Annotated in this window: 62 protein-coding genes, 1 other RNA gene and 1 riboswitch (2 of these 64 cut by a window edge); of the genes, 46 read left to right on the top strand and 17 right to left on the bottom strand. The window is 41.1% G+C overall.

Features of this window, described 5'->3' with window-relative positions:
• The 6 genes from eno to V7L95_RS03625 form a co-directional block, all read left to right on the top strand.
• A protein-coding gene (eno, locus tag V7L95_RS03650) for a phosphopyruvate hydratase (protein ID WP_003212752.1) crosses the window boundary here: on the top strand, positions 1-555 show its 3' end. 738 nt of this gene lie to the left of the window's left edge; only the last 555 of its 1,293 coding nucleotides appear in the window; the start codon falls outside the window, past its left edge; the stop codon is at positions 553-555.
• 280 nt (positions 556-835) lie between these two features.
• Complete coding sequence (locus tag V7L95_RS03645) at positions 836-1,105, top strand: hypothetical protein (RefSeq protein WP_008347702.1); 270 nt, start codon at positions 836-838, stop codon at positions 1,103-1,105.
• Positions 1,106-1,163: 58 nt separating this feature from the next.
• Positions 1,164-1,931, top strand: a complete 768-nt coding sequence (locus V7L95_RS03640) for an ABC transporter ATP-binding protein (RefSeq protein ID WP_008347699.1) — start codon at positions 1,164-1,166, stop codon at positions 1,929-1,931.
• On the top strand, positions 1,903-3,300 hold the full coding sequence (locus tag V7L95_RS03635; protein WP_340968028.1) for a hypothetical protein: 1,398 nt from the start codon (positions 1,903-1,905) through the stop codon (positions 3,298-3,300). The genes V7L95_RS03640 and V7L95_RS03635 overlap by 29 nt, the downstream gene beginning before the upstream one ends.
• Complete coding sequence (locus V7L95_RS03630; protein WP_129547820.1) at positions 3,297-3,662, top strand: hypothetical protein; 366 nt, start codon at positions 3,297-3,299, stop codon at positions 3,660-3,662. Before V7L95_RS03635 ends, V7L95_RS03630 begins: the two co-directional genes overlap by 4 nt.
• A complete protein-coding gene (locus tag V7L95_RS03625) occupies positions 3,663-3,944 on the top strand; it encodes a hypothetical protein (protein ID WP_008347692.1) in 282 nt (93 codons plus the stop codon).
• 20 nt (positions 3,945-3,964) lie between these two features.
• Here V7L95_RS03625 and V7L95_RS03620 read toward each other — a convergent pair whose 3' ends face one another.
• The gene (locus V7L95_RS03620) at positions 3,965-4,429 is read right to left on the bottom strand and encodes a GNAT family N-acetyltransferase (RefSeq protein WP_129547819.1); all 465 of its coding nucleotides are present in this window, start codon (positions 4,427-4,429) and stop codon (positions 3,965-3,967) included.
• A gap of 15 nt (positions 4,430-4,444) precedes the next feature.
• Positions 4,445-4,909: a hypothetical protein gene (locus V7L95_RS03615; protein ID WP_129547818.1), complete on the bottom strand. Its 465-nt coding sequence runs from the start codon at positions 4,907-4,909 to the stop codon at positions 4,445-4,447.
• 118 nt (positions 4,910-5,027) lie between these two features.
• Here V7L95_RS03615 and V7L95_RS03610 point away from each other — a divergent pair, with 118 nt between their 5' ends.
• Positions 5,028-5,663, top strand: coding sequence for an NAAT family transporter (locus V7L95_RS03610; RefSeq protein ID WP_024719834.1), 636 nt, complete (start codon positions 5,028-5,030; stop codon positions 5,661-5,663).
• A 54-nt stretch (positions 5,664-5,717) separates the two neighbouring features.
• Here V7L95_RS03610 and V7L95_RS03605 read toward each other — a convergent pair whose 3' ends face one another.
• A complete protein-coding gene (locus V7L95_RS03605; RefSeq protein WP_017359221.1) occupies positions 5,718-6,254 on the bottom strand; it encodes a GbsR/MarR family transcriptional regulator in 537 nt (178 codons plus the stop codon).
• 269 nt (positions 6,255-6,523) lie between these two features.
• Here V7L95_RS03605 and V7L95_RS03600 point away from each other — a divergent pair, with 269 nt between their 5' ends.
• From V7L95_RS03600 to V7L95_RS03585, 4 genes are read left to right on the top strand one after another with little or no spacing between them, the layout of a single operon-like run.
• Positions 6,524-7,672, top strand: coding sequence for a betaine/proline/choline family ABC transporter ATP-binding protein (locus V7L95_RS03600; RefSeq protein ID WP_100324777.1), 1,149 nt, complete (start codon positions 6,524-6,526; stop codon positions 7,670-7,672).
• A gap of 13 nt (positions 7,673-7,685) precedes the next feature.
• Entirely contained in the window at positions 7,686-8,339 is a 654-nt protein-coding gene (locus tag V7L95_RS03595; RefSeq protein WP_024719832.1) for an ABC transporter permease, read from the top strand.
• Between the two features lie 13 nt (positions 8,340-8,352).
• Complete coding sequence (locus tag V7L95_RS03590; protein ID WP_008347678.1) at positions 8,353-9,270, top strand: osmoprotectant ABC transporter substrate-binding protein; 918 nt, start codon at positions 8,353-8,355, stop codon at positions 9,268-9,270.
• Positions 9,271-9,291: 21 nt separating this feature from the next.
• Complete coding sequence (locus tag V7L95_RS03585) at positions 9,292-9,981, top strand: ABC transporter permease (protein WP_008347676.1); 690 nt, start codon at positions 9,292-9,294, stop codon at positions 9,979-9,981.
• Between the two features lie 81 nt (positions 9,982-10,062).
• On the opposite strand, the gene V7L95_RS03580 is transcribed toward V7L95_RS03585, so the two are convergent.
• From V7L95_RS03580 to V7L95_RS03570, 3 genes are all read right to left on the bottom strand, one after another.
• Positions 10,063-10,383 carry a helix-turn-helix domain-containing protein gene (locus tag V7L95_RS03580; protein WP_007500199.1) on the bottom strand — a complete coding sequence of 107 codons (321 nt, stop codon included), beginning with the start codon at positions 10,381-10,383 and terminating at the stop codon, positions 10,063-10,065.
• An 82-nt stretch (positions 10,384-10,465) separates the two neighbouring features.
• Positions 10,466-10,867, bottom strand: a complete 402-nt coding sequence (locus V7L95_RS03575) for a transcriptional regulator (protein ID WP_008347673.1) — start codon at positions 10,865-10,867, stop codon at positions 10,466-10,468.
• Between the two features lie 130 nt (positions 10,868-10,997).
• On the bottom strand, positions 10,998-11,402 hold the full coding sequence (locus V7L95_RS03570) for a helix-turn-helix transcriptional regulator (RefSeq protein ID WP_340968021.1): 405 nt from the start codon (positions 11,400-11,402) through the stop codon (positions 10,998-11,000).
• A gap of 154 nt (positions 11,403-11,556) precedes the next feature.
• On the opposite strand from V7L95_RS03570, the gene V7L95_RS03565 reads away from it, so the two are divergent.
• The 7 genes from V7L95_RS03565 to ssrA all read left to right on the top strand — a co-directional run bounded on the left by V7L95_RS03565 (position 11,557) and on the right by ssrA (position 16,923).
• The gene (locus tag V7L95_RS03565; RefSeq protein WP_008347669.1) at positions 11,557-11,790 is read left to right on the top strand and encodes a helix-turn-helix transcriptional regulator; all 234 of its coding nucleotides are present in this window, start codon (positions 11,557-11,559) and stop codon (positions 11,788-11,790) included.
• 37 nt (positions 11,791-11,827) lie between these two features.
• The gene (locus V7L95_RS03560; RefSeq protein ID WP_017359225.1) at positions 11,828-12,118 is read left to right on the top strand and encodes an AbrB/MazE/SpoVT family DNA-binding domain-containing protein; all 291 of its coding nucleotides are present in this window, start codon (positions 11,828-11,830) and stop codon (positions 12,116-12,118) included.
• Positions 12,119-12,305: 187 nt separating this feature from the next.
• Entirely contained in the window at positions 12,306-12,539 is a 234-nt protein-coding gene (secG, locus tag V7L95_RS03555) for a preprotein translocase subunit SecG (RefSeq protein WP_003212746.1), read from the top strand.
• Positions 12,540-12,662: 123 nt separating this feature from the next.
• Positions 12,663-13,409 (top strand): carboxylesterase, encoded by a 747-nt coding sequence (locus V7L95_RS03550; RefSeq protein ID WP_144625722.1) that lies wholly within the window; start codon positions 12,663-12,665, stop codon positions 13,407-13,409.
• Positions 13,410-13,428: 19 nt separating this feature from the next.
• Positions 13,429-15,768, top strand: coding sequence for a ribonuclease R (gene rnr / locus V7L95_RS03545; protein WP_008347660.1), 2,340 nt, complete (start codon positions 13,429-13,431; stop codon positions 15,766-15,768).
• Between the two features lie 139 nt (positions 15,769-15,907).
• The gene (gene smpB / locus V7L95_RS03540; RefSeq protein WP_008347658.1) at positions 15,908-16,378 is read left to right on the top strand and encodes an SsrA-binding protein SmpB; all 471 of its coding nucleotides are present in this window, start codon (positions 15,908-15,910) and stop codon (positions 16,376-16,378) included.
• A gap of 181 nt (positions 16,379-16,559) precedes the next feature.
• Positions 16,560-16,923: a transfer-messenger RNA gene (gene ssrA / locus V7L95_RS03535) on the top strand.
• 110 nt (positions 16,924-17,033) lie between these two features.
• Here the strand turns inward: ssrA and V7L95_RS03530 are convergent.
• Positions 17,034-17,870, bottom strand: coding sequence for a hypothetical protein (locus tag V7L95_RS03530; protein WP_017359228.1), 837 nt, complete (start codon positions 17,868-17,870; stop codon positions 17,034-17,036).
• Positions 17,871-18,297: 427 nt separating this feature from the next.
• On the opposite strand from V7L95_RS03530, the gene V7L95_RS03525 reads away from it, so the two are divergent.
• Positions 18,298-18,864: a hypothetical protein gene (locus V7L95_RS03525; RefSeq protein ID WP_017359229.1), complete on the top strand. Its 567-nt coding sequence runs from the start codon at positions 18,298-18,300 to the stop codon at positions 18,862-18,864.
• A gap of 102 nt (positions 18,865-18,966) precedes the next feature.
• Here V7L95_RS03525 and V7L95_RS03520 read toward each other — a convergent pair whose 3' ends face one another.
• Positions 18,967-19,212, bottom strand: a complete 246-nt coding sequence (locus V7L95_RS03520; RefSeq protein ID WP_017359230.1) for a hypothetical protein — start codon at positions 19,210-19,212, stop codon at positions 18,967-18,969.
• A 239-nt stretch (positions 19,213-19,451) separates the two neighbouring features.
• On the opposite strand from V7L95_RS03520, the gene V7L95_RS03515 reads away from it, so the two are divergent.
• The 10 genes from V7L95_RS03515 to V7L95_RS03470 all read left to right on the top strand — a co-directional run bounded on the left by V7L95_RS03515 (position 19,452) and on the right by V7L95_RS03470 (position 30,530).
• Positions 19,452-21,050 carry a histidine kinase N-terminal 7TM domain-containing protein gene (locus V7L95_RS03515; protein WP_035389410.1) on the top strand — a complete coding sequence of 533 codons (1,599 nt, stop codon included), beginning with the start codon at positions 19,452-19,454 and terminating at the stop codon, positions 21,048-21,050.
• Positions 21,051-21,305: 255 nt separating this feature from the next.
• A complete protein-coding gene (locus tag V7L95_RS03510; protein WP_076821121.1) occupies positions 21,306-21,761 on the top strand; it encodes a DUF6376 family protein in 456 nt (151 codons plus the stop codon).
• Between the two features lie 97 nt (positions 21,762-21,858).
• A complete protein-coding gene (locus tag V7L95_RS03505; protein WP_008347647.1) occupies positions 21,859-22,164 on the top strand; it encodes a metal-sensing transcriptional repressor in 306 nt (101 codons plus the stop codon).
• 83 nt (positions 22,165-22,247) lie between these two features.
• Entirely contained in the window at positions 22,248-22,454 is a 207-nt protein-coding gene (gene copZ / locus V7L95_RS03500; RefSeq protein ID WP_008347645.1) for a copper chaperone CopZ, read from the top strand.
• Positions 22,455-22,538: 84 nt separating this feature from the next.
• Entirely contained in the window at positions 22,539-24,974 is a 2,436-nt protein-coding gene (locus V7L95_RS03495; protein WP_050826613.1) for a heavy metal translocating P-type ATPase, read from the top strand.
• A complete protein-coding gene (locus tag V7L95_RS03490) occupies positions 24,971-25,096 on the top strand; it encodes a hypothetical protein (RefSeq protein WP_265784893.1) in 126 nt (41 codons plus the stop codon). The genes V7L95_RS03495 and V7L95_RS03490 overlap by 4 nt, the downstream gene beginning before the upstream one ends.
• Positions 25,097-25,424: 328 nt before the next feature.
• Positions 25,425-26,702 carry a cation:dicarboxylase symporter family transporter gene (locus V7L95_RS03485; protein ID WP_007500222.1) on the top strand — a complete coding sequence of 426 codons (1,278 nt, stop codon included), beginning with the start codon at positions 25,425-25,427 and terminating at the stop codon, positions 26,700-26,702.
• Positions 26,703-26,718: 16 nt separating this feature from the next.
• Positions 26,719-28,164, top strand: a complete 1,446-nt coding sequence (gene aspA, locus V7L95_RS03480) for an aspartate ammonia-lyase (RefSeq protein WP_035701391.1) — start codon at positions 26,719-26,721, stop codon at positions 28,162-28,164.
• Positions 28,165-28,281: 117 nt separating this feature from the next.
• A complete protein-coding gene (locus V7L95_RS03475; protein ID WP_017368058.1) occupies positions 28,282-29,598 on the top strand; it encodes a sensor histidine kinase in 1,317 nt (438 codons plus the stop codon).
• A complete protein-coding gene (locus tag V7L95_RS03470) occupies positions 29,595-30,530 on the top strand; it encodes a response regulator (RefSeq protein WP_050826612.1) in 936 nt (311 codons plus the stop codon). Before V7L95_RS03475 ends, V7L95_RS03470 begins: the two co-directional genes overlap by 4 nt.
• A 14-nt stretch (positions 30,531-30,544) precedes the next feature.
• On the opposite strand, the gene V7L95_RS03465 is transcribed toward V7L95_RS03470, so the two are convergent.
• On the bottom strand, positions 30,545-31,153 hold the full coding sequence (locus V7L95_RS03465) for a TetR/AcrR family transcriptional regulator (RefSeq protein ID WP_050826611.1): 609 nt from the start codon (positions 31,151-31,153) through the stop codon (positions 30,545-30,547).
• Positions 31,154-31,241: 88 nt separating this feature from the next.
• On the opposite strand from V7L95_RS03465, the gene V7L95_RS03460 reads away from it, so the two are divergent.
• On the top strand, positions 31,242-31,790 hold the full coding sequence (locus V7L95_RS03460; RefSeq protein WP_025207975.1) for a hypothetical protein: 549 nt from the start codon (positions 31,242-31,244) through the stop codon (positions 31,788-31,790).
• 38 nt (positions 31,791-31,828) lie between these two features.
• Here the strand turns inward: V7L95_RS03460 and V7L95_RS03455 are convergent, their stop codons facing one another.
• The 3 genes from V7L95_RS03455 to V7L95_RS03445 are packed head-to-tail and all read right to left on the bottom strand — an operon-like array spanning position 31,829 to position 34,396.
• Entirely contained in the window at positions 31,829-32,767 is a 939-nt protein-coding gene (locus V7L95_RS03455; RefSeq protein WP_025207974.1) for a metal ABC transporter substrate-binding protein, read from the bottom strand.
• A gap of 13 nt (positions 32,768-32,780) precedes the next feature.
• Positions 32,781-33,653 carry a metal ABC transporter permease gene (locus V7L95_RS03450; protein ID WP_007500236.1) on the bottom strand — a complete coding sequence of 291 codons (873 nt, stop codon included), beginning with the start codon at positions 33,651-33,653 and terminating at the stop codon, positions 32,781-32,783.
• Positions 33,653-34,396 carry a metal ABC transporter ATP-binding protein gene (locus tag V7L95_RS03445; protein WP_008347622.1) on the bottom strand — a complete coding sequence of 248 codons (744 nt, stop codon included), beginning with the start codon at positions 34,394-34,396 and terminating at the stop codon, positions 33,653-33,655. Before V7L95_RS03445 ends, V7L95_RS03450 begins: the two co-directional genes overlap by 1 nt.
• A 422-nt stretch (positions 34,397-34,818) precedes the next feature.
• On the opposite strand from V7L95_RS03445, the gene V7L95_RS03440 reads away from it, so the two are divergent.
• The 7 genes from V7L95_RS03440 to V7L95_RS03410 all read left to right on the top strand — a co-directional run bounded on the left by V7L95_RS03440 (position 34,819) and on the right by V7L95_RS03410 (position 43,301).
• Positions 34,819-36,918: a heavy metal translocating P-type ATPase gene (locus V7L95_RS03440; RefSeq protein ID WP_340967991.1), complete on the top strand. Its 2,100-nt coding sequence runs from the start codon at positions 34,819-34,821 to the stop codon at positions 36,916-36,918.
• A gap of 116 nt (positions 36,919-37,034) precedes the next feature.
• Positions 37,035-37,751: a DsbA family protein gene (locus tag V7L95_RS03435; protein WP_008347618.1), complete on the top strand. Its 717-nt coding sequence runs from the start codon at positions 37,035-37,037 to the stop codon at positions 37,749-37,751.
• Positions 37,748-38,161, top strand: coding sequence for a disulfide oxidoreductase (locus tag V7L95_RS03430; RefSeq protein ID WP_007500241.1), 414 nt, complete (start codon positions 37,748-37,750; stop codon positions 38,159-38,161). The genes V7L95_RS03435 and V7L95_RS03430 overlap by 4 nt, the downstream gene beginning before the upstream one ends.
• Positions 38,162-38,506: 345 nt before the next feature.
• Positions 38,507-39,118: a trimeric intracellular cation channel family protein gene (locus tag V7L95_RS03425; protein ID WP_007500242.1), complete on the top strand. Its 612-nt coding sequence runs from the start codon at positions 38,507-38,509 to the stop codon at positions 39,116-39,118.
• 320 nt (positions 39,119-39,438) lie between these two features.
• Positions 39,439-41,454 (top strand): Na+/H+ antiporter, encoded by a 2,016-nt coding sequence (locus tag V7L95_RS03420; RefSeq protein WP_017359242.1) that lies wholly within the window; start codon positions 39,439-39,441, stop codon positions 41,452-41,454.
• Positions 41,455-41,517: 63 nt separating this feature from the next.
• Positions 41,518-42,387 carry an ROK family protein gene (locus V7L95_RS03415; protein WP_035389396.1) on the top strand — a complete coding sequence of 290 codons (870 nt, stop codon included), beginning with the start codon at positions 41,518-41,520 and terminating at the stop codon, positions 42,385-42,387.
• A 68-nt stretch (positions 42,388-42,455) separates the two neighbouring features.
• Positions 42,456-43,301: an aldo/keto reductase gene (locus V7L95_RS03410; RefSeq protein ID WP_041507765.1), complete on the top strand. Its 846-nt coding sequence runs from the start codon at positions 42,456-42,458 to the stop codon at positions 43,299-43,301.
• Between the two features lie 224 nt (positions 43,302-43,525).
• Here the strand turns inward: V7L95_RS03410 and modB are convergent, their stop codons facing one another.
• From modB to V7L95_RS03390, 4 genes are all read right to left on the bottom strand, one after another.
• Positions 43,526-44,191 carry a molybdate ABC transporter permease subunit gene (modB, locus tag V7L95_RS03405; protein ID WP_058213607.1) on the bottom strand — a complete coding sequence of 222 codons (666 nt, stop codon included), beginning with the start codon at positions 44,189-44,191 and terminating at the stop codon, positions 43,526-43,528.
• Positions 44,191-44,967, bottom strand: a complete 777-nt coding sequence (gene modA / locus V7L95_RS03400) for a molybdate ABC transporter substrate-binding protein (protein ID WP_254000789.1) — start codon at positions 44,965-44,967, stop codon at positions 44,191-44,193. Before modA ends, modB begins: the two co-directional genes overlap by 1 nt.
• A gap of 115 nt (positions 44,968-45,082) precedes the next feature.
• Positions 45,083-46,933, bottom strand: a complete 1,851-nt coding sequence (locus V7L95_RS03395; RefSeq protein WP_236810075.1) for an LTA synthase family protein — start codon at positions 46,931-46,933, stop codon at positions 45,083-45,085.
• A 123-nt stretch (positions 46,934-47,056) separates the two neighbouring features.
• Positions 47,057-47,548: a metal-dependent hydrolase gene (locus V7L95_RS03390; RefSeq protein WP_008347118.1), complete on the bottom strand. Its 492-nt coding sequence runs from the start codon at positions 47,546-47,548 to the stop codon at positions 47,057-47,059.
• A 171-nt stretch (positions 47,549-47,719) separates the two neighbouring features.
• Between V7L95_RS03390 and V7L95_RS03385 the strand changes: the two genes are divergently transcribed.
• From V7L95_RS03385 to V7L95_RS03375, 3 genes are all read left to right on the top strand, one after another.
• Positions 47,720-48,148 (top strand): MarR family transcriptional regulator, encoded by a 429-nt coding sequence (locus V7L95_RS03385; RefSeq protein ID WP_007500254.1) that lies wholly within the window; start codon positions 47,720-47,722, stop codon positions 48,146-48,148.
• An 82-nt stretch (positions 48,149-48,230) separates the two neighbouring features.
• Positions 48,231-48,374, top strand: coding sequence for a small acid-soluble spore protein SspJ (gene sspJ, locus V7L95_RS03380; RefSeq protein ID WP_008347117.1), 144 nt, complete (start codon positions 48,231-48,233; stop codon positions 48,372-48,374).
• Positions 48,375-48,496: 122 nt separating this feature from the next.
• A riboswitch (Lysine riboswitch) is annotated at positions 48,497-48,675 on the top strand.
• 192 nt (positions 48,676-48,867) lie between these two features.
• Complete coding sequence (locus V7L95_RS03375; protein WP_057079086.1) at positions 48,868-50,277, top strand: amino acid permease; 1,410 nt, start codon at positions 48,868-48,870, stop codon at positions 50,275-50,277.
• Positions 50,278-50,314: 37 nt separating this feature from the next.
• Here the strand turns inward: V7L95_RS03375 and V7L95_RS03370 are convergent, their stop codons facing one another.
• On the bottom strand, positions 50,315-51,253 hold the full coding sequence (locus tag V7L95_RS03370) for an ABC transporter substrate-binding protein (protein ID WP_148779703.1): 939 nt from the start codon (positions 51,251-51,253) through the stop codon (positions 50,315-50,317).
• Between the two features lie 259 nt (positions 51,254-51,512).
• On the opposite strand from V7L95_RS03370, the gene V7L95_RS03365 reads away from it, so the two are divergent.
• The 6 genes from V7L95_RS03365 to uxaC form a co-directional block, all read left to right on the top strand.
• Positions 51,513-52,565, top strand: coding sequence for an iron ABC transporter permease (locus V7L95_RS03365; RefSeq protein WP_340967986.1), 1,053 nt, complete (start codon positions 51,513-51,515; stop codon positions 52,563-52,565).
• Positions 52,566-53,588, top strand: a complete 1,023-nt coding sequence (locus tag V7L95_RS03360) for an iron ABC transporter permease (RefSeq protein WP_007500263.1) — start codon at positions 52,566-52,568, stop codon at positions 53,586-53,588.
• Between the two features lie 21 nt (positions 53,589-53,609).
• On the top strand, positions 53,610-54,425 hold the full coding sequence (locus V7L95_RS03355; RefSeq protein WP_017368048.1) for an ABC transporter ATP-binding protein: 816 nt from the start codon (positions 53,610-53,612) through the stop codon (positions 54,423-54,425).
• A 178-nt stretch (positions 54,426-54,603) separates the two neighbouring features.
• Positions 54,604-55,326 carry a response regulator transcription factor gene (locus tag V7L95_RS03350; protein ID WP_017359250.1) on the top strand — a complete coding sequence of 241 codons (723 nt, stop codon included), beginning with the start codon at positions 54,604-54,606 and terminating at the stop codon, positions 55,324-55,326.
• A 3-nt stretch (positions 55,327-55,329) separates the two neighbouring features.
• Entirely contained in the window at positions 55,330-57,084 is a 1,755-nt protein-coding gene (locus V7L95_RS03345) for a HAMP domain-containing sensor histidine kinase (RefSeq protein ID WP_017359251.1), read from the top strand.
• 136 nt (positions 57,085-57,220) lie between these two features.
• A protein-coding gene (gene uxaC / locus V7L95_RS03340; RefSeq protein WP_017359252.1) for a glucuronate isomerase crosses the window boundary here: on the top strand, positions 57,221-57,671 show its beginning. Its footprint extends 986 nt past the window's final position; only the first 451 of its 1,437 coding nucleotides appear in the window; it begins with the start codon at positions 57,221-57,223; its stop codon lies beyond the right edge, outside the window.

Genomic DNA, 57,671 nt, shown 5'->3' with positions numbered 1-57,671 from the left:
GAGTTCTATAACAAAGAAGACGGTAAATATCATTTATCAGGCGAAGGTGTTGTGAAAACATCTGCTGAAATGGTTGACTGGTATGAAGATATGGTATCGAAATACCCAATCATCTCAATCGAAGACGGCCTTGATGAAAACGACTGGGAAGGTCACAAACTATTAACTGAGCGTCTTGGCAGCAAGGTTCAGCTAGTAGGAGACGACTTGTTCGTAACAAATACGAAGAAGCTTTCTGAAGGAATCAAAAACGGCGTTGGTAACTCAATCCTCATCAAAGTAAACCAAATCGGTACATTAACTGAAACATTTGATGCAATCGAAATGGCGAAACGTGCAGGCTATACAGCTGTTATCTCTCACCGTTCTGGTGAAACAGAAGATAGCACAATTGCAGACATTGCAGTTGCAACTAACGCTGGACAAATCAAAACAGGTGCTCCGTCTCGTACGGACCGTGTAGCGAAATACAACCAATTACTTCGCATCGAAGATCAATTGGCTGAAACAGCTCAATACCACGGCATTGCTACATTCTATAACTTGAATAAGTAATGTAAAGCAACGCGCTGCGTGCGCTCTTTTGAAAAGAGCGTATCGCAGCGTTTTTTTTATGTTGAAATAAAGACGCAAAGCTGGCTCAAGCGAATAGGCTCTGCTTCCTTTGTCATATCCTATTTTTGTAAAAAATCATCCTTCAGTCAGAGGAGAAACGATGAGCTTGACGATTTATAAGCAATAAATCATGAAAACTCTTCTAAAAATATGATCTGAATTGAACTTATGCTATTTGCATGGGGGTGGTATCATTTTACATATATTAGGGGGTGATGAGATGCTGAATCCTTTTAGCCTTCGTTTTCCAGTAGGCGTGTACATGTATGTCCTTCACCTACTGGCGGCATATGATGAAAGGAAGCAACGAATTCTAACTTCTAAGAACGTACAGAAAAATGCATTTTGGATTTATGTCCTTGCCGCTATCTTAGGCATTGTGACAGCTGCAGCTTTGATTTGGGCATGCAAAACATTTGGAAAAGGCTCGAAATTTTTAGGAGAGTTCAAGTTTTTAGGCCTGTATATTAAAATCAAATGCGGCTTCTAACAAATGGTGAGAACAGATGCGTGTCATCTGTTCTATCTGAAATAAATGGAGGGACATGATGCTGACATTACACTTAACAGAAAAAACGTATAGCCGCACCTTTTCTCTCCGCGATATTCAGTTAAATGTAGAGAAAGGACGTATGCTTCTGCTTTTGGGGCATAATGGGGCAGGAAAAACCACGATGATTCAGTCTATGTTTGGCCTGACACCATTTACGGGTGTTGTCTCTTTAGATGGTAAACAGCTGAATTTTCAATCCTCAGCACATATCTCCTTTTTGAAAGAACATGTTTCCTATATTCCTGATGATCATGCTTTGTTTGATTATTTAACGCCGAGAGAATATTTTCATTTACTCCAGCTTCCAGACAAACGAAATGGACCTCGAGAAGAGGCCTTCGTCGATCTGTTTGAGCTGAGACCTTATATGGATCAGCCAATTGCCCAGCTGTCTCATGGCAATCAAAAGAAAACCCAAATCATTTCACAGCTCCTTAGGTCTTGTGATTATTATGTATTCGACGAGCCTACAAATGGACTTGATCCAGATATGATGATCATCTTAAAAAAGGTGCTCATGAAGCTGAGAAATCAAGGTGCAGGCATTCTCATTTCTACCCATCATTTGGGCTTTGGTGAGACATTGTATGACCACCTTATGATCTTAAGAAACGGTGATATCAAGCTGGATATGTCACGTCAAGAAACAAACAAAACATTCCCTCATCAAGCACTTGAGGATATTTATAAAGAAGTGAATCAAGATTACTATATGCAGGTGGAGAGGTTGCTCAATGACTTGGACACGACACGTTCTTCATAAAATAGAATGGGGCATGCTCACAACGAAAATCAAGCAGCTCGGCAAAAAATATCCTTTGCAGCTTCTCGCCGCAGCCGTTTTTTTATTGCTGATCTACGCCATATACGTTGTCATGAGCCTGCGTTTTTTTATGCAAGTAGGGGAGAGCGAACCAGTTGCTTTATACCTTCAATTTGTGAAAATGACCCTGCTGCTTTTGGGAGCAGGTATTGTCTTTTCCCGTCATAAAATGAAGCGTCAAGAGTATCAGTTCTTCTTTTTGAATAGTGCGATGCAAAGTGTCTCATTTGTCCTTTGTGTGTATTTCTTTCCAGTGCTGTTTTGTTTCATCATGATTGGTCTGCTTTTTTTACCCATCCTATTAGGACTGATCATTAGCGGCGTTACACTATCTTTGTATTGGATCATTGTGGTAGGGATCACTTGCTGTGGATTGGCGCTCTATACGCTTGCTTCTTGGATGCTGATACGCATTGGTGTGAGCCATTTTATATCAAAAACAAAAGAGCATTTACTGCTGCAAACGATTGGATTTGTGACGCTCGGTGCTTTCGTGTTTCTCCTTTTTCAAAAAGCGGTTGAGATGATTCAAGTATGGCCGTCTATCTATCTTGTATTTCTGATGATCTTTCTATGTGCAGGGTGGTTTTGGCTGAAAGGCTTGGCGGCTTGTTATGTCAATCGGATGTTTTTGCAGCTAAAGGTAGAGGTGAAGTCGTTTTCTTACCAAAAAATCAGATCGGATTCTTCATTTTTCACACATCTGCGGCAGGAGCTTGTTTATTTTAGCCGATCAGCTGTGTTTAAAGAACAAGGTATTTTGTTCCTGTTTCTTGTCTGTTTCACGATAGGTCTCCCATTCATCTTTACTTCGGCAGAGACTGGCTGGCTGTTTACTTTTATTGTGCAGTTTGCCTTAAAGGAGATCCTTATTATGCTTCCTCTGATGATTGGCAGGGAATATCATCTCCATCAGCGAGCCATTTTTATGTTAAATACATCAAAGGGTGCCTATTTATTATCAAGAATTTTATTTTATTACACAATGAATATATTGATTTATTTTGTCTATATCGGGCTTGCTTATTTCATGATTGGGGTTGAAAGTGAAGGGCACGGTTTGGCAAGCTTGTCCATTTTATTGATTACTGTCATGGCGGCATGTGTCGGGTTTGTCGTGAAGATTAGTGATTTTAATAAACTGTTTGTGATCGTGATGATGATTGCTGTGTTCAGTATGTTGGATATGCTTTTAGTCCAGTGGCTTTCAGCAAATACTCAGCTGCTCTCAACTGCCTATATGGCTTGTTCAGCCGCATTCTTCATCTTCATATATGCTGCCATGCTAAAGAGGCCGATTGTGCGATGATGACGCTTTTATTTTGCTTAATAGCCGTTGTGCTCATTCATGAACTCGGACATATCCTGATGGTGATGGTGTGCAACAAAATCGAAAAAAGACCCATCTTTGATTATGTGGTGATGATCGATTGGAAGCACGTGTCGATTGTCCATGAGAAATTTTCACGGCCGGGTTTTAATGTGATGGTGGCACTTGCAGGTCCTGTGTTTCCAGTGATCTGCTCGGGTGTGCTTTTCTTCATGTGGAGGCATCCAGTGACGCATCCATTGCTGCTTTTTTCTTTATTAAATACAGTGATGCTGCATCCAGCTTGCCCAGACGGGAAAAATATCATCACCAGTTTAAAAGAGATGAAAGGAGAGAACTAAATGGTTAAAGTATTTCATTCGTTTTCTAGCGGTTTAACGCTTGCGATGCTGTATGTGTTTGCTGTGTTTATGACGCCAGTATTTTTAATGCTGCTAGAGGTTCATCATGTTGAATCAAGTCCAACTCTATTTGGTATGCCATTTTATATCATGAAAATTGAACAGTATCAATTCAGCTCAGAGGCAACGCTCTTTGGGTGCGTGGTCTGTTTTTTAGCGGGTGCCGCTCTCTACTTCTTGATTCAATATGTGATTCATGCAGTGAAAAAGAGCAGAACATAAAAAAAGCAGGCTGAATGAAGTCAGTCTGCTTGAAGAACGAGTGACAACCGCACCATATCCATACACTGAATACCGTTCTCATAAATCGGTTCATCATAGTGCTTCAGAAAGAAATCGTGATCGATAGACGCCATACGAAAACCGCATTTTTGATAAAGGGCGAGCTGCTGAATACTAGAGTTGCCTGTGCCAATTTCAATTGTATGAAAGCCAGCTGCCTTGGCTTCTGTAATAGCATGGCGGATCAGCTGCTTCCCAATTCCTCTCCCTTGCCATGACTCCTTCACGGCGACATTCATGATTTCCACTGTCTGCTGAGACAGAGGCGTCAGAACATACACACCAATCATGTCCTGTTTATGAAAAGCAACATAACAAGAACCAGATTGTACATAGGCAATGACTTTTTCAGTTGAAGGGTCAGCTAATAGTAAAAGATCCATAGGAACAGATTGATCATGAGACAATGGCCGAATCTGTATCAAATCATTTCATCCTCTCTATTCTTTGATATACCCTTGTTTAACACCCCAATCATATTGATCCTGCACCCATTGAGAAGGAGGATGATGGGTGACATTTGGGTCTTTCTTAACAGTTGCTTTCCTAGTCGTTTGTGCTGCCTGCTTATTCGCTTGAGCCGTTGCTTTCGCTGATGCCAGTTCTTTTTGAAGCTGGTCTATTTTTAACTCAAGCGCTTTACGCTGTTTGATTTCTTTTTGATGCGCCTTCTTTTCTTTCTTCAGCTTGTTTATGAAGGTGGACAATTCCTTTTTTTGACCATCGATTTCATCTTTCATATCCGTGCCTTCTGACTTTAACTGTGCCAGCTGCTTATCGTTCGTTCTGGTTTCTTGCTGGTGTTTTTTCTCTGCCGCGGTGAGCGACTGCTGCTGCCACACAATCCAGCCAGTTGCACCTAGGATGATCACAGACAAGACAATGATCGTGATGTTTTTTTTCATGTTCTATTCCCCTTTCGTTAAACCTCTATTATCATCGGTTAAAACAAACCAGGTTTTAACAGAACAAGGGAATATTCGCATCAGATTAGCAGACACTATGAAAAAAGGAGGGTGTCTGTTGATTTCCTTTATGATTCATGTCATTGTGTCACTATTTGCTGTCTCAAATCCCATTGGAAACGTGCCTCTTTTTATCACTTTAACAGAAGGCTATTCTGAGAAAGAACGTTCCCAGACGGCCAAAAAAGCGATTGTTGTGTCTTTTATGATTTTGATTGCCTTTCTTTTGGCAGGCAGGCTCATTTTCAAATTGTTTGGCATTGATATCCATGCACTCCGTATCGCCGGAGGTATTTTTATTTTTGGTATCGCTTACAATCTGCTGAATGCAAAAGAATCACATGTTCAAAACCCTCATTCGGATGAAAAGGCAGAAAGCAAGGAGAAGGCCGATGTTTCGGTGACCCCGCTCGCCATTCCGATCATTGCCGGACCTGGTACAATTGCGACCGTCATGAGCTTAACGCCAGGAAGCCACCAAGTAACGCTTCATCTGCTTGCGATTCTTATTGGCATTGTAGTCGTACTTGCCATGACCTATTATGCATTTCATTATTCAAGTTTCATTATGCGAAAAATGGGGAAAACAGAGATGAATGTCGTGACACGATTAATGGGATTGATTCTAGCTGTTGTGGCAGTAGAGATGATTGGCGCAGGGATCAAAGGGATGTTCCCAATGCTGATGTCATAAGTGTATATAAAAAAGCTGTTTTTTTCTACAAAATTGTAAAATAAAACAGCTTTTTTAAGGTTTTGGCACATGTTGAAATACTTCTTCACTTTCAAAGAACTCAATTAAACGGCTAATCCAGTCATAATAATCGAGACTTTCCTTGATTTCTGAAAGAAGAAGATTGATTTTATCTACTGTTTCTTCTGGCAGGTCATCTTGTTCAAGCAGCTCCAGCAATTCCTTGCATGTCTTCTTATGTGCCTTGCGATTTTTGCTGACAACACGTGACCAATTGGCTGCAAACAATGAAATAAAGGTTTGATATTGATCTTGCTCAACGTCATATAAATCTTTGCGTATTCCTTTTTCATAAACCTTTTCAGCAATATTCAGATCAAGCATTTCTCGAACGACTTGACTCATTCTTGTTTTGCTCATGCCGGTCGCCTCTGAGAGCTCACCGAGCGTCATTGGTTTACGGTTCATATGAATGATACCAAGCACTCTACCCACTGTGGCAGAAAGACCAAAGGCATTCATGTTCTCGGCAGCTTTTTCAATATAATGATCCTGTGCTTTTTGAATGGCGCCTAACGCTTGCTTGTCCATTCCCCGCTTCATCCCTTCACGACTGACAATTTGTAACACAATATATCATATACCTGTTTGTTGATGAAAACAATAAATATTGAGTATTTGCTCGTAAGTTGGAGGAAAAAGGAGGGATCGCTACATATCAGGCCGTTAACTGAAAATTTTAAATAAATCTTATGCAATACAAACACATTGTAAACTTTTTATTTTATAAAGTTTGCACTATAATAAATAAGGTGTAAATTTTCTGAAAATATATATCCGACTAATTGGAGGTGTCTCATTTGCTGAAACTAGAGAATGTATCTAAGACGTATAAAGGCGGAAAAAAAGCTGTCAAAAATATTGATTTAGAAATAGCAAAAGGAGAATTTATTTGTTTTATTGGACCGAGTGGCTGTGGAAAAACGACAACCATGAAGATGATTAACCGACTGATTGAACCTTCCTCAGGAAACATATTGATCGAGGGAGAAAACATTATGAAAAAAGATCCAGTCCAATTAAGAAGAGAAATTGGTTATGTGATTCAGCAAATTGGACTTTTCCCTCATATGACCATCGCACAAAACATTTCCCTTGTGCCGAAGCTGCTGAAGTGGCCGGAAGAAAAACGAAAAGAACGAGCGCGTGAATTGCTCAAACTCGTCGACATGGGGCCGGAATACTTAGAGCGTTACCCGCATGAACTCAGTGGAGGACAGCAGCAGCGTATCGGCGTTCTTCGCGCACTCGCAGCAGAACCCCCTTTAATCCTGATGGATGAACCATTTGGAGCACTTGACCCAATTACAAGAGATTCATTGCAGGAAGAATTTAAGAAACTGCAAAAAACGTTAAATAAAACAATCGTATTCGTCACACATGACATGGATGAAGCGATTAAACTTGCAGACCGCATTGTCATTTTAAAAGATGGAGAGATTGTCCAAGTGGGCACACCAGATGATATTTTACGTAACCCTGTGAACGAATTCGTAGAAGAATTCATCGGGAAAGAACGTCTGCTTCAGTCAAACCCGAATATGGAACGTGTGGAACAAATGATGAACACGTCCCCAGTCACAATTACCGTCGAAAAAACATTGACAGATGCCATTTATATTATGAGAGAAAAGCGGGTTGATTCCCTGCTTGTCGTTGATGAAAATCATGTGCTGAAAGGCTATATCGACATTGAAACCATCGATGCAAACCGCAGAAAAGCAGCCTTCGTTGGCGATATTTTAAATACAGAATTTTATACAGTACAAGAAGGTGCACTTCTTAGAGATACTGTCCGAAAGATCTTAATACGCGGCATTAAATATGTACCGGTAGTCGATGCAACAGGGCACTTAAAAGGCATCGTCACACGTGCAAGTCTTGTAGATGTCGTATATGACTCTATTTGGGGAGAAGATACCCCGGAGGCTGTCACTGAAATGAACTAAGGGAGGTGTACACATGGATCAAATCATCGATTTTCTTGAGAAAAATGGTGGGGAACTCCTCACAAAAATGTGGGAGCATTTATACATTTCTTTAATTGCCGTTGTGTTAGGCATTATCGTGGCCGTTCCTTTAGGCGTCATTCTTACACGAATGAAAAGAGGCGCCGGTTTTGTCATCGGCATCGTGAATATCTTTCAAACACTCCCTAGTTTAGCGATTCTTGCATTTTTTATTCCTATTTTGGGAGTTGGAAAAATACCTGCGATCGTTGCGCTATTTTTCTATTCCGTTTTGCCTATTTTAAGAAATACGTATGCCGGTGTTCAAGGTGTGAACAAAAACTTGCTTGAATCTGGAAAAGGAATTGGCATGACGACATGGGAACAAATTCGTCTTGTGGAACTGCCGCTTGCTGTTCCGGTCATTATGGCAGGTGTCAGAACCTCAACGATTTATTTAATTGGGTGGACAACACTTGCTGCTTTTATCGGTGGAGGCGGTCTTGGTGACTACATTTTAATTGGGCTTCAGCTTTACCAGCCGGAATACATCATTGCGGGTGCAATCCCTGTCACTATTTTAGCGGTCATCATTGACCTTACATTGATGAAGCTTGAGAAAAAAGTAACACCAGAAGGCTTAAAAGGATTGAAGGAAGTTTCATAAGGAGTTGGCTCATGTGAAGAATCGAAAAACAAAATGGATCAGTGCACTGCTTGCCGGATGCTTGCTATTCATAAGTGGCTGTTCACTTCCTGGACTAGCCGGCTCTTCAGGGAGCACGCTGCGAATCGGTGCACAAAACTTTACAGAATCAGAAATTATGGCCTATATGGTGGGAGACATCATTGAGCATTACACAGATAAAAAGACAACCATTGTGAAGAATTTAGGCTCAAATACCGTACAGCAAAAAGCAATGGAAAACGGTGATGTCGACATTTCGGCAACACGATATACAGGCACGGATTTAACAAGTACGCTAGGAATGGATGCAGAAAAAGATCCAAAGCGTGCAATGGAAATCGTCCAGAAAGAATTCAAAAAACGCTATGATTACAAATGGTTTGATTCCTATGGGTTTGATAATACGTATGCCTTTGCTGTGACGCAGAAGATGGCGAAGGAAAACAACCTAGAAACAGTCTCTGATTTAAAAAAGAATGCCAAAAATTATCGCTTCGGTGTGGATAATATTTGGCTGAAAAAGAAAGGTGACGGTTACGAAGGGTTTGTGAAAACATACGGAATTGAATTTGGAAGCACTTTTCCGATGCAGATCGGTCTAGTCTATGACGCATTGAAAAATGAAAAAATGGATATTGTGCTTGCCTATTCAACAGATGGCCGGATCAAAGCGTATAATCTCAAAATCTTAAAAGATGATAAACGATTCTTCCCACCATACGATGCATCACCAGTTGTCCCTGAGAAGGTATTAAAAGAAAATCCAGGACTGGACAAGGTGATCAACAGGTTGATTGGAAAAATCGATACCGAACAAATGCAAGAGCTCAATTATCAAGTCGATGGAGAACTAAAAGAACCAGCGACTGTTGCGAGAGATTTTCTAAAGAAACACAATTACTTTGAGTAAGATTGGGAGGTGTCAGAGCTGATGGACACACTACAGCAATTATGGGCGTATTATCAACAGAACGGTTCATATGTGTTAGAAGAATTTTACCGGCATTTCCTCATGTCAGCGTATGGGGTATTGTTTGCGGCAATTGTCGGAATACCAGTCGGCATCTTTGTGGCGCATTACCGCAAATTGAGCAATTGGGTGTTCGCGATAACCAATGTCATTCAAACCATTCCAGCGTTAGCGATGCTTTCTGTGTTGATGCTTGTATTAGGACTTGGTGCAAATACAGTCATCTTATCACTCTTTTTATATTCGCTTCTGCCAATTATCCGTAACACGTACACAGGTATTGTCAGCATTGAGCATGCCTATTTAGAATCGGGGAAAGCGATGGGTATGACGAAATGGCAAGTGCTGAGAATGGTTGAATTACCGCTTGCTTTATCTGTCATTATGGCTGGTTTAAGAACCGCACTTGTGATCGCAATCGGTATTACAGCGATTGGGACATTTGTTGGTGCAGGAGGACTTGGTGATATTATCATCAGAGGATCAAACGCGACAAACGGAACAGCCATTATTTTAGCAGGTGCTATTCCAACTGCGCTCATGGCCATTATTGCTGACCTTGTCATGGGCTGGCTTGAACGCTATTTAAGCCCAACCAACAAGAAAAAAGAAAGCAAGGCGTTAGCTGAAAAAAACATGACGTCCGCATAAATGCTTGAAAAGACAAAACCTCCTCTACATCTGTAGGGGAGGTTTTTTTATCATGATTAGGCGGCTCACATCAGGAGACATTTATGATTCAAGTGTGATCCATTCAGAGGACCACTTCGCAATTTCCTCAAAAACGGGTGCAAGTGAGCGCCCCATATCAGTTAATGAATACTCAATACGCACGGGTGTTTCAGCAAAAACCTCCCGTTTTACAATGCCTGCTGCTTCCAGCTCTTTTAATCTCTCAGATAAAACCCTTCCGCTTAAATTGGTCAGAGCTGCTTCGATTTCACTAAAGCGCTGTGAACCTGAGAGAAGCTGAAAAACAATCAGTGCCACCCAGCGTTTACTTAATAACTCAACTGCTTTTTCAAACCGCGGGCACATATCAGATTGATTCATCTTTCTTCACTCCAATCTGAACCCATTATACCGTAATTCTGTCAAAAATCGGCGCAAAAAGCTTGTCAATGATCAAAACATTTTACGATGACGAACGGCTGTTTAGTAGAAATAACAAATAGCGGTTTAAATCCTCTATTTCATGTTTAGAAAGGGTGGACCATATGTCCCCATTAAATATTTCAAGATCATCAAGTTCATATTGCTCTGCTGCTTCTTTTATTTGGGTAAAAGCCGTTTCTTCTTCCTTTATGACATAGGCAGAAGATGCTTCTTCAATATACCCTGCAGCCTGCATCATGTCCTCATAAGGTACTTTTAATGCACCTGCTAGTTTTTTAATTGTAGGAGGTTTCGGAATGCCACGTTTCCCGTTTTCAATCCGAGAAATACCAGCAGCGCTGACCTCTGAATACATCGCTAATTGGTTCACCGATAGTTTCCTTTTCTCACGTAATGCTCTTAAATATGCACCGAAGTTCATCAACTCAAAACCTCACATGGTTAAAGATTAGTTATCTCTAGTGTACTCGATTTGTTGACTATTGGCAATAAGTGTACCATGAAAATATTGACATTAGTTAATGGTGGATGTATCTTATGTTTATGCCCCGCTATTTGTTCGCCTTTTTTTGGTTAATGAGCGTAAGAAAGTATTGATTCAGCTGGCTGATGTCTTGTGCGGTGAGTGTTTCCCATTGGTCTCCATCGAAAATAGGGAGATGTTCTACATCCTTTTGAAGCGCCGTTTGATAGATTTTTAATATGGAGTCATATTTCGGTTTCATTTCATGCACTTTTTCCTGTTCAATATAACCGGCAAGCAGCATTAAATCCTCATAAGGCACCTTCAAAGCGCGTGCTAATTTTTTTATGGTTAAAGGCTTTGGCACACCACGCTTTCCATTCTCAATCCGAGAAATACCGGCAGCGCTTACGCCTGAATACATGGCGAGTTGATTGACAGACATCTTTCTATTCTCTCTTAAAATGCGTAATTGTTCACCAAAGTGATTCATGTCATCGAACCTCACATTTCAGTATATGACTTATTTTAGTATGATCATTGACCAAAGGAAATAGAAAGGGCGTAAAAGTGTTGACATAAGTTAATGAATCCGGGAGATATGAGAGTCCTACATGTTGTACATATTGATCCTATAGGAGGTTGTAATGATGGTCGAAAAGATTCAGATCAGGCGGGCGTTTGTGATGCAGTATATGATCGAAAACGATATGTCTTTAAATCAGCTCGCAGATGAAATTGGCATCTCTCCTGCCACACTCAGCAGGGTATTGAATGGTCACCGGAAGCCAGGACAGCTTGTCATTGGCAAAATGATTCATTACTTTGATAAAAAATTTGAAGATTTATTTTACTATGAAGATGTTGACAAAAGTCAATGAACGAAATCATCGTATGATCATTAAGGAGGCGGCTTCATTGAAAAGAACTGGAATGGTAAGACACATCGATTCGCTTGGCAGAATTGTTCTGCCTTCAGAAATGCGAAAGGTACTCAATATAAAAGAAGAGCAGCTGTTAGAAATTTTCATCGAAGATCAAACCATTATGCTGAAAAAATATGATGCAGATAAGAGCTGCTTATTAACTGGCCAAATAACGAAATACAACAAAAGCTATGGAAACGGCAATGTCATACTGAGTCCTGAAGGAGCTGAACGGCTGTTAGTAGAATTAAAACAGCTCTTAAAAGAAGAAGCAACTCGCTAAAAACGTTTTTTAACCTCAAAAATTGCATATAAAAAATGCTGCATACAATCCATTGGAGCGAAATTGAATCAAAATGACAAATAAAGTCGACAATATATAGGAAATCTTTATTTTGATGTTTCGTGACATGCACCTTGTTTTCATGTAAAATAAAGTTATGTGTACCAGTTTGTCTGGAGGTGTTTTCATGCACGCATTTGTTATCACATTACTCGTAATTGTCAGTATCGCACTTATCATCGTTGTATTATTACAATCAAGTAAAAGTGCAGGACTGTCAGGCGCTATTTCAGGTGGAGCCGAGCAGCTTTTCGGTAAGCAAAAAGCGAGAGGTCTTGACTTGATTCTTCACCGATTAACTGTCATTTTGTCAGTGCTTTTCTTCATCTTAACACTTGCATTGGCATATTTAGGCGTGTAGGCGCGAGTAACAGAAGGTCTGATCTTTTTTCAGACCTTTTTTTATTATCAGCACTCTTTTGTGTTTGTTTCATACATACAAGTGGAAAATATAAACCATATCAGAAGGAAAGGAAGTCACATCATGAAAGTTGTTACACCAAAACCATTTACGTTTAAAGGTGGAGAAAAGGCGGTGCTTCTTCTTCACGGTTTTACTGGGAATACAGCCGATGTTCGTATGCTTGGGCGTTATTTGAATGAAAGAGGCTATACATGCCATGCACCTCAATACAAAGGACACGGTGTACCGCCAGAGGAGCTTGTTCATACAGGTCCTACAGATTGGTGGAAAGATGTAGAAGAAGGCTATCAATTTTTAAAAGACGAAGGTTATGAGGAAATTGCGGTCTGCGGACTATCCCTCGGAGGAGTTTTTTCATTGAAATTAGGTTACACTGTACCTGTAAAGGGAATTGTACCTATGTGTGCACCTATGTACATAAAAAGTGAAGAAGTCATGTACCAGGGTGTACTAGATTATGCCCGTAACTATAAAAAATTCGAGGGTAAGTCAGAGGATCAAATTGAGCAAGAGATGGAAGAGTTCAAGAAAACACCAATGGGTACACTCAAAGGCCTGCAAGAACTCATTGCAGATGTCAGAAACAATGTTGATATGATTTATTCACCTACTTTTGTTGTTCAGGCTCGTCATGATCATATGATTAATACAGACAGTGCAAACATTATTTATAACGAAGTAGAGACAGATGAAAAACGTTTAAAGTGGTATGAAGAATCGGGCCATGTTATCACGCTTGATAAAGAGCGGGAGAAGGTTCATCAGGATGTATATGCATTCTTAGAATCACTCGATTGGTCAATTTAAATATATAGGGGGTTAGAGTGTGCAAAAAGAAGAATTTATGGATGAATTACTTGCGTTTATGCAAGAAGAGGCTTACAAACCATTAACGGTACAAGAATTAGAAGTCATGATGGAAATTACCAATCCAGATGATTATAAAGAGCTCGTCAAAGCACTTGTGATATTAGAGGATCAGGGACTTATCGTCCGTACCCGCAGCGACCGCTATGGTGTACCGGAAAAAATGAACTTGGTAAAAGGAAAGCTGTCTGCGCATGCAAAAGGATTTGCATTTGTGACACCAGAAGAGTTTGGACAGGATGATATTTTCATTCCTCCAAATGAGCTAGGCACAGCAATGAATGGCGACACCGTCATGGTTCGTGTCAGCCACAAATCAAATGGCACCAAAAAAGAAGGAACGGTCATCCGCATTCTGGAGCGTAATACTCAGACGGTTGTCGGTACCTATACAGAAACGAAAAGTTTTGGTTTTGTCATTCCTGATGATAAAAAAATCACAAACGATATCTTCATTCCGAAATCCGCTAAAAACGGAGCGGTCGAAGGTCATAAAGTCGTTGTCACGCTGACAAGCTATCCAGAAGGAAGAATGAGCGCAGAGGGTGAAGTGACGGAAATCCTTGGTCACAAAAATGACCCTGGCATCGATATTTTGTCGATTATTCATAAACACGGTCTACCAGGTGAGTTTCCGGAAGAAGCGCTCCAGCAGGCAGCAGACACACCTGAAACGATCGATGAAAAGGACCTTGAAGGTAGACGTGATCTGCGCAATGAAACGATCGTGACGATTGACGGTGCAGATGCAAAGGACTTAGATGATGCCGTAACCGTGCAAAAGCTCGATGATGGCAAATATAAGCTCGGCGTGCACATTGCAGACGTTTCTCATTATGTTACAGAGAATTCGCCGATTGATCAGGAAGCCTATGAGCGCGGAACGAGTGTGTACCTTGTCGACCGCGTCATTCCAATGATTCCTCATCGCCTGTCAAATGGCATTTGCTCATTGAATCCGAAGGTTGATCGTCTCACACTCTCTTGTGAAATGATCATTGATCGTAGTGGGAAAGTCGTCAAACACGAAATTTTCCAAAGTGTGATCAAAACGACGGAAAGAATGACCTATTCCGATGTGAATAAGATTTTAGTTGACCAAGATGAAGAACTTTTAGACAAATACGAGCCGTTAGTGCCAATGTTCCAAGAGATGGAGAAGCTTGCAGAAATTCTGCGTGACAAGCGAATGGAGCGTGGAGCAGTCGACTTTGACTTCAAGGAAGCAAAAGTGCTTGTAGATGATGAAGGCGCAGCGAAAGACGTCGTCATTCGTGAACGTTCTGTTGCCGAAAAATTAATTGAAGAATTCATGCTGGTGGCAAACGAAACAGTTGCCGAGCATTTCCACTGGATGAATGTTCCGTTCATTTATCGAATTCACGAAGAACCAAATCCTGAGAAGCTTCAGCGCTTTTTAGAGTTCGTGACGACGTTTGGTTACATCGTCAAAGGGACGTCAACGAACATTCACCCGCGCGCACTTCAAAGTGTCCTCGATGCTGTCAGAGATCAACCAGAAGAAGTTGTCATTCAAACTGTGATGCTTCGCTCTATGAAACAGGCGAAGTATGATCCAGAAAGCATTGGCCATTTTGGATTATCAACGGAATTCTATACACACTTCACATCGCCGATCCGCCGTTACCCGGATTTAATCGTGCATAGGCTGATCAGAACCTATTTAATAGAGAAAAAGACAGACGAAGCGACCCTTGAAAAATGGGGACAACTGCTGCCAGAAATCGCAGATCATGCATCTACAATGGAGCGCCGCTCTGTTGATGCTGAGCGCGAAACAGATGACCTGAAAAAGGCAGAGTTTATGCTGGATAAAATCGGTGAAGAGTTTGATGGTATGATTAGTTCCGTCACGAATTTCGGACTATTCGTTGAACTGCCGAATACGATAGAAGGTCTTGTCCATGTAAGCTACATGACAGACGATTACTATCGTTTTGATGAACAGCACTTTGCCATGATCGGTGAACGTACAGGGAATGTCTACCGTATCGGTGACGAAATTACTGTCAAAGTGGTGAGTGTGAATAAAGATGAGCATTCCATTGATTTTGAAATCGTCGGGATGAAAGGCACTCGCCGTAAATCACCAAAAGACTTCAAGTTCAAAAAACGGACAGATCCACCAGCCAAAAAAGGACGCGGAGGTCAAAAGGCCTCTGGGGAAAAAGGCAAAGAGGATAAAGGCGGCGACTGGTTTACAGGTCGTAAAAAGAAGAAAAAGAAAAAACGCGTATTTGATAACGCACCGAAACAAAAGCGCAAAAAGAAAAAGTAACGTGACAAAAAGCAAATAGGGCATCACGCTCTATTTGCTTTTTGACCACGTGGCAGCAGCATTGTCGAAAGCTGGATTGTTTGATAAAATAATCCGTACGATTTGGACCGTGTCTGTGTCAAAAGGAGGGTGTACGCCAATGCCAAAGGGAGAGGGAAAGGTTGTTTCCCAAAACAAAAAAGCCAATCATGATTATTTTATAGAAGAAACATACGAAGCCGGCCTTGTATTACAAGGAACTGAAATCAAATCCATTCGAGCGGGAAAAGTGAATTTAAAAGATTCCTTTGCCAAAATCGAACGGGGAGAAGTGTTTCTTCACAATATGCACGTGAGCCCATACGAGCAGGGGAACCGTTATAACCATGATCCGCTCAGAACGAGAAAGCTGCTACTCCACCGCAAACAAATCAGTAAATTGATTGGTGCGACAAAGGAAGAGGGCTACTCACTTGTTCCCATTAAACTCTATTTGAAAAATGGCTTTGCCAAAGTGCTAATTGGAGTCGGTAAAGGGAAGAAGAAATATGATAAACGTGAAGATCTGAAGAAAAAAGATGCGAAACGTGAAATCGAGCGTGCTTTCCGTGACCGGCAAAAGCAATTCTAGACGCATGCAGATGGCTTGCTGAGAGCGGAAGCATTATGCTACAATATGTTATGCAGTAAACAATCATCGTCGTCTTTTTACAGAAACCACCAGTTGTTTCGAGCGATGAGATTGTTATAATAGTCATATACGGAAGCAGTTAAGCGAAAGAACGTTTCCATCCCGTATATCCCTTTTACAAGGGGACGTTACGGATTCGACAGGGATGGTTCGAGCTTAGGCTGCGAGCCGAGAGGCGATCTCGTTAACACGCACCTAAATGTAACTGGCAAAACTAAAAGTTTTAACCAAAACTTAGCACTAGCTGCCTAATAAGCGCAGCGAGCTCTTCCTGACATCGCCTATGTGTCTGTGAGGAGCCCAATGAAGTAGGCTACGCTTACGTTTTCGTCTGAGGACGTAAGAAGAGATCCATCAGACTAGCTCTCCAAGCGCCCGTCAGCAGGCATGAGGATGAGTGAACACGTAAATATGTTGACTACGCTCGTAGACGCTTAAGTAATCGATGTCTCTGGACGTGGGTTCGACTCCCACCGTCTCCATATGATTTTAAAAAAGTGTCAAAACCCATGTTAGATAAGGGTTTTGACACTTTTTAAATACGTGAAATTTTATAGTTGCAATGAACTTTTGCTATATGTTGCTGTTACAAATATTATAGGAATTCATAATTTAGTTTCAGTTGTTTATATATAAGTGAACTTCGTTCAAGAATAGCTTGATTAACAAAAGTTAAAAATTCACTCAGATTATTTTCATCTTTGGTACTAACTGTTCCTTTAAAGTGATTGCGCCAAAATTCTTTTGGTTCACTGGTTAAATCTTTTGGGTTTTCTAAAAAGCTCTGCAAAAAATTCTTCTCCACAAAATTAGGCCAAGTTTTAAAACTTAAAATCCACTTAGCGGATTCAATAATATATTTTTTATACTTAAAAGTGTTATTGTTCATTGTGTTTTCTAAAAAAATCTCAATAGAATCATTACTATTCATAAAATCATTTAAAATGACTTTAATATGGTTCAAAGTTAGATCCCAATAATCATAGGTAGATTTATAACGTTTGCTATTAAAAGGAGAAAACCAATTTTTATTATTTTTGATGGCGTATACAGGTATAAAATTACCTACTGTGTGTGTTAATTTTGCATAATCTTTAAATATAGGATTAGATAAATCATATGTCTCCTTATAAAAGGCTTTGTAAGGAGTTACAAATGAATTCATTGTTTCTCCATTTGCCTCAACAAAATCTGTTTGTTTAGTATTCCAGAATTCAAATTGATTTCCCCATAAGCGTTTGTATATTTCGAGGGTCAAAGGTAATCTATCACAATCAGATTGGGAACCATAAATATTACCTTTATATAGAATAATATTTGCAATAGGGTTTTTTTCATCATATATTAAATTTCTTAAATCAAAAACCTCTCTTTTGAAATCATAATTTATAAATTCTTCTTCTGAAAGTTCCATTAATTCATCAAAAGTCATTCGTAAGTTCTCCTTTATGTCCACTCTTTATTTATTAGAAGATTATCTAACTTCATTTTTTAACCTCTTTATTATACTTTAATATACTTCATGTAATTCATTTCACACTTGAAATTCAAAAATTAAGAAGCGATTCGGCAATGTAGCTTGTTTCTAAACTTTCAGAAGCCGTCGTATCTAGTGTCTGGAAGATAGATGCTTAGGTTGTTTCTTATAGAATTTTTTATTAGAAAGTTAGGGAGAATACCTAAATATACCTATTTTTTAACCGATGATAATTTGTAGGGAAATATCACCAGATAATGACAGGGGGACATTTTAGTTAAAAGAAAAAAGTTCGAATAGACCCTACAAAGCATATGATGAAACAGCTAAAGTAGTTGACGAATTAGAAAAAGTCTCAAAGGATAAGGAGTAATTCATAAAAATGAAAACAAACAAAAAGACAATCATTTCAGTATTTCTTTTAGTATTTACATTGATGATGGGTACAGCATGCGGTAAAAATGAATCAGAAAACGGTTCATCAAACAAAGCAGCAGCAAAACAAGAAAAAATAGAAAAAATGACTGATAGCGAATATGCATCATGGTATAAGGGATATCTAAAACGGTTTGAAGAAAGAATTATGTCTTTTGTTTTATCGTTGGTTCCTTTAGACGAGGTTTACGATAAAGAATGGGCTAGTGATGTTGAGACAAAGATTGATAGCATGAGAGAATTACTCAGCGAAGCCAAAGACAAAGAAGTTAAAGTTCCTGATACGTATAAAAAAGTAAACGAGTACTTGGTGAAAGCGGATGACAAATTTGAATCACTTTTCAAAGATATCTTAAAAGTAATCAAGCGAGATAAAGTCAGTGATGATGATTTAAGTTTCATGAATTCTAGAATGAAAAAAGCTTTAGAAGAAGTGGATAATGCTAAAAAAGAGATGAGTAAAATGAAAGACAATAAATCAAATGAAAAACAAAAAGATAAATCAAATTCATAATTAAGTAAAGAAAAAGACGTCTGCTTTACAAAGCTCAGAGGGTCTTAAGAATAACGAGTTTAGTTCACAACGTAAGAAGGATGCTACATACTGTCATCCTTCTTACTTTTCATGTAAGTTCCTTGAAGAAAACCGAACCAACCGAATAAACAAAGGACAAACCACAATCACCGCCATCATCAACAAAAGCCCATCAGGCATAATCTCCACAAATGTTGTCTGAATCACATAAACCGCAATCAGCAGCAAATAACTCATCAAAAATAACAGCTCAGATCGTTTCTTCTGAAATGGCTTCTCTAAAAGAATCAGCATGAACAAACCTGCCATGATGATCAAAAAAGTCATCTCCTATCAAGCCTCCTTTTCATTCATCTCCACATTGTACAGATATTTCACTTGCTACAATATGCTTTATCCATAAAATAAGTAAAAAGTAATGAACAGATAAGGCGCCACGACTAGTAAAATGACGAACGCTTTCCAAAAAACCGCCAACCAAATCAAAATCACATCTTCCCATTTGAGACGTCCTCATATATAGTAAGATTAGACTAGTTCTAAATAACTGAAATTGGGGCGTTTACATGGATTCGATTGTTTTACATTTTATTGTGATCATGAGTGTTTCTGGCATTCTGTCCGTAATATTATCAATCATTGCTCATGCAAATCGCCATCGGTATATTGGCTGTCAATTGTTTATGTATATGTCTGGAGCAACTGCGATTTATATTTTTGGACATACATTTGAATTATTGGCGCGCACCCCTCAAGAAATTACATTCTGGGTTAGTTTTCAATACATAGGTCTTCCGTTCATTGCACCGTTCAGCCTGATGATTGTGCTGCAGTTTACTGGTTTCCATCAATATGTAACAAAGCGCCGCGTGCTTCTCTTCTTGCTGATTCCAATTTTAACCACCATTTTGGTGTTCACCAACTCTTTTCATTCACTCTTTTACCGAAGCATCACGATGAATACAGTAGACGGGTTTTTATTGGCTGATTTTACCATTGGCTATTGGTATATCATTCATGGGGTCTATACATTTGGTTGTTCCATGCTCGCTATTTTTATGCTGCTTTGGTTTTTACGTGTAAAGAAAGATTATTTGAAACAGGTTCTGATCTTGCTCGTTGGGATATTATTACCGATCACCACCTCTTTTATCTATTTATTAGGTGTCACGCCCTTTCACATTGACCCAGTACCAGTGGTGATGTTTTTAACCAACGCACTCTACTTATGGGCGATTATGTCTTTTCATCTCTTTAAGCTCTCTCCCATTGCGATGGAGCGTGTGTTTGAACATATGTCAGAAGGTGTTCTTCTATTGGATCGATACCGAACACTGATTGATTATAACCCTGCGGCTGCATTGATCATTCCTGTGCTCGCTAAAAAGGGAATCGGCTATAAAATCGATGATATATTCTCAGGGATCATCAAAGAGCCGGCGTTTATACAGTGGCTGCGTTCTCCGCAGGATCATTCACAGTATGATTTAATGTGGGAAAAAGAGCAGCCCTTCTATTATCATCTCACTGCTTCTTCTCTTTTTAATAGAAGAGGCGAAGTCGAAGGCAGGCAAATTGTGATCAGTGATGTTACTGAGCAGCGACTATTGCAGGAAGAGCTGGAGCGCCGAGCATATATTGATGGTTTGACGAATATCTTCAATCGGTCTTCCTTTATTGAACGAACGCAGATGTTATTGGAAGAGGATGCGCAGGATACCGCAATACTGCTATTTGATATTGATTTCTTTAAACAAATCAATGATACGCACGGCCATCACATTGGAGACGAGGCGTTGCGTCATGTTGTGTCCATTTGTCAGCAGCATTTGAAGATGGATGATTTATTTGGGCGATATGGTGGAGAAGAGTTCGCCATTTGTCTGCCGCATCATTCATTTGAAGAGGCATGTCGTATTGCGGAACAAATGAGACATTCATTTGAAGTGAGTTTCTTTCAGACAGATGAGAAAAAAGTAAGAGTGACAGCAAGCTTTGGCGTCGCCCATACAGCGAATGATCCCTCTATATTAGAAACGCTTCTATTTGAGGCAGATCAAGCCTTGTATATGTCAAAACGCCAAGGACGTAATCGGATTTATGCATCAACTGGTTCGGACTATATGCTGTACCAAAAGCAGGATCTTCCGCCTACTTCTCATTGACTGTTGTCCTTCATTTAGATATGATAAACATAACATTTGAACGGTTTCCTAAAGGGGAGTAGCTTTTACGGTTTGGTCGTCATTACAGAAACATCCGTTGTTTCTCGGCCATTCCGGCATGAACATGTTAGCCAGACCTTTGCCTATCACACTTGAGGCAAAGGTCTGGCTTTTTTTAAGGTCTTTTTGCATCTGTGTGGTTGGGAGCTGGACAAATGAGGGGTTTCAACATAGCAGATGAAAGGATGATGGATCTTGAAACAACATGTGATGGCGTTTCTATTTACCGGTACGTTTTTGTTAAGTGGATGTTCTGGACTGCTAGACCAAGTGAACGATACAACGACATATGTCACAGAAGCAAATGAGTATGTGATGGATATTCAGCAATTCACAGAGGATTTTCCACAGCTTGCGGAAGAAGCTGTACAAGATGCTGCCAAAAGAGCAGATTTGACGCAGCAGCTTGAATCATTGAAAGCAGACATTCAAGAATTTAATGAACTCTCAGCCCCATCAATAGCAAAAGACCTGCATGCACAAATCATGGAGAAAAATAAAGTACTGTCAGAGGAGATTCAAACCTATTTACAGCAATTGAAAATGGACAACTTCGATGCTGCAGCTATTTTAGAGGATCAGCAAGGCCTCATGAAGCAGCTTCAGCAATCCGTCAACCTTTTGCAAGATATTGAACAGTTGACAAACTAGAATAAACAAACGGTGATCTCAGCATATCTTTGCCTTTTCAGGTGAAGATATGCTTTAATGGAATGTAAGACAAGTATGATAGAAAAAAGGTGATCAGATGACAGAACAAGAAGAAAGACATATCGCTTCGCCTAGAGCCGAGAAGGAAAAAGAGCAATTAATCAACCGCTTAAAACGAGTGGAAGGTCAAGTGCGAGGGATTCAGCAAATGATTGAAAACGATCGTTACTGTATAGATGTCGTGAATCAAATTTCTGCTGTCAATGCAGCTTTAAAAAAAGTGAGTCTTCAATTAATGGAAAAGCATACACATCATTGCGTAGCAGATGCCATTAAGAGCGGTAATGGGGATGAAGCCATTGAAGAGTTGATGAATGTCTTCACGAAGTTGACAAAATCGTAGCAAACAGCGGATCATTTATGTTTACAATGATACCCTACTAGGGTATAGTAAAAATAGAAAATGATTGATGGAGGCGATGAGAAGTGGAACAAGCAACACTACAAGTGCAAGGCATGTCTTGCGGACATTGTGTGAAAGCAGTCGAAGGAAATGTAGGAGAATTAGCAGGTGTTGAATCTGTGAAAGTCCATTTAGATAAGGGTCAGGTGGAGGTTTCCTTTCACTCAGATCAAATCACGTTACACCAGATCTCTGATGTCATTGAAGAACAGGGATATGATGTCGTATAAAATGAGCATACGTGCTGCATAAGACAGCACGTATTTTTTTAAAAATAACAATACCCCCATGGAGTATGTGGAGAGGTGAGATAAATGAAAAAAGAAATTGATTTTCAAATTACGGGAATGACTTGCGCCGCCTGTGCAGGCCGCATTGAAAAGGGCTTGAACAGGTTGGAAGGTGTGGACGCCGCCAGTGTGAACTTAGCGCTTGAAACATCCCACATTGTGTATGAAACAGAACAACTCACAGCAGAGGATCTAAAACAAAAAATTCAATCTCTTGGCTATGATGTGGTGATGGAACAAGCCGAATTTGATATAGAGGGAATGACGTGTGCTGCTTGTGCAAACCGAATTGAGAAAAAAGTCAACCGGATGGAGGGTATTGATCAAGGGTCAGTGAACTTTGCGCTTGAGACACTTCAGGTGACGTATCATCCAGGGCAAATATCTCCAAGTGACATAAAAGAGGCTGTGAAATCCATTGGGTATTCATTAATCGAACCAGCCGAAGAGCATGCAGAGGAAGGGAAAAAAGACCATCGCCAAGTAGCGATTGAGAAACAAACGGCACGCTTTTTGTTCTCGATGATTTTGTCATTGCCTCTTCTTTGGGCAATGGTCAGTCATTTTTCTTTCACATCGTTTATTTGGTTGCCAGAAGCGTTTATGAATCCATGGGTTCAGCTCGCATTAGCAGCGCCCGTCCAGTTCATTGTCGGCTGGCCTTTTTATGTAGGTGCTTATAAAGCGTTGAAAAATAAAAGTGCCAATATGGATGTCCTTGTGGCATTAGGGACATCAGCTGCTTTTTTCTATAGTTTATATGAAAGTATTCAGTCAGCGGTTCAAGGTACACATGAGGCGGGCCTCTATTATGAAACGAGTGCTGTGCTGATTACGTTGATTGTGCTCGGAAAGTTAATGGAAGCAAGAGCGAAAGGGAGATCATCAGAAGCGATTCAAAAACTGATGGGCTTACAAGCGAAAGAAGCTGTGATAGAGCGAGATGGGAAAGAAATGACCGTTCCTATTTCTGAAGTGAAAGTGAATGATTTTGTGTTCGTCAAGCCGGGTGAAAAAGTCCCGGTAGACGGAGAAATCATCGAAGGAACAACAGCGATCGACGAATCGATGATTACAGGAGAAAGTCTGCCAGTTGATAAAACCACAGGAGATACAGTCATCGGGGCAACCATCAATAAAAATGGATTTGTGAAAGTGAAAGCAACAAAAGTAGGAAAAGAAACGGCTCTTTCACAAATCATTCGAGTCGTCGAACAAGCGCAAGGCTCAAAAGCACCAATTCAAAGAATGGCAGATCAAATTTCAGGGATATTTGTCCCCATTGTTGTAGGATTGGCTGTACTCACTTTTCTGATTTGGTTTTTCTTTGTTGACCCAGGGAATGTGACATCTGCACTTGAAACCTTTATAGCGGTCATCGTCATCGCATGTCCTTGTGCGCTTGGTCTTGCTACACCGACCTCTATTATGGCAGGCAGCGGCCGGGCAGCTGAATCAGGGATTTTGTTTAAAGGCGGAGAACACTTAGAGGTAACCCAATCACTAGATACAGTAGTGCTAGATAAAACAGGGACTGTGACAAAAGGGGAGCCGAGTCTTACAGATGTGATTGCGTCTGCCAATTGGACAGAAGATAAGCTGCTTCAGTTAGCAGGATCGGCAGAACAGCAGTCAGAGCATCCACTTGCCAGAGCGATTACAGATGGCATGAAGACTCGGGGTCTCCAAGCGGTCGAGGTAGAAGCTTTTCAAGCAGATCCTGGTCATGGAATTGAAGCAAGAGCTGCCGGACATGAGCTTTTGATTGGCACACGGAAACTCCTAAAGAAACATCATATCAGCTGCGAAGCACTAGAAACAGTTGTGACTGAGCTTGAAGAACAAGGGAAAACGGCGATGCTCATTGCCATTGACGGCGAGCCAGCAGGTATTGTCGCCGTTGCTGATACAATCAAATCGTCTTCTTCTCAAGCGGTCGCTCGTCTCAAAGAGCAAGGGATTCACGTCGTGATGATGACAGGAGATAACAAGCGCACAGCAGAAGCGATTGCGAGTGAGGCAGGCATAGATCATGTCATCGCTGAAGTTCTTCCAGAGGAAAAAGCGGCTCATATTGTAGCGCTTCAGAAACAAGGAAAAAAAGTGGCGATGGTTGGAGACGGCATTAATGATGCCCCTGCCCTTGCAACAGCAAATATCGGGATGGCTGTCGGAACAGGTACAGATGTTGCCATGGAAGCGGCAGATATTACGCTCATGACAGGAGATCTCCATGCCATTGCAGATGCACTTGAATTTAGCAGAAAAACGATGAGAAACATTAAACAGAATCTATTTTGGGCACTTGCTTACAATTGTATTGGTATACCAGTCGCCGCATTTGGGTTCCTGGCACCATGGCTTGCAGGAGCGGCAATGGCCTCTAGTTCTGTATCGGTTGTGCTGAACGCACTAAGATTACAGCGATTGAAACCTGTCAGAGAGGGTGTGGCAAAATGAAGCTGAATGTCAAATGGGTGTGGACGTTGAGTGCTGTGATTTATGTAGCCATTGTACTGATAGGCTATGCGGTTTATGTCGAACTTTCTCCTCTTCAAGAGCCGCCAGCTGATCATATGTAACATGAGACTTCATCAGAAGCGAAGTCCTCGCATTCGGTGTCAGTCCTGCACTTCGGTGCTCGTCCTTTCTAGACTTCAAAGGTTTTCTATCACACTGAAAAGAAGACAAAGGGCTAAAATAAAGTTCATTTTAGCCCTTTGTCAATAATCTGAGACTTCGCCATAAGCGAAGTATTTTTTTAACAATTTTGTGGAAAAACCCACCTTTTAAAAGATTTTTCATAAAAAATTCACTTCTTTTTGTTCCTTTTTGTCGTTTTTTGTAGGTTCATCGTTAAGATGCGATTAAGCAACAAAGAAAGCGTTATCAAAAAAAGGGGGTCCACGTATGAAAAAGTTAGGGTTAGCTTCTCAAATACTCATCGCACTTGTTTTGGGTGTTGTCGTAGGAGCACTATTTTATCAAAATGAAACCGTTATTAATGTGTTAACGCCGATTGGCGATATATTCATCCACTTAATTAAAATGATCGTTCTTCCAATTGTTATTGCTGCATTGATTGTAGCCGTTGCAGGTGTAGGCGATATGAAAACCATCGGAAGACTCGGTGGGAAAACGATTCTTTACTTCGAAATTGTGACAACGATTGCATTAGCAGTTGGACTGCTTGCAGCAAACGTTTTCCATCCTGGTACAGGAATTGATATGAGTAACATGGAGAAAGGCGATATCTCTAAATATGAAGAGACATCTAAGTCTTCTGCCGAAAAAGCTAGTTTCTCTGAAACGATTGTGCATCTTGTGCCAACAAACGTGTTCCAATCCATTGCAGAAGGTGATCTATTACCAACAATCTTCTTTACAGTGTTATTCGGATTAGGAATTGCAGCAGTTGGAGACAAAGGAAAACCAGTGTTAGGATTCTTTGAGGGGATACTCGAAGCAATGTTCTGGGTGACCAATAAAGTGATGAAGTTTGCACCATTTGGTGTATTCGCGCTCATCAGTGTGACGGTGATCAAATTCGGGGTCGGAGCGCTTCTCCCGCTAGGTAAACTGGTACTTGTCGTTTACGGCACAATGGCATTCTTCGTGATTGTCGTACTTGGCATTATCGCAAAATTAGCTGGAACAAGCGTCTTTACACTATTTAGAGTGTTAAAAGAAGAAATCATTCTTGCATTCTCAACAGCAAGTTCAGAAGCTGTACTGCCTAGACTAATGGATAAAATGGAGAAGTTCGGCTGCCCGAAAGCGATCACGTCGTTCGTTATCCCAACAGGCTATACCTTTAACTTAGATGGAAGTGCCATCTATCAATCCATTGCCGCCATATTTGTTGCACAAATGTACGGCATGCCTCTTTCCATCTATGAGCAAATTACGTTACTATTAATCTTAATGCTCACATCAAAAGGAATGGCTGGTGTACCAGGTGCATCGATCGTTGTTGTCATCACAACACTTGGAGCAATGGGACTTCCACTTGAAGGACTTGCCTTCATCGTTGGGATCGACCGTATCCTTGACATGGTTCGTACAACTGTTAACGTATTTGGTAACTCACTTGCAGCCATTGTCATGTCTAAGTGGGAAAAAGTGTTTGATCAAGAGAAATCGAAGAAGTATATTGAGGAATTAAAACAACAAACAAAAGCAGCGTAAAAGGAGATCTTTTCAAATGACGAAGCTACAGGACAAGCAAGTTCGTATCGAACGAGACTTTCTAGGTGAAAAGGAAGTAGACACTCAAGCGTATTATGGAATTCAAACATTACGTGCAGTAGAGAACTTTCCAATTACTGGCTACCATGTTCATGAGGAACTCATCAAAGCATTAGGGATTGTCAAAAAGGCAGCCGCACTTGCAAATATGGATACAAAGCGACTATATGCTGGTCTTGGAGAAAAAATTGTTCAAGCCGCAGATGAAGTGATTGAAGGAAAATGGAACAATCAATTTATTGTCGATCCAATTCAAGGCGGAGCTGGCACTTCAATGAATATGAATGCCAATGAAGTCATTGCAAACAGAGCGCTTGAACTACTAGGAAAGGAAAAAGGCGCTTATACTGAGCTAAGTCCAAACACGCATGTGAACATGTCGCAGTCAACAAACGACGTTTTCCCAACAGCGATTCATATTTCAACATTGAATATGATTGAAAAACTACTTTATACGATGGAAAACATGCATCAAGTCATGACAGAAAAAGCGCAAGAATTCGATCATGTCATCAAAATGGGACGTACGCATCTTCAGGACGCTGTTCCAATCAGACTTGGTCAAGAGTTTAGTGCATATGCAAAGGTTCTTGCTCGTGATATTAAACGAATCAAGCAGTCTAGACAGCATTTATATGAAGTCAATATGGGCGCAACAGCAGTTGGAACAGGACTGAATGCTGATCCTAAATATATTCGCCAGGTCGTTGGTTATCTAGCTGACATTAGCGGATTGCCGTTAGTTGGAGCAGAAGATTTAGTCGATGCTACGCAAAATACAGATGCTTATACAGAAGTATCAGCTGCACTGAAAGTATGTATGATGAATATGTCCAAAATGGCAAACGATATTCGTTTGATGGCTTCAGGTCCTAGAGCAGGCTTTGGTGAGCTGCACTTGCCGCCGAGACAGCCAGGTTCATCTATCATGCCAGGGAAAGTCAACCCAGTGATGCCTGAGGTCATGAACCAAGTGGCATTCCAAGTCATTGGAAATGACCACACGATCTGCCTTGCATCAGAGGCTGGTCAGCTTGAACTGAACGTCATGGAGCCAGTTTTAATATTCAACTTACTACAGTCTCTCAGTATGATGAAAAATGTATTTGAATCCTTTGTCGATAACTGTTTGCGTGACCTAAAAGCAGATGAATCTAGATTAAAAGAATATGTAGAAAAGAGTGCTGGTGTCATGACGGCGGTCAATCCGCATATTGGTTATGAAGCTGCTGCACGAATTGCGAGAGAAGCGATTCTTACAGGCGTATCTGTACGTGAGCTTTGTCTGCAAAATGATGTGTTATCAGAGGAAGAGCTTGATGTGATCTTAAATCCTTTTGAAATGACAAAACCAGGTATTGCTGGCGCATCACTTTTAGAAAAGGATCGTTTAGAAGATTAAGCGGCATCATGAGAAGCGCACACCGACAAATGTCCGGTGTGCGTTTTTTCATGGACTGTTTGTTTTTCTGAAGCTCACATAGTATACTATCGTCAATTATTAGGGATGTGACTGCGTTTGAATCTACTGAAAAAATGGTTGAATACAGAGCCTTATTTAATTATCATGCTCATTGTTCTGACTCCGATTGGGGGAGAGCTGAAATTTTATCCATTTGAGGATAGCTTTCGGGTCAGCTTTGGAACCGTTGTCTTTTTCTTTATCCTGCTTCAAATGAAAAAATTCCCGGCATGGGCAAGCGGCATCATTGCGGGGGGATCAGTGTTTGCATTCCGGGTGCTTCTTGATACCGCTGTGTCAGGCCACTTAGCGCTGGAAGAGGCCGTTTCTTTAAGATTTCCTTCCCTGCTGTATTACGTCGTCTATGGTACGCTTTTTTATGTATTACAGGTCAGACGTTTCCGTGATAAGCCTTGGCTCATTGGGGCGACAGGGATTATCATGGAACTATGTGCAAGTGTAGTCGAAATGATTGCACTCAGGGGAGCCATTGATGAAATTTTAACAGTGAGAACGCTGTTTCAACTATTTGTATTGGCGATTTTCAGAAGCTTTTTCGTATTGGCTTGTTATACGATGATTCGATTATACGAAGAACAGGCGAGAGAGCGCCAAATGAAGAAGGAAAAGGAACACCTGTTGATGCTGCTGTCGAATCTTTATACGGAATCTACATATTTTTATAAAACCCTTGCACATGCTGAGCACATTACAGCTACTTCATATCAATTGTATCAATCTCTGCATCATGCAAAGGATACGGAATCATTAGATTTAAAAAAACTCGGAAAAACAGCCCTGCAAATTGCAGGTGAGGTACACGAAATCAAAAAGGATAATCAGCGGATTTTTTCTGCCTTATCAAAACTGATTCATGAGGAAAACTTTCAGGAGTATGCAAGTCCTGCTCATATCGCTGGACTTGTGATTCGTATCCATGAAAATTACGCGGAATCTCTTAAAAAACACATCGTTTTTCATTATGATGAAGAAGGACAGCACCCTGCTTATCATGTGTATACCATTCTATCTTTATTAAATAACATTGTATCCAATGCCGTTGAAGCGATTCCAGTAAATGGAGAGGTATCACTATCCATTTCGCGGAAAGAGAATGATGTAATTTTTCAAATCAGTGACAACGGTCCAGGCATTAAAGAGCGTAACCATCATGTGATCTTTAAACCGGGCTTCACTTTAAAATACGACCAAGCCGGGAACCCATCAAGCGGCATCGGTCTTTCCTATGTGAAAGACACAGCCGAGAAGCTTGGCGGAAGTGTTGAAATGAAGAGTATCCCAAATCAACAAACGATGTTCACTTTAACGATACCAATTGATCAAGTCAGCAGAAAAGAGGGGAATGGGAGATGAGATTTTTTATTGTTGATGATGATGAAGCCGTTCGTTCTTCACTGGCACAGCTCATTGAAGATGAAGAGCTTGGCATTGTGGCAGGGGAAGCAGAGGATGGTGCTGAAGTAACAGCGAGCTACTTAAATGATTTGCATATTGATATCTTGTGTATTGATCTTCTGATGCCGGAAAGGGACGGTCTTGAGACGATTCGAGCGATCAAGGATGAATTTCATGGGAAATATTTAATGCTGTCACAGGTAGAAACAAAGGAACTCATCGGCCAGGCATATACGCTCGGTGTCGAGTATTATGTGACAAAGCCGATCAATCGGGTAGAGGTCTTAAGTGTGCTCCACCTCATGATTGAACGTCTGCATTTAGAGCACTCAATTGAAAATATTCAGCATTCGCTCAAATCGGTCATGCAGTTCCAGCAGCGCGGACAGACCACGAAAACGAAGCAGCGTGGGAAAAGTCTTGCAGAGGCAGGTCAGTTTTTGCTGGCGGAGCTTGGGATTGTCGGCGAAAAAGGGTCTAAGGATTTACTAGATATGATTCTTTTCACAGATCAGTATTTAGCGTTACATGCCGATCAGCACGACTCTTTTCCTTCATTAAAAGTAATTTTCACTGGCATCACAGAGGATAAATTAAACGAACCTTTTACATCAGCAGACATCGCAAGAGAAGCAAAAGCAGCGGAACAGCGGGTAAGACGTGCGATCAACCAATCATTGAAACACATCGCCTCGCTCGGGTTAACCGATTTTTCTCACCCAACCTTTGAAAACTATGCATCAAAATTTTTCGATTTTACCATTGTGCGTAAGAAAATGAGTGAACTCACAAAAGAGAAAAGTGGAAGAGAAGAGCACACACGTATCAATGTGAAGAAATTTGTACAGGTGCTCTATTACGAGGCGAAACGTATTTTCATGGAAGATTAAATAAGACATGCTCTCTATAAGGAGAGCATGTCTTTTTTTGTGATGGATTGAAGATGCATCTGTAGCACGGAGCGCATGAGCTGTGGCGGTAAACGATGGGGCTGTACGATTCCATTCAATGCAAGCCCATTGATGACCGCATAAAGCCGCTCAGTTTCTAATAAAAGATCGAGATGATCTAGCAGTAGCTCATCCTCTTTCAATTTCATTAAGCAAAATTGAACGGTTTGAAAAAGCTCGTCATACATCTTTGCATTGAGCGGCTGTAAATCTGGTTCAGTCAGTGCCTTGACTGTAAAAGCCTGCCACACCTCCATTTCAAATATTCGTTCTTCGTCTAGTGGAAGAACCTGCTCCAATAAAGTGAATACATTTTCCTCTGTTGAACCGTTTAATGGAAGCTTAGCAATTCGCTCCTTCACTCTTTCCTGAATTAAATTCATGGAGAATAGAAATAATTCTTGCTGTGTGGAAAAATAATGACGCATAGAGCCGGCTGAAATGCCAGCTTCAACGGCTATTTTTCGTACAGAAGCGCTTTCCAATCCCTCTTGTTTAATCACTCTCATAGCAGCTTGAGCGACCTTTTGTTTTTGTTTATGGTGATCGACGATTTTTGGCATACCTTGATTTTAGCACAGCTATTGTTTTTTTAACACAGTTGTGTTATTTTTTATTTAATACAATCGTGTTAAAAAGGATGTGGGGAAATTGGTCGGTTTATTGATTGTGGCATGTGAAATTGGTTTTTGGCTGTTTATTCTTATGGGCTTAACACTGCGTTATGTGTTTAAACAGAAAAAATGGGGTGCTTTCTTTCTTGTCTGTACGCCGGTTTTAGATCTCATCCTTCTTGCGGCTACTTATATAGATTTAAAGCAAGGGGCTGTGGCGAACGTCATTCACGGGCTTGCGGCTGTTTATATTGGTGTGAGCCTTGCCTTTGGACATCAAATGGTGAAATGGGCGGATGCTAAGTTTGCTTATCGTTTTGCAGGAGGCCCTAAGCCGAAGGGAAAACCAAAGTACGGGAAGGAGCGGTCTTTGTATGAGATGGTGGGCTGGACGCGTCATTTCATCTCTTATGTCATCGGAGCGGGGCTGTTATATGGATTGACCTATCTCATCCAAGCACCAGAACGAACGGAATCTCTGATGCAGCTTGTCAGTGTGTGGGGGATGGTCTTAACCATTGATTTCATCATTAGCATCAGCTACGTCATTTGGCCGAAAAAACACCCGGAAAATATAGCAGGTTGACAAAAAAGACAGGCGGACTCATTCCACCTGTCTTTTTGCTATGAGGACAATCCTTTGTAAATGGTGTCAATATTCCATTTCATCATCTTATAGTAGCTGTCCCCATCTTCACCTTCTTTGCCAATAGAGTCCGTAAATACTTTCCCCTTAATCGGAACTCCGGTTTCCTCAGATAGGCTTTCAAGGCTGCGCTTATCTACACTTGTTTCAAGAAAAAGGGCAGGAACTTGATGGTCTTTAACAAAATGAATGATGCGCTTCATTTGTCCAGGAGTTCCTTCACTTTCTGTGTTGATCTCCCAAATGTAGCCGGCTTTCAGTCCATACGCATCCGCAAAATATTTGAATGCCCCTTCGCTTGTGACAAGGAGTTTTTTGTCTTTTGGGAGTTGATCAAACTTGTCTTTTGCTTCATCGTGAAGCGTTTGAAGTTTTTTGATATAGGTTTCAGCATTTTTCTCGTAATCCTCTTTATGCTCAGGATCTGCTTGAATGAGCGCATCTCTGGCATTTTGCGCATAAAGAATCCCATTCTCGACATTCAGCCATGCGTGTGGGTCCTGCTGGCTTTCAAGCCCTTTTGAAGACAAATGCTTCACTTTGACGCCTTTACTCAGCTCGGCTACAGGTGCATCATCTCCGTCCTTGCCGCTCGATTCAAGCAGTTTTTGAAACCAGCCATTCCCTGTTTCAAGGTTCAAGCCATTAGATAGAACAAGGTCTGCATCCGTCGTATACTGAACATCCTTTGGTAGTGGGTCAAATTCATGTGGGTCTGTACCAATGGGAACAATGCTGTGAATAGAGACATGCTGTCCGCCTACTTCCTTCACAATGTCATAAAGAATGGAGTAGGTCGTGACAACTTTTAATGTACCGTCATCTTTTCCGGAACTCTTTTGCTGAGTAGAACAGCCTGCGATGACCAAAAGGGCAATACATACTGCGGTCAAACGGATTGCTAATACCTTCTTCATATATGTCCTCCTTTTACATAGACGCTTCCTTTTTTAACTGTGTTCGTTTTCGCTTCGATTTTAAGGATCTCCACAATATCCCTTGTTTCGGTGAAAAGATAAAGGCACTGCCGAATAATATGGTCGCGACCAGCACAATGGAAGCACCAGACGATAAGTTATACGTAAAGCTGAGCCCAAGTCCTACGACGGCTGAAACTGCTCCAAAAAAAGCAGATAAATAAATCATGATCCATAGCCGGTCTGTCAGTAAATAAGCGGTGGCAGCTGGTGTAATAAGCATTGCAACAACAAGAATAATACCTACAGTTTGCAGAGACGCCACGGTCACTAAGGTCAATAAGGTCATGAGGAAATAATGGATCATGCGATTCGGTAAACCGTAAACCGAAGAAATCACTGGATCAAATGAACTAATGAGCAGTTCTTTGTAGAAAACAATGACAGCCAGCAAAATGAAAATGCCAATGCCAAGCGTGATCCACATATCAGATGAACGAACGGCTAGTACGTTTCCAAACAAGATATGATATAAATCGCTGGAACTTTTCAAAAATGTAATCAAAATGATCCCAATGGAAAAAAAAGCAGTGAATACGATGCCGATGGCAGAATCATTTTTAATGCGGCTGTTTTGACTGACATATCCGATGCCGATGGCTGTCAGTACACCAGTTAGAACCGCACCAAAGAAAAAGTTAATGCCGAGCATATAAGAGATGGCGACACCTGGAAGTACAGCGTGTGAAATCGCATCTCCCATCAAAGCCATTCCCCGTAAAATGATAAAGCAGCCAATGACGCCGCAGATGATCCCTACCATAACGGATGTAAATAACGCTTTTTGTAAAAACGCATATTCAAAAAGTCCGGTTAAGAATTCCATTACGCGTCTCCTCCTGCTGATTTTAAAAATGGCAGTTGTGTTTCGTATGCTTGGAGCATGACCTCAGGACGAAGAATATCATGTACAGGCCCTGCTTTGACCAGCTTTTTATTTAGAAGAACGAGATGGCTGAAGTAATCATCGGCTTTACTTAAGTCATGGTGGACGACCAGAATGGTTTTTCCTTCATCTCGTAATTCCTTCAAAATGCCGATCATCGTTTCTTCACTTGCCATATCAATTCCGACAAATGGTTCATCTAAACAAAAGAGCTGTGCGTTTTGAGCGAGTGCTCGCGCAAGGAAGACACGCTGCTGCTGACCGCCAGATAATTCCCCAATCTGTCTTTTGGCAAAGTCCTGCATCCCGACCTTTTCTAAGCAATGGTACGCATAGGCACGGTCTTCTTTTTTCGGTCGTTTGATCAATCCGAGCTTTGGGTATGTGCCAAGCAGTACGGTATCCAGCACATGGATAGGAAACGTCCAGTCTAGATCATTTCTTTGCGGTACATAGGCGATCTGTTTTCTCACTTGTTTAAAGGGTTGTTCAAAAAAACGAATATCCCCTTGATCCTTTTCAATTAAATCTAAACATGCTTTCAATAAAGTCGATTTACCAGCACCATTTGGACCAATGATTCCAGTCATCGTTCCTTCCTGTATGGAAAGAGAGACGTTTTCTAGTGCATCCTGTCCGTGGTATGAGACATACAGGCGGTCGATTGTTAAAGCATTTGACATCTCTTGCGGCCCCTTTCGATCATCAATTGCGTTTCCTAAAAATATATGCATACATTTAATAATTTTGACTAAAGGATGAAATGATTCTCTAACGCTAATTTGTTTCCTTGAGGAAACTTTTATCTTATTCTAATCGTATGTCCTTCTTTTGTAAAGAGAAATGCTGAATATTCCCATCAAGCGATCGTTTTTATGTTATGCAACGAAGAGGGGACATGAGCATGGATTATTGAAAATTCACGTGACATCCTTGAATACGAAAAATCTCAAACATTTGCTTATAAATGATTGACAGTTTGTAAGAACTCCTCATATAATAAGGGTAATTCAATATATGAATATGTGCTCATATATAATATCTACAGCAGCTGATAGGTTTAATTGAATCAGGGAAGGCTACTTATATAGAAAAAGGTGAGAACATGAAAAAGATGAAGGATGAATACGTATTAAGCGGTCTCGATTGTGGAAACTGTGCACGTAAAATTGAAACAGGCGTCAGCAAACTCGAAGGGGTTGAAGCCTGCTCAATTAATTTTGCGACGGGTACATTAACTGTGACACATGCTGATGCACAAGAAACGATGTCAAAGCGTATTGAAAAAACCGTTCAGTCCATTGAACCTCATGTGAGTGTATCACCAAAAGAAGAAGGACATCACCACGATCACGAGCATGGAACAAAGAATTTAAAAACGATTGTACTGAAATTAATTGGTGGTGCAGTCATTGGAACAGCGGCTTATTTTATACCTGACAATGGCTTACTGAAGTTCATCATGTTTTTCGCCGCGTATTTACTAGTTGGCGGAGATGTTGTCTTGAAAGCACTGAAAAATATTGTGCGCGGTCAAGTATTTGATGAGAACTTCTTAATGACCATAGCCACAGTTGGTGCTTTTGTGATTCAGCAGTATCCTGAGGCACTGGCAGTCATGCTGTTTTACCAAATTGGAGAACTGTTCCAAGGGGCAGCTGTGAATCGCTCTAGAAAATCAATTAGCGAATTAATGAATATCCGTCCAGAATACGCAAACCTCAAAAAGGGGCAAGAAACAAAAAAGGTAAAGCCGGAAGAAGTCAAAGCGGGTGACCGTATTGTCGTCAAACCAGGTGAAAAAATTCCTTTAGATGGACGCGTGATAGACGGTTATTCTCTTGTGGATACCTCTGCACTAACTGGGGAGTCTGTTCCAAGAGATGTGGAAGCAGGAAAAGAAGTGCTTGCTGGATTTGTGAACCAAAACGGCATTCTTGAAATTGAAGTGCAAAAAGAGCTCAGTGAGTCAGCGGTTACGAAGATTTTGGATTTAGTCGAAAATGCAAGCAGCCGTAAAGCGCAGACAGAAAACTTTATCACAAAGTTCGCTAAATATTATACACCTGCTGTGGTCGTGCTAGCTTTATTGCTAGCCTTTGTACCACCGCTTCTCATCCCATCAGCTCAATTGTCTGATTGGGTGTACCGGGCACTTGTCTTCCTTGTCATTTCGTGTCCATGTGCTCTCGTTGTATCCATTCCATTAGGTTTCTTTGGCGGGATTGGTGCCGCATCAAAACGAGGTATTTTAGTGAAAGGCAGTAACTACTTAGAAGCCTTGAACTCTGTGCGCTATGCGGTGTTTGATAAAACAGGTACTTTGACAAAAGGGAACTTTACAGTCACTCATATCGAAGCAGCGAATGAGAAATGGTCAGAAGAGGAATTGCTTTCTTTTGCGGCACTGGCAGAAGCGCATTCTTCGCATCCGATTGCGGAATCGATTAAGGCGGCTTACGGGGCGTCTCTTGATGAGAGCCAGATCGAATCTTACGAGGATATTGCGGGTCATGGGATCAAAGCGACAATTCGCGGAGCTCATGTATTGGCAGGTAACCATCGCCTGATGGAACGAGAGGGCATTGCTTTTGAAAAAGAAAAACGAAGCGGAACGGTTGTGTATTTAGCAATAGACGGTGAGTTTGCGGGATCGATCTTGATTGCAGATGAAGTAAAAGACGATGCAGTTGAAGCGATATCTTCTCTAAAAGCTGCGGGCATTCAAACCGTGATGCTTACAGGGGATGCTGCGCAAGTAGGAAATGCAGTCGCACAACAGATCGGCATTGACGAAGTTCACACTGAATTATTGCCACAGGATAAAGTCGCCAAAATCGAAGACATGTATGAGAAAAAAGCATCTCAAGACAAATTATTGTTTGTTGGTGACGGCATAAACGATACGCCGGTTTTGGCAAGAGCGGATATAGGTATTGCCATGGGTGGACTTGGTTCAGATGCAGCAGTTGAAGCGGCTGATATTGTGATTATGACAGATCAGCCATCGAAGGTAGCGGAAGCCATTGCTGTCGCTAAAAGAACGAGAGCCATCGTATGGCAGAATATTGCGTTTGCTCTTGGGGTGAAGGCCGTCTTCCTCATACTTGGTGCATTCGGTATTGCAACGATGTGGGAAGCCGTCTTCTCGGATGTTGGTGTCACTGTACTGGCTGTTTTAAATGCGATGAGGGTCATGAAATAAAATTGTAAGGAAAAATTCATGAATAGCGTCTTTCATAATAGACCCCCTCTTGTTAAAATAGAAGAAGTTGGATAATGGCATTTTCCTGAGCTGTTATCCTTTTTCTTTGTGAAGGAATGAATGAAAAAGATAAGGTAGGTGCTTTTGTGAGTAAAAAAAATAATCAATCTTCATCCATCAAGTTTGCAGTTATATTAACCATCATTGCAGCTCTTCTCATCGGTATTTTCGTTGTGATCGGTAACAACAACAGCCAAGAAGCACAAACAGTCGACAGTAAGCCGTCTATTAAAGGACAGCCTGTCATGGGAGATCAAAAGGCAAAAGTGCAAGTTGTCGAGTTTGGGGATTACAAATGTCCATCATGTAAATCATTTGAGACAGACATTTTCCCAAAATTGAAAGCAGACTACATAGATAATGGCGATGTATCCTTCTCATTTATTAACTTACCACTGCCTGTTCATGGGGACGGTGCGGTATTAGCAGCACTGGCTTCTGAAGAAGTGTGGAAAGAAGATCCGAAAAACTTCTGGGCATTTCATGAAGCGGTCTACAACGCACAACCAGATAGTGAAGCAGAATGGGTAACGCCAGCAAAGCTCACCGAATTGGCGAAGAAGACAACGAAAATTGATACGGACAAGCTGAAAGATAACCTATCAAAGAAAACATATCAGCCACAGTTGAACACAGATGATCAGCTGGTGAATCAATACAAAGTAAATGCAACACCAACTATTTTCATTAACAATAAACAAGTCCAAAACTTTTATGACTATGATGAAATCAAAGAATTAATTGATCAAGAGCTGAAAGGGAAAAAATCATGAAGAATAAACTGATTTACTTATACAGCGCTTGGATCGTGTCGATTGTGGCGACGATGAGCAGCCTGTATTTAAGCGAAGTAAAGAAGTTTATTCCATGTGATATGTGCTGGTTTCAGCGCATTTTCATGTATCCGCTTGTGCTTTTACTTGGAATTGCTACATTCCGTGGCGATGTCAAAGTGAAGTACTACGTTCTCCCTTTGGCCGGAATTGGTGCTTGCTTTTCCATCTATCATTATATGGAACAAAAGATTCCAGGCTTTGCATCGATTCGTCCTTGTCTAAGCGGTATTCCTTGTTCCGTTGATTATCTGAACTGGTTTGGTTTTATCACCATTCCACTCTTAGCTCTCATTGCATTTATTCTGATCATCATTAGTATGCTGCTTTTAAATGCAAAAGAAGATTGAGGAGATAGCCTGCTTTTAAGCAGGCTATCAGCGTGTAGACAAACCCTCACATTCGTTGTCAGTCCTGTGTGCTGGTGCTCACGAATGTCAAATTCGCTCCGCTCCAGTACTCGTCCTTCCTAGACTGCAAAGGTTTTCTATCACGCTGAAATGAAGACAAAGGGCTAAAATCAAGATCATTTTAGCCCTTTGTCAACAATCTGAGCCTGCTTTTAAGCAGGCTATTTTTTATTTTTGCAAAAAGATAAAATTTAAAGAAAATTTGTATTGCTTTTCATTTGTGTCAGATATACATTAAGGGGAGAGTGTTAGATGATCAGACAATGGTAAGGAGATAAGCGGAAAATGGCATGGGAAGTCTTAAGTATTATAGGCATTGTGGCATTCGCCATTAGTGGTGCGATTGTCGCAATGGAGGAAGAGTACGATATTCTTGGTGTGTACATTTTAGGGATTGTCACAGCATTTGGCGGTGGAGCGATTCGGAATCTATTAATTGGTCTTCCGGTGTCTGCTTTATGGTCGCAGGGCAAAATGTTTACCATTGCCCTTGTATCCATTACGATCGTGTTTCTATTTCCAAAGCTTTTGCTCAAGCACTGGAGCACGTGGGGGAATTTCTCAGATGCGATCGGTTTAGCAGCCTTTGCGATTCAAGGTGCATTATTTGCTGTACAAAGAGAGCTCCCGCTCAGTGCGGTCATTGTGGCAGCCATTTTGACTGGAAGCGGCGGCGGCATTGTGCGTGATTTATTAGCAGGACGAAAGCCACTTGTGCTAAAAGCAGAGATTTACGCAGTATGGGCAGCCCTAGGCGGCTTACTCGTCGGACTCGGCTTAGCGCAAGGAGAGCTTGCTTTATATCTGCTGTTTGTCATCCTTGTCATATGCAGGGTTTGTTCCTACTTATTCAAATGGCGGCTTCCCGCAAGGTCTTATTTTTTAAATAAAGGGTAAAACGAAAAAAGGGCGATGTCGCTCTTTTTTTTATTTGTTATTCGAGCTTGATGTCAGCAGGTCAAGCTGTTTTCGTGTAAAATAAAAGTAGGTTCTTTATTCATCATTGGAACAATACACGAGATGAAAATGTTGTCATTTGACTGAATATGTAGATTCAGTCTTTTTTTGCCTAGATGGATTGTTATGTGTTGGTTTCACTTTTTGCGGGATACTAAAAAAACGCTCGTGATCGAACGGATGGATCAGAAAGAAATGAACACATCTTTGCATGTAAGCAAAACATGACGGAAAAAATGAAATGGGAGGGACATGTACTAGTGGAGATTTTTTTGGCAGTGCTCGTACTACTAGCACTCATTGCATCATCTAATATTATCAATCGTTTTCTGCCCTTTATTCCAGTTCCATTAATCCAAGTGGGTTTAGGGATATTGGTCGCAGCTTTTCCTTCAGGTTTACATATTTCTTTAAATCCTGAGCTATTCTTCGTTTTATTCATTGCACCACTGTTATTTAATGATGGGAAGCGTACCCCAAGGGACGAGCTGTGGAAATTAAGAGCGCCCATTCTTCTATTAGCTTTAGGGCTCGTATTTGCGACAGTCATTGTCGCGGGATATACCATCCATTGGATGATTCCAAGCATACCACTTCCAGCTGCATTTGCGCTTGCAGCGATTTTATCACCGACAGATGTGGTTGCTGTAAGTGCACTTTCCAGCCGTGTGAATATGCCAAAGGGGATCATGAGACTGCTGGAAGGCGAAGGGCTGATGAACGATGCGTCAGGACTTGTTGCCTTTAAATTTGCTATTGCAGCAACGGTTACAGGGGCATTTTCCATTGCAGAGGCATCCTTTAGCTTTGTTCTTATTGCTGCTGGCGGATTATTGACTGGATTTATTCTGTCGTTTTTTATCATTCGTTTTCGCTACTTTCTCCGCCGTTTAGGCATGGACGATGTCACAATGCACATCATCCTGCAAATCCTCACGCCGTTTGTGATTTATTTAGCAGCGGAAGAAATTGGCGTATCCGGCATTTTAGCCGTTGTTGCCGGTGGTGTGACACATGCCATCGAGCAAGACCGAATGGAAGCGAATTTAGCAAAACTGCAAATTGCTTCTTCAAACACGTGGAATATTATTTTATTTATTTTAAATGGCCTTGTTTTCGTTTTACTTGGGTTACAAATTCCTGATGTATCGACCGTCATTTTCCAAGATGAAGCCTTTAATAATATGCAGGTCATCAGTTACATTTTAATCATTACATTCTGTCTGATGATTCTCAGATTCCTATGGGTATGGCTGTTCTGGGCAGGAAACTGGAGTGTATCGAAAAAGAAGAACGCGAAAAAACCGAAGCTGCGTGCTTCCATGCTGATGACATTCTCTGGTGTTCGTGGTGCTGTTACATTAGCAGGTGCTTTCTCCATCCCATTTACGCTTGCAGACGGATCACCATTTCCTGAGCGTCATTTAATTATTTTCCTCGCAGCAGGCGTCATTTTATGTACACTCATTTTAGCGAGTGTGCTGCTGCCTATTTTATCGGAGAAAAAAGATAAGCAAGTGGATGTGGACTTAGATACAAAGATTCAGCACGCGAAACGGAAGCTGCTGAGAAGTGCCATTAAAACTCTAAAAGAAGGAATGAATGAAGACAATCGAGAAGTCTCCCTTGCACTCATCAATGATTACCGAATGAAGCTGAGAAATATTCAGCGGGAACCGTACCAGTTTGGTATGAGAAAACAAGAGAGAAAAATCAGACTGCACGGCATTAAAGCAGAACAGATGAAACTTCAGCAGTTGATCGAGGAAGAGAAAATCGACAAAGAAGAAGCGTATGAGCTGCAAGAGAGATTTCATGAGTTGGAAATGCTCTATTCCAACTCCTTTAAAATTCGTTTCTCAAAAGTGAAGTTTCTGCGCTTACTACAATGGCTTCAACTATGGCGTCCGAATCAGCGTATTTCAAGCGGCATATTAGAAAACGAGGAATCGTATAAACAAATCCGTAAGAAAACGGCTGAAGCTGCGGTGGATTCTATTAAGCACCATATGACCGAAGACAATCAACAAACGTGTCATCAAGTCATTGGGTTTTACAATCAAGTGATATTCCGCTGTGAACATGGTCCTTCTTTCTTTCAGCAAAAGGATCGTACGTTTGACCGGAAGAAGAAAGAGCTTAACTTCCAAGCCGTACAGACGATTCGTAATGAAATCCAAACCTTATATGAAAATGGCGAAATCAATCGTGATATTGCCCATCATTTAAGGGAGTATATCAACGACATGGAAGCAGTCTTACTGACCAATACATGATGTTGTCATCTTCTCCCCTATGTTTTATGATGAAAAAAAGAGACGAGCAGGGGGAGAGGCAGGATGACATATTACGGAGCGATTGAAGCTGGGGGAACAAAGTTCTGCTGTGCCATTGGTAATGAGCATGGGGATATCATAGAGGAATTAACCATTCCAACAGAGCACCCGGAAAAAACCATCCAATCACTTATTCCATTTTTTCAGCAACATGAAATTGCAGCATTAGGGGTCGGTTCCTTTGGACCGATTTGTGTCCAGAAAGACGATCCTTCTTACGGTTACATCATGAATACGCCGAAAGTTGAATGGAAGCATTACCCGTTGATACCTGAGCTGGAGAAACAATTAGGCGTACCGGTGTCCTTTACGACAGATGTCAATGCCGCAGCATTAGGTGAACTGACAAAAGGGGCCGCCAAAGGGCTAAGCAGCTGTCTGTATATCACGGTCGGTACGGGGATTGGTGCCGGGGCTGTTGTGAAAAATGAACTTCTCCACGGTCACTCACATCCAGAAATGGGGCACATCCTGGTCAGGCAGCATGAATCAGATCAGTTTGCAGGTGTCTGCCCAGCGCATGGTACTTGCTTAGAAGGACTGGCGGCAGGTCCAGCTATTGAGGCAAGGTGGGGAAAGCCGGCTAAAGAGCTTACCGAAGAAGAAGAAGTTTGGTCTCTTGAAGCAGATTATTTAGCACAGGCATTAATGCAATACACGCTGATATTAAGCCCAGAACGCATTATAATGGGTGGAGGCGTCATGAAGCAAAAACAGCTATTTCCGCTCATTCGAGAGAAGCTGGCTGCGTATGTCAATGATTATGTCGACATGCCGCCGCTTGATACATACATTGTCTCTCCTGGACTTGAGGACAAGGCAGGTATGACAGGTGCTTTGCTGCTAGCGATTGAAGCGAAGAGAAACGCCTGATAATAGAGTTTTCAAACGCAACATGAGATAATGAAAAAGATGGAATCTATGAAAAGGTGGTTGTTAACATGGTCAAAAGCTTGAATGATACCGTAACACTAAATAACGGAGTAGAAATGCCATGGTTTGGTTTAGGTGTATTCAAAGTGGAGGACGGCAACCAAGTGGTTGATGCCGTCAAAGCAGCCATACGAAACGGTTATCGCAGCATTGATACGGCTGCCGTTTATAAAAACGAGACAGGCGTAGGGAAAGCCATTAAAGAATCTGGCGTAAAAAGAGAAGAATTGTTCATTACGTCAAAAGTATGGAACACAGATCAAGGATATGACAAAGCACTCGCTGCATGCGACGCAAGCTTAAACCGGCTCGGTCTTGATTACTTAGACCTCTATTTGATTCATTGGCCTGGACCAAATGCAGATACATTTAAAGAGACATGGCGTGCGCTTGAGAAGCTTTATAAAGATGGAAAAGTAAGAGCGATTGGTGTCAGCAACTTCTACGTGCAGCATTTAGAAGAGCTGTTAAAAGATGCGGAGGTTGTTCCAGCGGTGAACCAAGTGGAGTTTCATCCAAAACTGACACTTGTCGAATTACGACAATATGCGAAAGAAAAAGGCATTCAAATTGAAGCATGGTCTCCGCTGATGCAAGGAAAGCTTTTGGATCATGACGTATTAAAGGAAATTGCAGCACAATACAACAAATCTGTGGCTCAAGTGATCTTGCGTTGGGATCTGCAAAGCGGCGTTGTCACCATTCCAAAATCAATCAATGAAGATCGCATTAAACAAAATGCCGACATTTTTGACTTCGAGCTTTCACAAGAAGACATGGAAAAAATCAATGCACTTAATAATAACGAACGTGTCGGGTCTAATCCAGAAACGATGACGGTTGGGTTTGAATAAATAAAATTATCCCCTCAGCGTGTAGACAAACCCTCGCATATTTTGTCAGTGCGTGCTGTTGCTCACGAATGTCAAATTCGCTCCGCGTCAGTACTCGTCATGCCTAGACTGCAAAGGTTTTCTATCACGCTGAAAAGAAGACAAAGGGCTGGGCTAAAATCAAGTTCATTTTAGCCCTTTGTCAACAATCTGAATCCCCTTTCTCTTTTTGAGAAGGGGATTTTTTAATTCCTGCTTCGGCGCACAGCCAACAGCATGAGGAAAGACAGGATCACAATACAAATCGTCCAAGCCCACGCAAGTTCCATTCGTCCAGAATCAATCGCCACATAGATGGCTGTTGGGAGGGTTTGCGTTTTCCCAGGAATGTTGCCAGCGAACATTAAAGTCGCTCCAAATTCTCCTAAGGCTCTTGCGAAACTTAAAACTGCACCAGAGAGAAGAGATGGCAGTGCGAGTGGGACGGTAATATAGGCAAAGACCTGGAAAGAATGCGCACCATCAACTTTTGCAGCACCTTCAATGTCTGACTCAATCGTAGAAAAACCAGCTTTCGCTGATTGATACATGAGTGGGAATGCGACAACCGTCGATGCAATGACCGCTGCCCAATAAGTGAAGATGACAGGCTGATGGAAGATCCATTCAATGGCTTGTCCAATCACACTGTGCTTCCCGAACACGACGAGCAGCAGAAATCCTACGACCGTTGGCGGCAGGACAAGCGGCATCATGAGGAGCGTTTCCACGATCATTTTTCCTTTGAAAGATGTACGCGCCATCCAAAAACCAATGGACGTTCCTAAAACGACAGCCAATAACCCGCTGAAAGCAGCCACTTGTACGGACAGCCAGATAGGTGAAAGAAAATCTTCGGTCAACATCGGCATTATTTCACTTGAAAGCCGTACTTTTTAAAAATCGCTGCGGCTGGTTCTGATTGGAGATATTGAAAAAATGCTTTCGCTTCCTTCATATGTTCGGTCTGTTTGACAATGCCAACTGGATAAATGATGGGGGAATGCATGTCTTGATTTGCCTCATCTACTATCTTTACTTTGCGAGAAACGAGCGCGTCCGTCTTATACACGACACCAGCTTCCACATTTCCTGTTTCGACATAGTTTAATACTTGACGAACATCCTTGCCATAGACAGCGTTTTGTTTCACTTGATCCCATATATTCAGTTTTGTAAAAATCTCTTTTGCATATGTACCAGCAGGAACAGATTCAGGTGTGCCAAGCGCTATCTTTCCTTTTATGTGCTGAACATCGCGAAAGGTTTTGATAGCAGAAGAACCTTCTTTTGGCACGATGAGGACAAGCTCATTTTGTATGGCATCCTTTGTATGATCCTGATCGATGTCGCCAGATTGAACAAGGTCATCAAAAGGCTCTTCAGCTGCTGAGAAGAAGAGATCCGCTTTTGCTCCTTGAGCGATTTGCTGCTTCAATGCACCTGATGACCCGAAATTATTCGTGAGTGTCACGTTTGGATGATCATCTTCATAGGCAGATTCAATCTCTTTCAAAGTATCCTGCAGGCTTGCCGCCGCTGAAATCACAAGTTCTGTCTTTTTGCTTTGATCTGATGACGTCGACTCCGTTTGACATCCAGTCAGGAGCAAACAGATGGTGACGTAGGTTACGAATAAATATTTCATGATCACACCTCTTTATCATTCAACATCATGTGTATCTTTTATTATAATCAAACTTATTTGACCATTCATAGGCTTTCAGGAAAAGAGAAAAGAAAAAGCCGCCAGAGGGCAGCTTTTAGTGCTGATAAAAACGTAGTAAGTTCCCGTTGATTACTTTATCTGATAGAGACAGCTCTTTATTGGCTTTTTCTATATAAGGCTGACATACTTCGTCTTGTTCAACAGGCTGTTTTGTTTTTTGATCATAGCACGTGTTCTTTGTATAAAGATAATCATCTGTAATAAAGTTTCCATTTCTCAGCACAGCGAACGGTGTACGCTCATTGGAGAAAAGGTCATTTCCAAATTGAATGGCATCTTTTGATTCAATGCCGAGTAAATGAAGAAGTGTCGGTTTGACATCCATTTGACCGGCTGTTTCAGAAATGGTTTGAGGGGCCTCGTCTGTCACCCCAGGAATGTAAATCAAAAAAGGGACCCGCTGCAGTTTAACCGCATCAAACGGTGTGATTTCATCCTGCTTCAGCAGCTCTGCCATTGCCTCATGATGTGCTTCTGAAATGCCATAGTGGTCTCCCATCAGGACAAACATTGTATTTTCATATAGTCCTTCTTCTTTCATTCGTTCAAAGAACCTTTTGATGGCTTCATCTTGATAGCGGACGGTGGTCACATAGCGGTTTAAAATGGTGCTAGTCGAATCATATTCATCAATGAACTGATCCTTTGGATCAATTTCAAATGGGAAGTGATTGGTTAAGGTAATAAACGTGCTGTAATAAGGCGCCTTCAGCTTTTTTAAATAATCAATGGATTGGTCAAAAAAGTCGATATCTTTTAAGCCCCAGCCAGTCGAATTCTGTTCATTGACATCAAATGAATCGACATCATAAAAGCGGTCAATCCCAAGAGATTCATACATCACATCACGATTCCAGAACGTTTTATTATTCGCATGAAATTGGACGGATTGATAATTCTCTTTTTTCAATTGCTTGTACAGTGTGTCATATTCGTTGTCACTCGCTGTGAAAAAGACAGCGCCACTGCTAGATGGATAGAGGGAGTTTGCGACGATAAACTCTGAGTCCGACGTTTTGCCTTGCTCTGTCTGCTGATAAAATTCATCGAAATAGAAGCTTTTTTTGGCAAGTTGATTTAAAAATGGGGTGATGTATTGTCCATTCACCTTTTGATTCATGACAAATTGCTGTGTTGATTCAAGTGAAATGAACACGACATTTTTGCCTTTAGCAAGTCCAAAATAGTCTTCATTCGGTGCACTGTAATCAGCTTTTGTGTAGTTTGCCACTGTTGAAAGTGTATCTTCGTCAGCAAAGGCTTTTTGTCCAATACGTGCTGTTTGAGCGGCACCGTCATACAAATGGAATTGAAACAGCCCAAGGTTGCGTACAATGACTTCTCGATCATATGAGCTTGTCAAAAATCGAGGGTGATCCATCATGGCTGAGCTGACATGGAACAATAGAAAACTGCAGCAAACCACATAGTATGTTTTGATCGTCTTAAAAGACGCTTTTGGTGATAACGGTTTCCGTTTTAAGAGCCATGCCAGCACCACAAAATCAATCAGCATGAGTATAAATAGCGGATGAAACAATTCAGTCATACTGCTGCCCATATCTCCCATGTTCTTTGCTTGAAATAAGACAGGAATGGTAATGAAATCAATATAAAAACCGTAAAAGATGGTATTCGATATCAAAATGGCTGTCAAAATAAAATTTGTGGTCAATAAAAAGACCTTTTGTTTCGTTTCATTTAAGAAAAGAGCAATCCCAAACAAAGGGAGCAAAAAGCTAAGTGGATTAATCAAAAGCAGCCACTCGTGAAACAGATTGGCCGTTCGTATATGAAATCCGAATTGATAAATGATGTATGTTTTCATCCACATAAAGAGGATGGAGTACACTAAAAACCAGTGATTTTTGAAAAACGCTTTCATTTATGTAACTCCTCACCATTCTGTATTCAGCTGCAAGGCAAAAACACTTATCTTAAAACTACTAAAAAAATGAGGAATGATCAATTCATATCCTGCTTTTTTGCAAAACTCTTTTTTCTTTTTCTAAAACGGCAATGGGATGGATATTCCGCAAATGACAGCCATGTAATAGCAGGTGACAATGGTCAGAGCAGCTAGTACGACTTGTTCTCCTGTGCTGCCTGTTTTGACATAAAAGGGGAGACGTACTTTCATGGTTGCAGGGAACAAAAATTTAATACCGTTCACTGTGCCTGCATCAAGGATGAGGTGGCTTGCCATCCCAACTAGTAACCCGGTACTGAGGCTGTCATTTGGAATGTATGTTGTCGCAATAAAATAAATGATCAGCAGAAATAATAAACTATGTGTAAAGGTGCGGTGCCCGAACACACTACTGATCAGTGTGGAAAGGAGCGGGAATTTCCTGCCGATTTTGCTTTTCGTATGACATAGATCTGGGATGAGGGCACCTACTGATCCTGCAGCAGCCATCGTCACTGGTTCGAATCCGTAATAATAGGCGACGGCTGTGGAGGCGGCAATTCCGCCCATAATATGTGTTTTTCCTGTCATGATGCGTACTCCTGTTCTGTTTTTTGTTCAAGTACTCACTATATCAAGGGTGAATCCATTCAGCAAGGCTTATTTCTAAAGAAAAATGGGATAAAATAGTTGGTTGTTTGGAAAAACATTCTATAATAAGAAGGAAGTCATGTTGACACTAACGATAAGGATGCGATTCGGATGAGTAATGCAGACATTTTAAAAGAAATTGTTCTTGTACATTATGAAGTCAGCCGTAAATTAAACCGCAAGTTACTTGAGTTAGAAAAAGACATCACGCCTCCACAGATATATGCTCTTTCTATATTGATACAAGGAAAAGTATCACATGCTGAAGAGCTCAAACAAAGACTCTCTCTCAACCCAGGTGCCGCTTCTATTGCCCTCAATAAATTATGTGAGCAAGGCTACATTCAGAGAGAAAGGGACAAGGACGATCATTCCCTTGTCCGGCTAGAAGCCACGGAAAAAGGGCTGGCTATTTACGAAAAGCATACACGTCTTTTTGGAAAGGTAATTCAGCATATGATGTCAGACTTCACAGAGGAAGACTTAAAAACCTTTCTAACGTATTTGCAAAAAATGAGACAGACCTTTCACGATGAATGAACCGCTCCTCTTTGTATAATGCTGAGCGCTGTAGCACAAATTAAACAGGCAAAGGCATTTTAAGAAAAGGGGGGAAATAGCGATGTCATTTTTCCAAAAGGATAAAAAGGCGAAAAGCGAGAAAGACCATCAGCAGGTAGATCAGCTGTTAGAAGAAGCAAGTAAAGAACTAGCAGGCGATCCGCTTCAGGAAGCTGTCCAAAAGAAGAAAAACAACCATCAATAAGCTGACAGAAAGGCGGAGAATCATTTCTCTGCCTTTTTTCTATGTTTTTCCCTTTGACAGATATGAGAATGTTTGATAATCTTCGTGTAGTAAAAATGAATAGAAATCCTCACGCTATGTCTCAGTGAGGTAGAGGTTGCGCGGATGATGAGTCACTCATGGGAGAGATGGAATCGTTGATCATGAGAAAAAAGGCATCAGCGCCGAAGTGTAGAGAGAGCTCCAACTTTCTTTATGCTGGGTCTGCATTGAACAAATGCAGGACTGCCACGTCTTTGAAGCGTGGAGGGCTATCCGGAGATCAAGGTGTATGTTTTGAAAAGCATGGACTTTTGTTCAGGCTTTTTTTTATGTTCTGATTGCCTAAGAAAAGGGTATGCTGGTAAGAAAGTGACCCAACATGAACATAAAGAATGCAAGTCATTGCTTCACAAATATATCAATGAAGATACTGCCGGGTCTGGTCCAAAGTGAATATAACGGAGGTACGAAAATGGAACAGACAAAAAAATGGGGTTTTTGGTTATTGACGGCTTTTGTCGTCGGAAATATGGTAGGTTCAGGCATCTTTATGCTGCCTAGTACACTTGCCCAGCATGCAAGTCCTTTAGGTGTGACGATGGCATGGCTTGTCACAGGTGGCGGCGTACTGATGATTGCCTTTGTGTTTGGACATTTGTCCATTCATAAACCGCAGCTGACAGCTGGACCACAAAGCTATGCAAGAGCGCTTTTTAAAGATCCGAAAAAAGGAAAAGCAGCCGGTTTTACAATGGTTTGGGGATATTGGGTGGCAAGCTGGATTAGTAATGTCGCCATTATCACAAGCCTAGCTGGTTATTTAACAACCTTTTTCCCAATTTTAACCGTGAAAACGGAGATCTTTACTTTTGGAAAAGAAGCGATCACACTTGGTCAGCTCACAACGTTTATCGTATGTACAATCCTTCTATGGGGGACTCATACGATTTTAATTACAAGCTTAAGCGCAGCAAGTAAGTTGAACTTTATTACGACCTTTTCAAAGGTGCTTGGATTCGTCCTTTTTATTGTCGCAGGCTTATTTGCATTCCAAACAGCATTATTTGAACATTATTACTTCCCTGTTGAAGCAGCAAGTGGTGAAGGAGTGCTCGGACTTGGAGGCCAAATTCATCATGCAGCCATTTCCACACTATGGGCATTTATCGGCATCGAATCTGCTGTCATTTTATCAGGAAGAGCTTCCTCGCAGCGTGATGTCAAACGTGCGACGATTACAGGACTTTTAATTGCACTGTCTATTTATATGATTATTACCTTGATTACAATGGGCGTTCTGCCGCATGATCAATTGCAAGGTTCTGATAAACCATTCGTAGACGTGCTTCAGCTCATTATCGGACCGGCTGGCGGCATTGTCATGGCACTTCTTGCGATCATTTGTTTATTTGGTTCGATGCTTGGCTGGATTTTGCTTGGTTCTGAAGTCCCTTATCAAGCAGCAAAGGCTGGCGATTTCCCAGCAGTGTTTGCAAAAACAAACAAAAAAGGCAGTCCTGTTTTTGCTTTGACTGTCACAAATATCATGTCACAGCTGTTTATTTTCTCAGTCATGTCACGTACGATTAATGAAGCTTTTACTTTCTTAACAACATCAGCGACACTTGCGTATCTCATTCCGTATATCGTGTCGTCGATCTACAGCTTTAAGGTCATCATGCAAGGTGACACATATGAGCTCCAAAAAGGAAACCGGACAAGAGACGGGATCATTGCGCTTGTGGCCATAGGGTATTCCGCTTGGGTCATTATTTCAGGCACAGCTGATTTCAAAACATTTGGTCTTGGTATTGGATTGTTCTTAGTTGGCATTTTACTCTACCCATTCATGTCCAAAAAATTTGCCAAAGGTACAGTATAAGAAATACGTTTCTCCAGCATTGGAGAAACGTATTTTTTTATGAGTCAGATGTTAATCGATCCACAATAAATTCGAGCTGACCTTCTAGTGACACAGGGTCATTAAAGAAGTAACCGACTGTATCTGTTTCAAATACGCGTTTGTTTTGGACAGCAGGAAGTGATGCCCAGATGCTGCTTTTATACACTTGATCGCCATTACTTTTTGAACCGCTCCATGGGCTTGTGAAAATATAATCACCTGCAAATTCTGGAAGCTTTTCAAGAGAAATGTTTGCATAACCGACACCACTGTCGATGGCTTCTTTTTGGGCGGCCTTCGGAGCTTTTAATTTCAGCTCGTCATAAATGATTTCACCACCGCGTGCAAAAGTGTTACCGAAAATGTAAATGCCCTTATCGAATGGTGATACGATCGAAACGGTTTTGTTTCCTACAGCTTTTGTTACTTTTGGTTTCACTTCAGCAATTTTGGCATCCCATTGTGTGATCCAATCCGTTGCTTTTTTTGATGTGCCTGTCATTTTACCGAATTCTTTTAGCTGGTCTTTAAACGAATATTGATTGTATTGAATGGCAACTGTAGGGGCAATTTTTTTGTATTGATCAAATTTCTCATCTTCTCCCCAAGCAATGATCATATCCGGCTTCAAAGAGGCTACTTTCTCAACAGAGGGTGATTTTCCAATATTTTTCACTCCATCTGTTTTTCCTTTATAGAAAGGGTTTTTAAAGATGGGCGCAGTAGCAGCAATTGGGGTTTTGCCGAGTGTGACGAGATCCCCGTAATAGCTTTCCGCCAGAAGCACAATACGTTTTGGGTTTTGAGGCAGTTTCACTTCACCCTTTACATCTTGATAGGTGATCGTGTCATTTTTTTTGGCTCCCGATTCTTTATTGGAAGTGCTGCCGCAAGCAGCAGTAAAAATCATAAGGGTAATGAGGGAAATCAAAAGAAGTCCAGTTCGTTTTTTCACTAAAGTTCGCTCCTATTCAATTGTTTATGATAATGATTCTCATTTGCAATTATATCTTATCATGATGGAAGAAAAAATGCATCGGCTATTTTAGAACCGAAATGAAAATGGTGAAATTCTCCCGGTTTTTTGATGAAAATAAAGAAATTTATCAGAACAAGGATTTCAAAACGTGAAGAAAGTGATATACTAGACTCCGAGATTGATAATCATTATCACTAATAACGAATAGATATGAACGGAAAGGAAGAGACTGGTTTTGGGCTCACAATCGAATAAACAGCTGTCAGCTAAAGATGATGCGATAGATATTGTGACAAAGCCTTTTGGTACAGCAGCTGTTGTCATCATAGGAATCATTGCTTTAGCATTTGGTCTTTTTTTATCAGTATCGCTAGGAGCGGCAAACATTCATTTACACACGGTATGGGAAGCCGTCTTTCATTTTGATTCACAACAAACCTCACATCAAATCATTAGGGAACTAAGGCTACCGCGTACAGTTGGTGCCGCACTTGTCGGTGCCTTTTTAGCAGTATCGGGTGCCATCATGCAAGGCATGACAAGAAATGCGCTTGCGTCTCCTGAAATCATGGGTGTGACAAATGGCTCTGCATTTGCGATTGCCATTGCGTTTGCTTTTTTCCCAGGCCAATCTTCTTTTACATTAATTCTTTGGTCATTTTTGGGTGCAGCACTTGGCGCCTCTATTGTATTTGGGGTTGGAACCCTTTCAAAAGGGGGGCTTACTCCTGTGAAGCTCGCATTAGCCGGTACGGCTGTTGGCGCACTTTTAAGCTCAATTTCCTCAGCGATTGCCATTCGATTTGACGTCGCGCAAGATATGAGTTTTTGGTACGCAGGCGGTGTGGCTGGTGTGAATTGGAGCAATATTAAGATCATCATTCCTGTTGCGGCTGTAGGACTGATCATCGCAATGATTCTTGCCCGCTCCATCACGGTTTTAAGCTTAGGTGATGAATTAGCAAAAGGGCTTGGACAATATACACGAACAGTCAAGGTACTTGGCATATTGATCGTGATCCTTTTAACAGGTGCAGCCGTGTCAGTTGCAGGTTCTATTGGCTTTATCGGGCTTGTGATTCCTCATGTTACGCGTTTCTTGGTCGGCGTTGACTATCGCTGGATTATCCCTTGCTCAGCTATTTTAGGGGCTATTTTGCTCATTTATGCAGACATTGCGGCAAGGCTTGTCAATGCGCCGTTTGAAACGCCAGTTGGTGCCATTACAGCCATTATAGGCGTTCCTTTCTTCTTATATTTAGCGAGACGTGAAAGGAGCGGAATTTAAATGGAAATGGTGCAGCAGGCAAAGAAAAAGAAATACAAACGAACGATGGTCATGATCTTTTTAGCCATCGTGGCTGTGTTCCTGATTAGTTTAAATACCGGAGAGATAAGGATTTCTCCGATGGATACATTCAAAACATTTTTTGGACTCGGAAGTGAAATGGATGAGCTTGTATTATTCGAGTTCAGACTACCAAGGATGGTCATCGCTTTACTTGTTGGCGCTTCTATCGCTGTATCAGGTGCCATTTGGCAAGGTGTTTCTCAAAATGGTTTAGCTGATCCCGGCATTCTAGGTGTAAATGCGGGTGCAGGTTTTGCGGTTGTTTTATTTATCTTTGCCTTTCAGGGCTCGATGTCGAACTTAGGTGATTTTACGATATTTGTACTGCCGCTTTTCGCTTTCGCAGGGGCAGCCTTTGCTGCATTTCTCATTTATGTGCTAGCGTGGAAAAAGGGCATTACGCCTGTTCGATTGATTTTAACTGGTATTGGGATCAATGCTGCATTTTCGGCAGCAATTGTAGTCATTCAATTAAAGATGAGCCCAAATGATTTTAACCAAGCCATTGTGTGGCTGTCAGGAAGTATTTGGGGCTCAAGCTGGACATATGTCTTATCAGTCGTGCCATGGATGCTGATTTTTCTTGTATTAGCGATGGTGAGGGCACGCTACTTAAATATCATGAATTTGGGTGATCAGATATCTTATGGCTTAGGGATTTCAGTTCATAAAGAAAGAAGTTTTCTCATGCTGATTGCAGTTGCATTAGCCGGTGCAAGTGTCGCTGTTGCAGGGAGTATATCGTTCCTAGGGTTAGCGGCACCACACCTCGCAAGAAAGCTAGTTGGGCCGAAACATCAAGGAATGATACCGGCGTCCGCTATGATTGGTGCACTGCTGTTATTACTTGCAGATACACTTGGGCGTGTCATACTTGCTCCATCAGAGGTGCCCGTTGGACTTGTCGTTTCTGCTTTAGGCGCACCTTACTTCATTTACTTATTGATGAAAACGAACTAATGAGGAAGGAGAGTACAACAGATGAAATCACTTGAAACAGAAAAGCTTTGTATTGGCTATCATGACCGTTTGATTGTAGACGATTTAAATATCAGCATCCCAAAAGGCAAGGTGACCACATTAATTGGGCCGAATGGGTGCGGGAAGTCAACGATTTTAAAAACAATGTCTCGTATTATGAAGTCCCATCAAGGTGCTGTTTATTTAAATGGCCAGGCGATCCATCAAACACCAACAAAAGAAATTTCAAAACAAATGGCCATCTTACCGCAGACGCCTGAAGCACCAAGTGGTCTGACAGTTTATGAGCTTGTGTCATATGGACGTTTCCCGCATCAAAATGGATTTGGCCGTTTATCAAATGAGGACAAACGAATCATCAGATGGGCACTTGAGGAGACGGGAATGATTGCATTTCATGACCGGCCAATTGAAGCACTCTCCGGTGGACAGCGTCAGCGGGTATGGATTGCGATGGCACTCGCTCAGGAAACAGAGCTGCTTTTATTAGATGAACCAACGACGTATTTAGATCTTGCTCATCAGCTGGAGATCCTTCAGCTATTAGAACGCTTAAACAGAGAGCAGGGCAGAACGGTGCTGATGGTGATTCATGATCTGAATCATGCTGCACGCTTTTCACATTACATGATTGCCCTCAATCAAGGGAAAGTCATTAAAGATGGTACGCCTCATGAGGTCATGACAAAAGAGGTGCTCAGTCAGGTGTTCCACATCGATGCAGAAATTGTTCTTGATCCGAGAACGAATAAGCCAATCTGTTTAACATATGACTTAATGAATCATGAAAGAAAGCTTGAAGCTGTGAACGGATAATAGATGGACAAAAAACTCGGTATGTATGACCGGGTTTTTTTGCATTTTTTGATATTACCTTGTGATGCCATTTTCTCCAGTTGATCTTTTTTCGCTTTTATGCAGAAAAGAGGTACTTTTTTACTTTGGACAATGGTAATATACGGTTAGAGATCATAGCTAGAAAGGAAAGAGATGCGTGGAAACAGCAAAAATATTGATTGCAGATGACGAAGAAGCAATTGTAAAAATGGTTGAACGCGTATTAAAAAAAGAAGGGTTTCAACATATTTATAAAGCCTATCATGCAGATGAAGCATTAGATATTGTCAAAAACGAGGACATCCACCTCTTACTTCTAGATGTGATGATGCCCGGTAAGTCAGGCTTTGATGTTCTGCCTGACATCAGGAAAATGACGAAGGCACCGATTTTCTATTTAACAGCAAGAACGTCTGATGTAGACAAATTGACTGGATTTGCACAAGGTGCAGACGATTACATCACAAAGCCATTTAATCCGTTAGAGCTAGTAGCTAGAATTAAGGCGCACTTAAACCGAACTTATATCTCCTTACAGGAGGAGCAGGAAGAAGCGCACAGTCAATATGAATATGCTCATTTCTCGTACCATCCTCATGCAGCCGAGTTGAAAGTAAGGGGAAAGGTGACAGCTTGCTCAGCTCAGCTTTTGTCCTTGCTGAAGTATTTTTGTGACCATCCGAATGTGGTACTTTCAAAAGATCAAATCTATGAGAAAGTATGGGGTGTTCCGTCATATGGTGACAACAACACCGTCATGGTTCATATCCGAAAGCTGAGAGAAAAAATAGAGTTAGATCCAAGCCAGCCTGAATATATTGTGACGATCCGTGGTATGGGCTATAAGTTCATTCCGCAACCTGTGAAGGTTCTTCAATAGTTTATGAATTTACGAACAAAACTTTTCTTTCACTTTGTCGGACAAATGTTTATTGTCATCGTCATTCTAACGATCGGGCAAACATTCTCTGAAAATCTTTATTTTCAAAAGCGCTATGAGAATATGACTGAAACTGGTTTAACGAAGGCAGATGGAGATACACTCATGAGCTGGCTTTATTTTAACGAGGATGGAAAAATGGAAGCCGATGATCAGCTCAAACAAGCAGTGGAAAAACGTGATGGCTGGCTACAAGTGATTGATTCCAAAAAACGCAACGTCTATAGCTATCAACTCCCTAAAAACATTCCAACATCCTATCAAAAGGATGAAATGATCAAGATCTTTGAAAAAAGACAATTTAAAGATTACAAGATGTACTTCTGGCCAATTGAGATTGATCAAGAAAGCTTTATCGTCTTATATGGATTTAAAACGAACAGCACAAAGGTAGCCAATTATCTCAAGCAGCATGAAAAAAACCTGGCTGCATTGTCTCAATATTCGGTTGAAACAAAAGAATTTTTGAAAAGAATGAATGGATCGGTGCATCTGTTTAATGAAGAAGGAAAATACTTAAAAGGTATCCGAGCCAAAAATAATTTGAAAAATAACGTAACGGATGTTGAACTGCTCAAGTATCAATCAAAGCCTTGGGAGTTTAGAAGTGACCTGTCGTATATCAAAGTGAATAAGGATTTGTATATGATTGTTTCGGTGCCAAACAAAGTATACAGCCCAGACGAGCTTTATGATAAAGAGACAGAGGCTTTAAACCAATATACAACGCTTTTGATTGCAGGTCTTGCGCTTACGATTATTATCGTTATGACATTATGGTACTCGTATCGCTATGGGCTACCGATCTATCACATTATCCGCTGGCTGATTTTCTTATCAAGAAATAAGTTGCAGGAGCCAACAAATAGAAAAGGTATTCCAGTAAGTAAAAATAAAAAGGGCCGTATTAAGCGGGAGTACCGGCTGTTTGAGGATATCCTCAAAACAATGGATCAGCTCACCAATACGTTAAAAGAGAATGAAGCAAACCGAAGAAAAATTCAAACCACAAGGGAAGAATGGATCGCAGGGCTGTCTCATGATCTAAAAACGCCTCTTAGCACGATTTACGGCTATGGATTAATGCTAGAATCAGATCAATACCAATGGTCCAAGGAAGAAGTCATGGAAATGGGACAAGTCATTCGTGAGAAATCAGAATACATGTCGACCTTGATTGAGGATTTAAACCTCACGTATCGATTGAAAAATGGTGCATTGCCTATTAATCGAAAACCTGTTGAGCTTGGTGAATTTTTAGCCTCCATTATGGACGAGTTTTCAAGAAGCACGCTTTCAGAAGATTATTTATCATCCTTTGAAGATCAAACAGAGGGTGTCATGTTTGAGATCGATAAAGCCTGGTTTAGACGAGTCATTGAGAACCTGCTGGCGAACGCAGTGAAGCATAACCAGAAAGGTACTCTTATTCAAGCTGTTCTATCTGAAACAAATGATGAAGTTCGGATCGAAATGAAAGATAACGGACGCGGAATGGCGCAAGAAACGGTGGATCATTTATTTAATCGTTACTATAGAGGGACAAATACGAATGATCCAACAAATGGAACAGGATTAGGACTGGCGATTGCAAAAGAGCTTGTCTTGCTACACGATGGCGATATTCAAGTAGAAAGTGAATTAGGTCAAGGAACAACTATTGCGATTATCCTAAAGAAAACACCCTCTGTAAAATAACCAAAAAACGATTTTCTTTTCTAAAGGAGATCGTTTTTTCTTGTTTTAGGATTGAAATCAATTTTGTAAACGATTACAATAAAATTGTTAACGTGAACAAATTGATTTTCATCATTATAAGAGATGGGGGAGTTTGATGAAAGCCTTTTTAGATGAGCAGTTTTTATTAAACAGTCAAACGGCGGAAAAGCTATACCATGAGTTTGCAAAGAACCTTCCGATTATTGATTACCATTGTCATTTAAGTCCAAAAGAAATCTATGAAAATAAAACGTTCCGAAATATAACCGAAGCATGGCTTTACGGGGATCATTACAAATGGCGCGCCATGAGAGCAAATGGGATACCTGAAACACATATCACAGGGGATGCCTCAGATGATGAGAAATTTTTAGCATGGGCGAAAACTGTTCCGATGACGATTGGAAATCCTCTCTATCACTGGACCCATCTAGAGCTAAGACGATATTTTGATGTTGAAGAACTTTTGAATGAAGAAAGCGCAGACATCATCTGGAAAAAAGTAAATGAAAAGTTGCAAGGAGATGGATTTGGTGCGAGAGATTTCATTGTGAAATCAAATGTTG

The organism is Bacillus sp. PPSBB_11 (genome assembly GCF_038023285.1).
GTDB lineage: Bacteria > Bacillota > Bacilli > Bacillales > Bacillaceae > Bacillus > Bacillus altitudinis.
This window is presented reverse-complemented; position numbering and strand designations above follow the sequence as displayed.

What these genes read in the sequence shown, in the direction of transcription:
- V7L95_RS03625 (WP_008347692.1), top strand. Translation starts at nt 3,663, where the DNA reads ATGGTTAAAGTATTTCATTCGTTTTCTAGCGGTTTAACGCTTGCGATG.
- V7L95_RS03570 (WP_340968021.1), bottom strand. Translation starts at nt 11,402, where the DNA reads ATGAATCACTTTGGTGAACAATTACGCATTTTAAGAGAGAATAGAAAG.
- V7L95_RS03585 (WP_008347676.1), top strand. Translation starts at nt 9,292, where the DNA reads ATGGACACACTACAGCAATTATGGGCGTATTATCAACAGAACGGTTCA.
- V7L95_RS03515 (WP_035389410.1), top strand. Translation starts at nt 19,452, where the DNA reads ATGGATTCGATTGTTTTACATTTTATTGTGATCATGAGTGTTTCTGGC.
- V7L95_RS03440 (WP_340967991.1), top strand. Translation starts at nt 34,819, where the DNA reads ATGAAAAAGATGAAGGATGAATACGTATTAAGCGGTCTCGATTGTGGA.
- sspJ (WP_008347117.1), top strand. Translation starts at nt 48,231, where the DNA reads ATGTCATTTTTCCAAAAGGATAAAAAGGCGAAAAGCGAGAAAGACCAT.
- aspA (WP_035701391.1), top strand. Translation starts at nt 26,719, where the DNA reads ATGACGAAGCTACAGGACAAGCAAGTTCGTATCGAACGAGACTTTCTA.
- V7L95_RS03415 (WP_035389396.1), top strand. Translation starts at nt 41,518, where the DNA reads ATGACATATTACGGAGCGATTGAAGCTGGGGGAACAAAGTTCTGCTGT.
- V7L95_RS03645 (WP_008347702.1), top strand. Translation starts at nt 836, where the DNA reads ATGCTGAATCCTTTTAGCCTTCGTTTTCCAGTAGGCGTGTACATGTAT.
- V7L95_RS03445 (WP_008347622.1), bottom strand. Translation starts at nt 34,396, where the DNA reads ATGTCAAATGCTTTAACAATCGACCGCCTGTATGTCTCATACCACGGA.
- V7L95_RS03410 (WP_041507765.1), top strand. Translation starts at nt 42,456, where the DNA reads ATGGTCAAAAGCTTGAATGATACCGTAACACTAAATAACGGAGTAGAA.
- V7L95_RS03360 (WP_007500263.1), top strand. Translation starts at nt 52,566, where the DNA reads ATGGAAATGGTGCAGCAGGCAAAGAAAAAGAAATACAAACGAACGATG.
- V7L95_RS03615 (WP_129547818.1), bottom strand. Translation starts at nt 4,909, where the DNA reads ATGAAAAAAAACATCACGATCATTGTCTTGTCTGTGATCATCCTAGGT.
- V7L95_RS03575 (WP_008347673.1), bottom strand. Translation starts at nt 10,867, where the DNA reads ATGAACTTCGGTGCATATTTAAGAGCATTACGTGAGAAAAGGAAACTA.
- V7L95_RS03355 (WP_017368048.1), top strand. Translation starts at nt 53,610, where the DNA reads ATGAAATCACTTGAAACAGAAAAGCTTTGTATTGGCTATCATGACCGT.
- smpB (WP_008347658.1), top strand. Translation starts at nt 15,908, where the DNA reads ATGCCAAAGGGAGAGGGAAAGGTTGTTTCCCAAAACAAAAAAGCCAAT.
- V7L95_RS03455 (WP_025207974.1), bottom strand. Translation starts at nt 32,767, where the DNA reads ATGAAGAAGGTATTAGCAATCCGTTTGACCGCAGTATGTATTGCCCTT.
- modB (WP_058213607.1), bottom strand. Translation starts at nt 44,191, where the DNA reads ATGCCGATGTTGACCGAAGATTTTCTTTCACCTATCTGGCTGTCCGTA.
- V7L95_RS03485 (WP_007500222.1), top strand. Translation starts at nt 25,425, where the DNA reads ATGAAAAAGTTAGGGTTAGCTTCTCAAATACTCATCGCACTTGTTTTG.
- secG (WP_003212746.1), top strand. Translation starts at nt 12,306, where the DNA reads ATGCACGCATTTGTTATCACATTACTCGTAATTGTCAGTATCGCACTT.
- V7L95_RS03505 (WP_008347647.1), top strand. Translation starts at nt 21,859, where the DNA reads ATGACAGAACAAGAAGAAAGACATATCGCTTCGCCTAGAGCCGAGAAG.
- V7L95_RS03605 (WP_017359221.1), bottom strand. Translation starts at nt 6,254, where the DNA reads ATGGACAAGCAAGCGTTAGGCGCCATTCAAAAAGCACAGGATCATTAT.
- V7L95_RS03525 (WP_017359229.1), top strand. Translation starts at nt 18,298, where the DNA reads ATGAAAACAAACAAAAAGACAATCATTTCAGTATTTCTTTTAGTATTT.
- V7L95_RS03635 (WP_340968028.1), top strand. Translation starts at nt 1,903, where the DNA reads ATGACTTGGACACGACACGTTCTTCATAAAATAGAATGGGGCATGCTC.
- V7L95_RS03530 (WP_017359228.1), bottom strand. Translation starts at nt 17,870, where the DNA reads ATGACTTTTGATGAATTAATGGAACTTTCAGAAGAAGAATTTATAAAT.
- V7L95_RS03450 (WP_007500236.1), bottom strand. Translation starts at nt 33,653, where the DNA reads ATGGAATTCTTAACCGGACTTTTTGAATATGCGTTTTTACAAAAAGCG.
- V7L95_RS03430 (WP_007500241.1), top strand. Translation starts at nt 37,748, where the DNA reads ATGAAGAATAAACTGATTTACTTATACAGCGCTTGGATCGTGTCGATT.
- V7L95_RS03565 (WP_008347669.1), top strand. Translation starts at nt 11,557, where the DNA reads ATGATGGTCGAAAAGATTCAGATCAGGCGGGCGTTTGTGATGCAGTAT.
- V7L95_RS03495 (WP_050826613.1), top strand. Translation starts at nt 22,539, where the DNA reads ATGAAAAAAGAAATTGATTTTCAAATTACGGGAATGACTTGCGCCGCC.
- V7L95_RS03490 (WP_265784893.1), top strand. Translation starts at nt 24,971, where the DNA reads ATGAAGCTGAATGTCAAATGGGTGTGGACGTTGAGTGCTGTGATTTAT.
- V7L95_RS03470 (WP_050826612.1), top strand. Translation starts at nt 29,595, where the DNA reads ATGAGATTTTTTATTGTTGATGATGATGAAGCCGTTCGTTCTTCACTG.
- V7L95_RS03390 (WP_008347118.1), bottom strand. Translation starts at nt 47,548, where the DNA reads ATGACAGGAAAAACACATATTATGGGCGGAATTGCCGCCTCCACAGCC.
- V7L95_RS03580 (WP_007500199.1), bottom strand. Translation starts at nt 10,383, where the DNA reads ATGAATCAATCTGATATGTGCCCGCGGTTTGAAAAAGCAGTTGAGTTA.
- V7L95_RS03435 (WP_008347618.1), top strand. Translation starts at nt 37,035, where the DNA reads ATGAATGAAAAAGATAAGGTAGGTGCTTTTGTGAGTAAAAAAAATAAT.
- V7L95_RS03595 (WP_024719832.1), top strand. Translation starts at nt 7,686, where the DNA reads ATGGATCAAATCATCGATTTTCTTGAGAAAAATGGTGGGGAACTCCTC.
- V7L95_RS03395 (WP_236810075.1), bottom strand. Translation starts at nt 46,933, where the DNA reads ATGAAAGCGTTTTTCAAAAATCACTGGTTTTTAGTGTACTCCATCCTC.
- V7L95_RS03630 (WP_129547820.1), top strand. Translation starts at nt 3,297, where the DNA reads ATGATGACGCTTTTATTTTGCTTAATAGCCGTTGTGCTCATTCATGAA.
- V7L95_RS03550 (WP_144625722.1), top strand. Translation starts at nt 12,663, where the DNA reads ATGAAAGTTGTTACACCAAAACCATTTACGTTTAAAGGTGGAGAAAAG.
- V7L95_RS03345 (WP_017359251.1), top strand. Translation starts at nt 55,330, where the DNA reads ATGAATTTACGAACAAAACTTTTCTTTCACTTTGTCGGACAAATGTTT.
- V7L95_RS03385 (WP_007500254.1), top strand. Translation starts at nt 47,720, where the DNA reads ATGAGTAATGCAGACATTTTAAAAGAAATTGTTCTTGTACATTATGAA.
- modA (WP_254000789.1), bottom strand. Translation starts at nt 44,967, where the DNA reads ATGAAATATTTATTCGTAACCTACGTCACCATCTGTTTGCTCCTGACT.
- V7L95_RS03425 (WP_007500242.1), top strand. Translation starts at nt 38,507, where the DNA reads ATGGCATGGGAAGTCTTAAGTATTATAGGCATTGTGGCATTCGCCATT.
- V7L95_RS03465 (WP_050826611.1), bottom strand. Translation starts at nt 31,153, where the DNA reads ATGCCAAAAATCGTCGATCACCATAAACAAAAACAAAAGGTCGCTCAA.
- V7L95_RS03520 (WP_017359230.1), bottom strand. Translation starts at nt 19,212, where the DNA reads ATGACTTTTTTGATCATCATGGCAGGTTTGTTCATGCTGATTCTTTTA.
- V7L95_RS03375 (WP_057079086.1), top strand. Translation starts at nt 48,868, where the DNA reads ATGGAACAGACAAAAAAATGGGGTTTTTGGTTATTGACGGCTTTTGTC.
- V7L95_RS03640 (WP_008347699.1), top strand. Translation starts at nt 1,164, where the DNA reads ATGCTGACATTACACTTAACAGAAAAAACGTATAGCCGCACCTTTTCT.